Here is a 57,671-nt window from a genome sequence, read left to right on the forward strand (position 1 = left end):
TTATGAATCAGACGGTTTTGTTTTTGCCTGTGTAACTACTTTACACTGCTTTACAATTTTTAATTAACTATCTTGCTTTTGTAAAGCTGATAAAAGTTATTAGTTTTACTTATTTAAAGGTAGGTAGATGTAGTTCAACCCAGGCATATCGGGCTTTGCGATGGCGTACCGACCCGGCAGAGGCGATCGCACCCTTGGGTTCTGTTATCTATTAATTGTTACAAAAAAGCCCGGTCACGATAGTAACCGGGTTTTTAGCTATCTCAATCTATCAAAGGAGGTAGAGTAATCAAGATTACAAGCTATTAGGCAGCAGGTTGTTCCAAATTAACCTTGACAACTTTGTTCTTTTCTTGCTCAGTTTTAGGCAATGTCAGATTTAAGATGCCATCCTTATAATCTGCCGTAACGTTAGTATTTTTAATCCGAGCAGATAGAGGAATTACGCGTTTGAATTTCCCGTAGTGAAACTCACTTTTGGTAATACCTTTTTCCTCAGTTTTAGTTTCAGACTTTCGCTCACCGCTAACGTAAACAGCGTTTTCTGTGACTTGTACATCCAAGTCTTTAGCTTCTATTCCTGGAAGTTCTAGCTTCAAATGAATAGCATCTTCAGTTTCTTGTATCTCAGCAGCAGGAACTTTGCTCAAGCCTCTATCTAACAATGCAGATGGTACTCTGCTGTCTTCAAATAAATTATTGAGTTGACGTTGTAGAGTGTCAATTTCTCTCCAAGAATTCCAACGAACTAATGTCATAACTCTTCCCTCGCATCAAATAGCTTTTGTTTAATCACTTTTGCACTTCAATTAGTGCTTACATATTCATATTATGTATAGTTAAGCCTGCTGTATATTCGGTTATTAGCACCAATTGATTGATGATTACCGTCTCCAATTAGACAGGAAATAAAATTACGGTTTGCCCTAATTTGTATATTCGGTAAACCCGAATCAAAAATACATTCAAACATAGTTAATCAATAAATTTGCTGTTGAAGGAGATAGTGCAGAAATGCGATGCCTGGGTTTGGCTACGCCTACGACTGAGTAATAGCGCTGCATAATTTTTTAGATTACCTCAGTTAAATACATACAGCAGATTTCAAGTTTGTGAGTTACAAAAATACCCCACCTGCGCTGTCGCGCACCCTCCCCGACGCCTTGGGGAGGTTTAGGGAATAGGTGTACTTTATTTACTTGCAAAGCGCTGTATCTGTTCAAGTCTGTCCTAAACTTACTCCCGATTTATTAACCAACACAACATCAATAATGAAACTCTTTCCCTTGCTCAATTTTGCACATATTGTTGATTTTAATGTCCTATCTAGAATCGCTAGGACTCAAATATCCACTTATAGCAAGAATGGCACATCAATCAACACAGCTATCAAATCTAATATTTTACGCAGCCATTCCCCAAATATCAATTACCCGAAACCTTTTGATACTGCTGTTCTTACTTATCACATTATGGGTCTTAGTAAGTTTGAATTATCTGTAGGATGGGTTCAATTTTTCAGTTCTTGCGCTCAATTAGATCACCCGAATGGGTGAGAAATAAATCAACCGTTCAGGTGACCTGAGTGCAGGAAGTTGAGACTGAGAAAAAATAAGACTCTATTACTCAAGAACACTAATTGCACTTTACTTTAACTAAGGATAACCCAATGAAATTTTCTATTTTTATAGATTCTGTACTTATTGTTGTTTCTATTGCTTTATTACCTGCAATCGGTGGCGCTCAAACAGCTACTAACAATAGTGGTAAACTTATCCCTATCAATTCTAACAATTTATTCACTCATTCTCCGAACGTCAGCTACCTAAAACCATTTAATGCTGCATTTCTAGCTTATCAAGGTAACCTGAAAGCACAGGGTATTCCTAGTAGTAGTGCTTTGGTATCTCAATACCAAATAGGAAACCTCACTGCACTAGATGTGGTTAAGGCTCTTGTCAATGCTAAAAAGTTACCAGCACAAGCTTTGAATGATAGAGCTTACCTAAACGCTGTCGATTCGCAACTGACATCATTTGGTAACACTAATGATTTATCTTACTAAGTACAGTATTGCAGAGGTTCGTAACGGATTTATGAAATGCTATACTATCATATCGTCGCTTTGATAAGAAAATGCGTCACCAGAGAGGAAAAGCTGCTGTCTCCCCCCATTATCCCATCACCAAAAATTACTTTAACCCCTCCAATCTTGGAGGGGTTTTTAGTTGGTGCTACAGTTGCTGCTCTCTGAGAGGAAAGTGCGATCGCCTTGTTTTTTCAATTTAAACCTGGTATTTACTTATTAAATGCTTCTATAGCAATACTTTTGGGTTAGTGTGGCTCTGGTGTCACGAACCATCATATTATTCTGCTATCACCAAGGTGCGACACCGATAGCGAGTCTTGCCTACGGCACGCTGGCGCGAACGAGCGTCAAAGCCCGTCGTACCCCTACAATACAAGCAAGCTACACGCAGCGTCTGGCAAAGAAGACATCCTTCGGGGGTGGGGTAGCCTATCACTTCCTGGAAAAAAGAGTCGTGTAATAAATTATTTACTGTTCTATCAAATTAACGTTGTTAAGTAACTCAGCAGGTGTAGTTCTCACCTCCAGGCTGTGTTAAATATTGTGGCGCAAAACAGGAGTATAGATACGTTGCAAAAGCTTTCTCCAGAATCTCCTCTATTTGTTTTGTTAATTATTATTAGTTTTTTAGTAGTAACTTTATCAACTTGGTTATCATCTAAACCATTTGTTTTAAAACCATTTGGGCTTAATGATATTATCCAGTTACTCACATTACAGTTATTTATTTCTTTGTTGCTAGAGCGTTCTTTGGAAGTTTTTATAACTACTTGGCGAGGTCCATTTGTTGAACAATTAGATATTAGTATTCAGCAAGAGAAGGCTCTTATGTCTGAGAAGATAAGACTTCTGGAAGTCCAACAGAAACAGTTTCCTTCTTTGGAATCAAATCAAGTCAGTGGACTACCGCCTGAAGGAATGAGTTTAGAAGAACAAATTATCCAAAATTTTACACAAAGTCAACAAGACTCATTAAAAATTTTCCAGCCACAAATTGATGATTTAAATGAAAAAGAGCGTCAAAGAACAGCCTATAAATCTGATACACGAATAATTGCTCTATGGACATCCCTTTTATTCGGTCTTTTAATGAGCGCAATAGGTATTCGCTCAATCGAACCACTTGTAGTTATTGATTTAGATAATCCAATACAAGTAGTTCTTTTTCGTTGTTTAGATGCATTGCTTACAGGAGGCTTAATTGCAGGAGGTAGTGAGGGAATCCATAAGCTCATAAAAGTTTTTATCGACTTTATGGAAGCTACATCTAAACAAATCAAAAATCAGGGATAATCTTGATAAAATGAAGGATTTTACCTTGCATAATAGAGGATAATATTGCAAATATTTATGAAAATTACATTAAAAATATCTATTCTAGATATATATTCTCATCTTCCCATAAATAATCTTTAATATCTACAAAATTTTTGTTTAATTTGCTCAATAAATCTCCCTCAGATAAAACCTTAATTCCTTCAGTTTCCAACTTATTTTTTTGTTGGTTAACATAAGTTATCAAATAAGCTTTAGAGTCTAATATTCTATGTACCGGATAATTAGCCGCCGAGGTTTTTTTTAAATATGTAGGAATAGCTCTTAAATAGCTATTATCTACTCCCATGCCTCTGATTATCTGTTTATATGTAACTACTTTCCCACTTGGAATTTTGATGATAAAATTTAGGAACCGTTCGTAGGGATTTTCAGATAATGCGGGAAATTTATTAGCTTGAACCTGAAAATTACTACCAACCTGGATTTTACCTGATTTAATAACTACGCCTAAAATTCCTCTTTTACCTTGAATGCTTTTTAATGATTCTACTAAGTGGGCTATTCGTTTACACGGTTCGCAGTGAAAAGTTAGACGAATTGCCGCGCCACTTTCAAAGGTTAGGAGAGAACCAGGGATAAAATTATCAAATTCTATCCCTGTAACCACAATATTTTCTCGTAATTCTCCTGGTTTAATTGAGAAGTCGAAAATATCTTCATGCCTAACAATTAAAACTTGCCTGGGACTTAGAGGATCGGCATTAACATCTTCTTCTATACCATAACCTACCCTGAAATTTAATGTTTTAAGCTCTACCATTGCCGAACCTGGTTTTACCTTGGTGAAAAGATGCATTATTGAGAGAGCCATATTCATTCGGTGGTGCGATCAATTTCTAATTTAGGAGGTGAAGTCAGATAAATCATTGGATTTACTAAGAATGAATAAACTTCCATCTCCTCCACGTCCAACTCTTAAGGTTTCATCTAAGTAAGTAATGTCCAGTGTGGCAGTTCTGCTAGTAGGATTATTTGCTGGGACAACCTTAAATTGGTTGAGTTGAGGGGTATTAATGCCGATAATTTTATCAATCGATAAGTAGCGTTTGTCAAAATAGACGTTGAGACGTTTGTTCTCTAAAGGCTCTAAATCTTCTTTGGCTGGCTCAAAGCTAGCTGTCACTTTGACATATCCTGATACTAGCCCCAGAGAATGTTTAACTTTAGCTAGATTGAAAAACAATTTATTTGCAACATCAATCACTTGATAAACTTTACCCAGCTTTAATCCCAATGGGAGAGAAACTAAAGAACGGATTTCTCTCGCAGTGGAGTATTGCAGTTGCCAAGCTCCATCCAGCAAATAAGTAACGTTAAGAAGAGGATTGAGATTGGGATTGACACTCTCCAGTTCCGTCGTCAATTGTTCAATTTCTTCGGCTAAAGTTTTATCTAGCTTCAAATCGGTAACGGGAGAACCATCGCTCTTGGTTTGAATCTTCTTAAGCTTGGTTTGTAGTTTTTCCTTAATTAAGAGTTGATTGTTCAATGGTTGAAGATTCTCCTTTAGAGAATATTTTAAAAGTTACTATTGGAGTTTAGACTAGTTTCCGATGCAAAACTCTAAATCAGAAAAAATGTACTCGTTAGGTATTAACTCAACTTCGTTGAAAGTTAGAACTCATTCACAAAAAACCATAGCTTGTTCTCAAGTAACTAAGCTTAATGAGAGTAACTTTAACTCAAAAAGAGTTTCGCACTCCTGGCTAGTCTAAACCCAAGTTAATAGAATGGTCATAGCTAAAAATCTTTAGGTATTTAATAGATGCTTTGGCTTTTAAACGAGTAATAAAATGGATTTCTTGATTAATCAGTAGTAAGGAAAGCTCATCAGCTACAGTATAGTATCGCCTAAATCTACTAATACAGCATAAAATAACCATGTACCCCAAATTTGTTGTAGCTGAATGCCGTTAAGAGAACCAGTCCATAAATAACTTAAGCCTAAGAGACGTTTTACAATATTAAAAGCATCTTCAATTCTCTATCTTCGTCGATATAAATCAGCCACTACATAGGGCGGTAAAATAGTGGGGTCAAGTACGCTAGTTAAATAAGAGTGTCAAGCTTTACCAGAACGAACTTCAATTAAACGTAAGGTAATAAACGGAGTCTGTTTTGTACCAGACTGTGCTCACAATCGCTCAATTACTTGTTTTAACTGGAAGTCCCTTATCTAGATGAGATTAGTCAATGAGTTGTGGGGTAGGAATTTGTGTATCGATATCTGCTTGGGACAAAGTTGGGAGCAACCAGCTGCTCTCACCCGCCTTGAATACTTTCGCAGGTTCAACATTGAATTCAATTACACCAGTGGCTGGATTGTTTCTAGCAATAGACTGTGTACCATCGACAAACTTGACGGCAATTGGTTGGGTCAGTTGTTGTGGTTGAGCGTTTGGGCTTAGAATCACTTGAGAACCTGCGGGTAAGTAAATGCCATCACAATCCCAATCATCATCCGTGATTGTTCCTGCGCCCAGGAAGTAGAGTTGGGTTGGAGATTTTTTTGGTTTATTGGCATAGACAGCCAATGTCTTTCCAGTTTCATTGCGGCACTGTGCCCGCTTTCTAGCTGTTTCTATAACATTTTTCTGAAATTGCAATTGTGCCAGTCGCTGCTGGAACTGCTCAGGTGTATAGCCAGCTTGCTCAGGTGTATCCTTTACAGTTAGAAGTTGATTAAGCGCCTGAGTTACCTCAGCATAGTCAGCCCCCTTAGTAAAATCCTTGCCGGCCCAAGCGGGTTGAGCAATTACTAAGTTCACCATCAACATAAGAGTGACAAGAACAATTTTGAAAAACTGCATACTGTTCTCCTTTTTTTGAAATTAGTGTTCAGTACCACTGAAACTTTACCAGAATAACGCTTAAATTTCGGCTCTACTGAACTACAATAGGTAAATTTAAATTCTTAATTGGGATAAATAGCACTTAGTAAAATATTTGTTACTAATGTTTAGTGAATTAGTCGAGCTAAATGTTAAGCAACAAGGGTATAATTACTGAGACTTAATTAGATTAGAAACTTAGCTTAATTAAAAGTATCCATCTTAACCATCTATTTACTTAATCTTCGTTAAGTTTTTGGTAAGCACAATTTTGGATAAATTGAAACTAATTTTACTTAACTATATCTTGGGAGGGGTGACTAATCATTTTAGATATGTATTTAAAAACTCGTTAACTGACAAATTATGAATGCGTTGCGCTCTAACCCGTCCTGCAATAAATTGATTGCTCATAGCTCAAATCCATTAAAGTGGATCCAAAAGCATATCTAGTCAACTAGCAATACGGTTCGGTTAAGGTGCATAGTCCTTAAAGCCCCCCCTTTTTAAGGGGGGTTGGGGGGATCAAGTCTTATCCGAACCGTATTGAGTCAACCAGGACTAAGAAACTTGATTAAGAATTGTCATCAATTAATTACCTATAAGTAGCTAAACACAACATTGGATAGAAGCATCAAAGAACAAAATCATACATATAGCAACAGCCAAGGTGGTTAGGACATTAACAGATGATAAAACTTAAACACAAAAAGGCTTTTCACCCAGTCCCCAGTCCCTAGTCCCCAGTCCCTTGCTATATTATCGGAATAACAGTGTTATTTAATATCTGTACTGAAATTAATTATTTCAATTGGTATTAGGAATTTTACTAAGATGCTCTTTCAAAATTAGGGTATAAAGAAATGATTTCAGCAGGAGTCGAAGTAAAAATAAATCGCTTGGAATCTATTGTTGAGCAAATAGGGGAAGCAGTACTTTCTACGACTGAGACAATTGAGCGTCTTGCAGAAAGATTGGAGACTCTCAGCATCCAAGTTGAAGCACAGGGACAGCAGGTGCAACAGCAAGGCTACCAAATTATCGCGTTGTGTGATGCTGTACAGACTCTTGCAGAATCTCATCATGATTCACTGCAAAAACTCAACCAACTGACACAAACTGTAGATCGGTTTATGTCCTTGATTCAAGCATTGGATGACTAATAGCAATTTTGGGTTTTGGTGAAGCAGCACGGTCTTCTCAAGACAGCAGACGCAACGCAACCGGACATCCTACGGCAGACGTTAACCTCTTCCTTTGGTATCTGGGGAACCACTCCTTGGTGGTTCCAAGAGTTGAGCAAGTGGCGTGAGACGATGCCGCGCATAGCGCAGCTAAACTGAGTCTTCGTACTCCTACAGGGATCTTGCTACGCTTTGTATTTGGTAGAAAGTGTCTGGGGGCTTCCACCCCAGTTGCAACAACAGTCGCTCCCCATGAGTGACTGCACCAAGCCAAAGGGATTCAATCGTTACTGTTAACTAAATGTCAAACCTTTAACTGAGTTACTGCGATATTGCCAGAAAAACATACATCCACATCGCTACCAGGAGTGCGATCGCGTTTGCCATATTCTCCTACATAATAAAAATCATCGCCTTCAATTCGATAGTTGACAGGCAAAGGTTTGGTACAGGCTTGGCAAAACACCACATCAGGATCTGGTTCTCCTGGTTGCAGATGCGGCAAATTCACATTCCAGAAGCTTCCCGGTTCTAAGGGACGTTTGAGTAAGTCCGCTAAAACTTCAGCTGTCAATTTGGCAGCCATATCCCAATCAAAATTCTGCTTGGCTTTGCGATAATGGGAAATGGCAACTCCAGGAATACCGTGCATTGCAGCTTCCCGCACAGCAGCCACTGTGCCAGAAATATAGGCATCGACTCCCAAGTTGCCCCCAGCATTGATACCTGAAAGCACAAATTTGACATCTGCGTTAATTTGTGTTATTGCAATTCTCACACAATCTACGGGAGTGCCTGCGATCGCATATTCAGTCTCAGAACGTCGCTGGAGGTTGATAGCACGAGTGGTGGTAACTTGATGTCCACAGCCAGACTGATGATCAGCAGGAGCAGCGATAATAACGTTTTTGCCATTTACAGCTTTGATCAGCGCTTTTATACCGGGAGCATCAATGCCGTCGTCGTTAGTTAAAATTATGGTCATATATATATTATATTGATATAGGTTTAGCTAAAATATCAAAAAAATGCAGATATCGCCCATCGATGGCTAGAGCAGAAAAAGCTATTTGCAGATATAAAAAAAATATCCTTGATGCTGCCAAAAATATTAGTTATACGATATCATCTCTAGATGGTTTGCAAATTCCGCCCTAAGTATTTGGCTTAATTTCCAAAATGGGCGGTATTTCTTGTCAGGTTAATGCTTGCAGCCGCGATCAGAACAAATTTCTGCAATCAAAAAATCCTTTAAAATATATATCTGCTGGCAGTAGCAGAAACTTCATACTGGAGAAAACCGGGAATGAAGTGATTTTTACAATAGTTCTGTAGTATTTTTGGTGCAAGTCTGTCTTAGGGTTCATATAATGAAACAGCTTCTTAAACAAGTATTTAGCAGTCGAAAACACCTCATCTGGCTAATTCTACCTTTGGTGACGGTTATCATAGCAGCTTCGCTGTTTGCCACACCTGCTTTAGCCACAGGTGTAAATCAAATATCCAACCTTACAGCAGGGAATGACACCTGGGTTTTGGATCAAGGTGAAGTCATCAGCCGTCTGAATGAAGGTAAGATTAGCAGCGCTTTCAAGGATTTGGCAAAGCAAACAGATAAGGAAGTCAGAATAGTTACTGTTCGCCGCCTCGACTACGGTGAAACACCGGAAAGCTTCACCAAAGAGTTGTTTGAAAAATGGTTTCCCACAAAATCAGCCCAAGCTAATCAAATCTTATTGGTTGTTGATACGGTTACCAATGGTACTGCGATTATTACTGGAGATCAAGTTAAACCTTTACTCACTGACTCTATTGCCGAAAGTGTAGCTACTGAAACAGTAAGTGTGCCGTTACGCAATGGTAACAAATACAATCAGGCATTTCTAGATGCAAGCGATCGCCTTGTTGCCGTCCTTTCTGGGAAAGCCGATCCAGGGCCACCCAAAATAATTGACAATGTACAGGTAGAAGGCACCTTTAAGAAAGCAGAAGAAACTGACCAAGGTAACGCTACTGCCTGGGTAGTAGGATTGTTAATTGCCGCCACCGTTATCCCAATGGCGACTTACTACATCTATCAGATAAATCAGCCATCATCTTGATGGGTAACGGGAGAGTTAGGAGTTAGGAATTTTTAACTCTTAACTTCTAACTTCTAACTCCTCATTCCTAACTTTAATCTTGAACATACTCTTGCTCTGTGACTAAAGCCACCTCAGCCCGAACAAATTCTCGACCCAAATAAGCTGCATGATTTAATTGAGTTAGAGGAGGGGGCTGAGTTTCTTCAAAAATCTTTACGCAAAGTTCTTTCGCCGTCCTCGCGCTAAAAACCGTGGTGTGAGTCCGTTCTACCTTTTCTCGTGCCGGAATTACCTTTCCCGTTTCTGGATCGACAGCTAAACCACGCTCATCAATCACATTTGTGAAATGCTTGGCATAAATTAACCTTGCGTCTCGATCCAAGTAAATAATGAAATATCCACCGGGATCAAGGTCAATATGACGTTGGGAAAGTTTATCATCAATTGCAGCTAAATCTTCAACTATTAAATCCATAAGCACTCAAAAAGCAAATTTCTTTCTTCAAGATTTTTACACCTATATCAAGTGTAATTCCTATCTTACTTATACCAATTCTGTATGAAGATGCACAGAATATTAAACGAACCGCCAAGTACGCCAAGAGCGCCAAGAATAGAGAGTTACTCATTTAGTGCAGCTTCACATTAAATTGGTATTAGCATTCTTTATATCTTTAAATATATTTGTGATTCTTTTTACTTAAAATTAAGTTATGTTTTTTTGCTATAAATTATACTTTTGTTTTAAAATAGTCAGCAACAATACTTGGACAAAAATTTATTGAAGCCGTAGTTAGAAAAAAACTATATACTCACCTCTGAATGAATGTCACAATTGTGAAAAAAGGTAAGCAAGCATCTGTTTGCCGAGTAAAGCTTAATTATTCGGCAAACTCTGCTATGAAAATAGTTCCTTTTCCTCAACCACCTTTCTCACTAAATGGCAACTCTGCATTAATCGCCTCAATCTCCTGTTGTTCGAGTTGATTCACTTCTTTGATATAGGGAAGTAAAATTTGTCCTAAACGATTATTGTAAAAGCGGTGCAGGCTGTGATTAGGCATAGCCGGAAAACCGCGCCGTTTTTTGTGGCGTCCACCCGCACCAGGGTCAAAAAGTTGGATACCGTTAGCGATCGCCCACTCAATCGGCGTATAATAGCAAGCATCAAAATGTAAGCAATCTATTTCTTGAAAACTCCCCCAATAGCGTCCATAGAGTTTGTCATCTTTAAACAAACAAAAGGACATTCCTAAAGGATGAGAGTTATCTTGCTCGCTATATGCAGCAATAAACAAGACTCGATGGCGATAATCGGTGTTTAACTGCTCAAAAAACCTCTGTGTGAGATACTTGCTACCCCACCAGCCAAACTTATCACAGGTGTCAGCATAGAACTGGTACATCAAAGGAAATAAAGACTGAGGAATTTCATCACCAGTGAACGCTTGCAATCGTAAACCTGCTTTCTCCACAGCTTTGCGTTCCCGCTTGATATTGCGGCGCTGATTGGCATTAAACACCTTCAAGTAGTCATCAAAAGTTTTAAAGCCAGCATTTTCCCAGACGTAGCTGTGGTGCAGCCAAGTTGTAAAGCCGTGCCGTTCCAGCATCGGACGCCATTGGGGATCGACGTAGAGAAAATGACACCCAGAAATTCGATTTTTGGAGCAAAAAGTGTCAATTTCATGCACCATCATCGCTGTGATTTCATCCTCATCTTCTCCTGGGGCAATTAAGAACCGATAACCTTCAGCAGGAGTAAATGGTGTCATTCCCAGCAATTTTGGGTAATACTGGACTCCGATGCGATCGGCTAACTCTGCCCATTGGTGATCGAAAATAAATTCACCAGAACTGTGTCCTTTGAGATAAAGTGGCGCAGCGGCAATCAGCGTTTTATCTCGCCACAATGTCAAGTGATTTGGCAACCAACCAGTTTTAGCCGTGGCACTATGGGAGGTTTCGATATTGTTTAGCCACTCCCATTCTAAAAACGGCGTTTTGAGTGGCATTGCCAAAGCATTCCAGGCATCTTGGGGTACTTGGGCAATTTTGTTCGTCCAAACAACAGAATAGCGAGGCTTAAGTTGTTTCACTTTTTAGGGACTGGGGACTGGGGACTGGGAACTGGGGACTGGGGACTGGGGACTAGGGACTGGGGACTGGGGAGTAGGAGGATAAGGAGAATATCCATACCCGATGCCAAATACCCAGTACCCAATCCCCAATCCCCAATCCCTTATTTAGCGTAATCTAATCTGCTGGTCGTTGCAGGCGATAGTGCAAAAACACTTCTTGCTCAACTGTATGAACTTCTAAAAGTTGCAACTTGGGAGCTAAATCCGATAAAAATCCTTTCCCATCTACGGGTGTGGGTGCGGTATTACCACCTAAAATCAGCGGACAGATAGTCAGCCATAATTCATCGATTAAATCTAATCCCAGCAAAGAAGCGACTAATTCACCTCCACCTAAAACCACTAAGCGTGTTATATGTAGAGTGGCTAGATGCTTCAAAGCTGCGGGAATGTCAATTTCTCGCGTTGGTGTTTCAAAAACCAGAATCTGCTCAAATTCTGGAAGGCACTTCTGTACTCCGGTTCCCAGAGTTGAGGAAAGTGTCTGTAAGCGTTCTTTACATGAAAGTGCTCCTGATGTTGTCGTGAGTAACCAACGTCTAACTGGTTGCTTAAAAAACTTAATTTCCGGATTGAGGTTTGCAGAGTGTGTAGTCACTATATAAACTGGCTGCGGAGGCTTCCCTGCTTGTGCCCGAAGTTCCACTAGAGTTGGATTTGATAGAGGAAGTGTTGTTCCGTAGGCATGCAGAGTACCAGCACCAAATAAAACCGCATCAGAGGCAGCGATTTGTTTTTCTAAGTGTGCTTTATCAACCTTTGAGCCAAACCGAGCAGGCGATCGCTTAAAATCCGCTATCTTGCCATCTGCACTCATTGCTAAAACAACTGTAGTATGAGGACGATCTTGCAACATTAGATTGATTTGATAGTTTGAATATTTTCTTTGCTCGTGTGTAGATTCTCAAAAAAATCCATGCTTGCAAGCTACCGTTTTACAACTTCAACACTGTATTTATATGCAACCCAAAGCGCTTTTACATCTTCTAGCATATATGAGTTTTGGTATCCCACGTTTCTTTTTGAATTATAGCAATTTGTTATTTTTAAACATTGAAAATAAAATTCTGATAATTTAATAAAATGTCTCATCTAGCTAGTCTAATTACATATCTTTGCTGTTGTGTTTTGCAGATGCAAAGTGAGACACTCGATGACTAATTCCCGCCAATCTTCCTTTCGTCGAATTTTAGTAACGAGAATACTGCTGCTGTTCGTTCCAGTTTTACTTATAGGCGAGATTGTTGCCTTGAATAAGGCACGTTCTAGCATATTGGGAACTGCACGTCAAAATTTAACAGAAAGCGCCATTAGTAAAGGGGAGAGAATTGGAGATGCGATCGCTATCTTAAAAGCTAATTTGCTGAGTGTAAGTAAAACAACGGTGATTCCGTCGGGTTCACCTATACAAGAGCAAGAAATTCTCACGCAGTTAAGGCAACAACTTCCAGCCAGTATTGAGTGCATCCAATTAACGAATCTCCTAAACCAGAAAATAATTGCTAGTAGCTGTGGGGATCAAGCAATTGGAGAATTGAGATTACCTTTGCCTAGTAACGGAATTGATGTTAAAGCAATCTTCCCACCAAACACAGGAATAACTGGAAAAAGAAACATCCAAAATCAACTGCGATTAGTGTTATCTGCACCAGTCGCCGATAGCCGAAGAAATTTAGTTTACAGCTTGAGTATTCAATCTGCGTTGTACCAACAAATCAGAAATCCGCCGGGATCGCTCACAGGCGCTATGGTAGTGATTGCTGAAGACGGGACAATTTTGGCGCACCCACTTACAGACTGGGTGGGAACTAATATCAATCAGCACCCAAATGCTTCCCAACTCAAGAGCATAATTAAAAATGCAATTGCAGGACAAAACGATTCGATAAATTTGTCTTTTATAAAAGGGAAAGAATTAGTAGCTGGCTATACGGCTATTGCAAATCCCCTCACCCAACAGCAGCAGCAAAAATGGATAGTCTTAGCTGTTACTAGTGTCGATAATGCGCTTTTTGGTTTAGAGGAAATCAAACTAATTGTCATTGTTTTGACAGTTGGTTTGATTGGTACAAGTTTGTTAGCATCCCTATATCTAGCTCCTTACTTGGCACGTCCTGTAGAAGAATTGCGAGACTACGCTCTCAATATTCACTCTCACCACGCCGCACAACCAGTTCCGCACAATTTTCAAATTCGGGAATTCAATCAACTGGCCCAAGCATTAGACCAAATGGTAGAACGGCTAAAAGCTGGTGCAGAAGAACTAGAAATAGCTTGGAAAGAAGCAAAAAGTGCTAACCAAATTAAAAGCCAGTTTTTGGCTACAACTTCTCATGAATTGAGAAACCCATTACATACTATTATTAACTGCATTCGCGTGGTTGAAGATGGATTATGTGATAGCCGGGAAGAAGAAATGGACTTCCTCAAACGTGCCGATGAAACAACGATTCATTTGCTAAGTATTATTAATGATTTACTCGACATTTCTAAAATCGAAGCAGGTAAGCTTTCTGTAGTCATCACACCTCTTGACCTCCGACAAATATTACTAGAGGTGATTAATTTACAATCAGTTAATGTTCAACAAAAGGGCTTGCAATTAAAATGCGAGTTAGATCCTAAACCGATACCAATTAAGGCAGACGCAGCAAAACTGAAGCAGGTGCTAATTAATCTTATCGGCAACGCCACTAAGTTCACCGACACAGGAAGCATCACCATTGCTACAGAAATTCAATATAGTACTGGTAAATCTCAGGTGGTGGTGATAGTCAAAGATACAGGTATAGGTATTGATCCAACTCAACAGCACAAACTATTTCGCCCCTTTGTAATGGTGAATGGCACAACCGCACGTCAGTTTGAAGGTACTGGGCTAGGACTAGCAATTTCACGAAACTTAATCGAACTCATGGGAGGCAGCATTACTCTTGAGAGTGTGGGACTTCATCAAGGTACGACACTGAAAATTACCTTACCTTTGATTGATATCTCGCTATTACCTGTTCCGAAGGAAGAAGGAAATGTGGGGGATTTGGGATTTTCTTCTAGGAATGAGGAGGCAAAAGCAAGCCACTACCCTAGCCTACAGGAGTCTGGGGAAAGTTCCTCTTTGGGGATCAACAAGTCTGTGAAAGCAGGGGTAGACAAAGAGAAGTCCCTGAAGTTCCAGGTGTTACTTGGGAACGAGACTTATGAGATTAGTCTTTCGCCACAGCAAACTATCTTGGTAAGTCTTCCAAAACGAGGAGTTTGTGTGAATGGGACTTTGGAGAGGTAATCTTCGCTACACTCTAATCCAAAATTTAAAATTGACTTCCACAACCGATACTCTGTAGGACTATCGCTTCACCCCGAATTAGTTCTCAAGCTGTTGGTAAAAGATGCAACAGTGCTGGATATAGTGATTATACTTCTTGCAAAAGTCCCTAACACCCCACCTCGCTTGTTAGGGGAGACAAAGTTCGGCATCATTAGGATTGAGTAGTAATGCTTTCTGGTGCGCCGCTAATGCTTCCTCTAGTTTCCCCTGTCGCCGTAAAGCATTCCCCAAATTGTTATAAGCTTTGCCATTATTGGGTTCAAGTTGTAAAACTATACGCCAAATTGTCTCCGCTTGGGAGTTATTACCAACTGTTTCGACAGTATCACCTTGTTTAAATAGCTGTTCAATATTGTTTTGAGCAACTACAAACTGGGGTGTGATAGCCAGAGATAGAGTTAAAAATAAAATAGTAAATATACGGTTGTGCATAATCATGCTCATACATTATCCGTTTTTATCAGGACTTACACGAAAATCGTTAAAAAACATATGAGTCGTTGATTGATACTCGCCGATGAGTCTTTTATACTCGCTGACGAGTCTTTTATACTCGCCGACGAGTCTTTTATACTCGCTGACGAGTCTTTTATACTCGCTGACGAGTCTTTTATACTCGCTGACGAGTCTTTTATACTCGCCGATGAGTCTTTTATACTCGTGAATGAGTCTTTTATACTCGCTGACGAGTCTTTTATACTCGTGAATGAGTCTTTTATACTCGCCGACGAGTCTTTTATACTCGTGAATGAGTCTTTGAACTCCGTTGATGAACCTCAGAGCTTCGTGGACTATATAGCGGTTCTCGCTTGGGTACAGTATAGTTTTGACCTCTCTCCAAACCTCTCTTCTAAAAGGTTATGGTGTATACACAAGTCGGATTTACCCCCCTTAATCCCCCCTTATAAAGGGGGGAAACAAGAAATCTGCTTCCCTCCCCTTTATAAGGAAAGAAACAAGAAATCTGCTTCCCTCCCCTTTATAAGGGGAGGGTTAGGGTGGGGTAAAAGATATGTGGGACAACGCGTTGAGCTTAAATTGACACCAATGAGCAATGCTATGCCCCTACCGCGTGGTCTATTTACCTGAAAATAGCTGTAACCGAAAGTTATAGTTGAAAGCGCTTATTAAGAAAAACAGGTTTGCCGTCTTGCTCAAGAGATACTGTTAGTGCAGCAAGAACTTCTACTAACTGTGTGCCTACCCAGCCAGAGGAAACCTCTGAGGGAATATTGTTGAGAATAGAGACAACAAAGCCGGAGCAAACTCGCCCCAATGGTTCACCTGGCTCTAATTCCAGCACTACCTGCCTTTGATTTACCGGAATAAATTGATTGCCCTGCTGTTCAAACTCCCCATGTAGCAGCGTTAGAGGTGATAATTGCGACATTTCATCAAAAATCAAACTACCAAGGCTACCTACAATCCCCAGCCGTCGCTGCTTATCGGGATTCAGCCAGCACAGATGAATATAAACTTGAAAGCCATCTGGGTATGTCAGTGTTAGCCATACTAGATCAGCTAAACCTTGGGATGGAGAGTGGGTAATTTCCCTATTGGCTTGCCCCTGTAGCCACACCGTACCCGTTGCTTGTACTTTCACAGGGATCTGACCCAGCCAAGCGTTAAAGATAGCAATATCGTGAATAGCTAAATCCCACAGCGCATCAACATCTTGCCGGACAGGCCCTAAATGGGTACGGGTGGCGTAGCCATAGCGTAAATCACCTAATTCACCCGCTTGTACTACAGTTTTTCCTCGCTCAACTGCTGGGTGAAATAAATAAGTATGATCAACCATGAGTATTAAATGATGCTGTTCTGCCAACTGGCAAAGTTCCCGACATTCTGCTGGGTCGAGAGTTAAGGGTTTTTCTGCCAAAACATGGTATCCCTGTTGGAGAGCGTCTTTAATTAAAGCATAGTGGGTGGTAGCAGGAGTTGCGATCGCCACCCCTGTTAAACCGGGCACTTTCTTGATATCCTGCCACTCGGTTGTTAATATTACATTTTCATCTAAATTAAACTGCTGCTTTACCGCCGCTAATCGTTCTGGATGGGGGTCTACTACAGCAACTACATTTACTTGAGGATCTGCTAAGAAATTCCGCAGCAGATGCACTCCCCAACGCCCAACTCCGATAACAGCAATTTTAATTTGGTTTGTCATTAGTTATTTGTCATTTGTATTGAAAGGATGAGGGACAAATGACAATCAACTGATTATCAGCTAATCAACTGTTTTTTAAACTCAGGGTATTTCCGGATTAGAAATTGCTAAAAAAGCTACCTTAGCTGCGGCTTGTTCAGCAGTTTTGATCGAGCGTCCCTTACCAACTCCTAGCTTATTTCCGTTCAGCCAAACTTCAGCCATGAAACGTTCTTGATTGCGGTACGGTTGACTGACTTCCACAACCCGATACTCTGGTAAAACTTTAAATTGTGCCTGAGTCCATTCTTGGAGAGCAGCTTTGTAATTAAGTCTGGCTGGATCGAGGCGAATTTCTGTGGTTAGTTGTTGGAAGTGGGGATCTAGCCAAGAGCGAATCAGTTCCAGATTTTGAGTACTTAAGTAAAGCGCACCCAGAACTGCTTCAAAAGCATCTGCCAATCGTGACTCTAGACCAACTTTATCAGCAGTAGCACTACCAGCAACTAGTAAGTATAACTCCAAACCATAAACTCTTGCCAATTGGGCGAGGATGCGATCGCTTACCAACACCGAACGAATTGCTGCAAAATCCCCTACTGGACAATCGGGATAATTTTCCCATAACACAACAGCCGACACCAGCCGCACCACTGAATCGCCAACAAACTCCAGCTGTTCATAATTTGCCGAATCAGAGACAGTGGGATGAGTTAGCGCTAAATCCAGCAGTTCCCACTTTATAGGTGCTTCTAGCGACAAACCTAATTTTTGGACTAAACTTTCGAGTTGGCGCTGACGGCGTGGATAAGCAAGAGGCATTACATGATAAAGGGAAGGGGGCAGGGGGAGGCAACTAGTACCGCAAGGCGGAAGTCACTCATTCAAAAGTATTATGGAATGGGCTTTTTAGGGATTTTAAATGGTTGCTCTATTTACGCCGTGGTGTACTAGCTATCTATTTTATATCCCTAAAGTTCTTGGACTATTACTTTAGCAACTTTTCGCTACTTCTCTCTAGCTAACTTCTCTTGGATAGCTTGACGGCAAAACTCAGGAGGATCGTCTTTAGATTTGACTTCCTCCTTCATTTCCTTGGTGACACGAAAATTCAATTGTTCGGTTAACTCTTTGCTTGGTTGGTTTCCAAAGTTTTCAGGTTTACCCTTAGCTTTAGCCATTTATATAGAAACGTAAATATAGCTTTAAGTCGATATTAACAACGGAATAGACTTTTACATCGGTGGTGTTCGTGTCTTGCAAACTAGTTCACCACCGATTCCCACTTTTACAAGAGGTAACTCTAAGTCAAAAGAAGCTATTTGGACTATATCGGGTTAAATGGCATCTGGATACAGCATTAGAAATACTGGGAATGCTCTAAATGACGAATTAAACATCGCACAAAATCCGTACAAAAAATAATAGAGTACAAACCATGAAAGGTTCATACTCCATTGCAGAGGAGAGAGCAGGACATAAGCCGGGTTCTGTTCTCTTGCGAGGGCAGTTATCTATCTGGGACGCTTGTTACCAAACGCCTCTAGCGGCTCTCATTGAGCGGAACTGGTAAAAGACCAACCATAGTTCCTATCGCCTTGCTCCCAACCGGGGTTTACCGAGCCAGCACCTCTCGATACTGCTGGTGCGCTCTTACCGCACCTTTGCACCCTTACCGGGGATTGGGTACTGGGGATTGGGTACTGGGGATTAGGAAGATTTTTTCCCAGTCCCCAGTCCCTAGTCCCTAGTCCCTAGTCCTGGCGGTATCTTTCTGTGGCACTATCCTCACGATCGCTCGCACTGGACGTTATCCAGCAAGTTTGGTCTTTCGGGAGTCCGGACTTTCCTCAAACCAGTGACTATGACTGATCTGCAACCGCCTGCGCCTACTCTCTCCCTAGATCCAGTGTAATCTTGGATGGCATAGTCTGTCTGGTTGCTATTGCTTTTTTTTATTCCAAGGTAGAGCGTAAGTCCAAGGTAGTTTTCTGACTGTGAAAGGACAATTGATAATACTAATAGCAGGAAAATCACGACCTGGGGCTAGACCTAAACGCACTTCAGATATCCGTAGCACCAGTTGGAGGGAAAAGTCCAACTCTTTTCTTCCGTTAATAAAGTCGTTGTACAACTTTTTTTGCCCTTTTTGCAGCCCGTTGATATCAATTAGTGGTTTTTTTGCTAAATAGGTTCCAGCTACTTGATCCCGCTCAAAAACATCTTCTGCTGTCACCGTTTCAGAAAGTGTTTTTCTGGGAGCAATTAGGCTAGGACTCTGGGGAACAGCTAAGTCGCGGGTTAAGTCTGGTGATTTCCGAATCACACGACGCGATTGCTTGCTATGTTCAACTACCAAAGAACTATTATCCCAGTCAACGTATACGGCAACATTATCAGATTTATTTTCAATGCTAATTCCTAAATCTTTCAGTTCATCAATTGGGTATGAGGATTTGAGTTTAAAGGAAATCCCAATTTTATCATCGAGATTGTGTTCTTTCAATTGCTCCTCAACGGTTCCTTTCTTAAACTCATATTTAACTTGGTCATCGATGGATTCAACCATGCGGTTAAAAACATAGGAAACACCAATAATATAAATTGTCAAAACTACTAAATTTTGGTCGTTACTCCTCATAACTCAAAAATCTCAATCGGTACTAATAAATGTATATTTGACTCATCGTGCATCTGCAATTATTAATTACGCTTCATTGTTACAGAATTTTGCAGCCAGCCTCGTTGCCAAAAAAAGAATAGCAAACCAAGTGCGATCGCAGCCATTACTGCTAAGCAAATTGGGTAGCCCCAATACGAATTCAATTCAGGCATATTATATGGCGATTTTTCAGTGCTGAAATTCATCCCATATACTCCGGCAATAAAAGTCAGTGGAATAAAAATTGTTGAAACTATCGTTAATACCTTCATAATTTCATTCATTTTATTACTCACTGCTGAAAGGTACACATCCATTAATCCAGATGCTAGTTCTCGGTAAGTTTCCACCATGTCCATCACTTGCACTGTATGGTCATAACAGTCTCGCAAGTAGATTCGCACTTCTTCACCAATCAAATCACTGCCATCTCGAATCAAAGAATTAATTGCATCTCGCTGGGGCCAGATAGCACGACGCAGTTGCAGTAATTCTCGCCTAATTTGATAAATATGTTGTAGTGTTTGTGGGGTAGGTCTGATTATCACCTCCTCTTCTAACTCTTCGATTCGCTCACCATAAAGCTCTAGCACTGGGAAAAAACCATCAATAATCGCATCTAACACGGCGTAAGCTAAATAATCGGCTCCCTGTTTGCGAATGGTACCTTTGTTTTTTTCAATTCGCGATCGCACTCCTTCAAAACAGTCATGTTCTGGTTCTTCTTGTACTGTCAGCAAATAATTTTTACCTAATATCAAACTCACTTGTTCGCTGTAAAAACCACATGTTTTTTCCTTTGCTACTACCATGCGGGCAATGAATAGCAATTGGTCTTCATAATCCTCTGTTTTGGGACGCTCAGGTACATTAACTATATCTTCTAAAACTAGAGGAGGTAACTTAAAAACCTTAGCCAATCGTTGTAATATATCTTGACTGCCTAAACCTTGTACGTCTACCCAAGAAATAGATTCCATCTCTAGATATGCGACACACTCCTCTGGGGTTGCTATTTGCTCACGGATGAAATTAGTTTGGTTATAGTCAATCAAGAAAATTATTGGTGGCGGAGCATCTGCATCAATAAAAATAGTTCCAGGTAGAGTCCCTGGTTGGTGATAGAACTCATCTTCATATCGTCTATTTACTATTTTGGGAGGGCGGCGCAGTTTTCGTGCCATTAGATATTACCTAATAGTTATTAGTCATTTGTCAGTCGTTAAAACAACGTTTATTTACGTTCAGCGACTTCCCAGCAATACAGATAACATATCGCCTCTAAATCAGCAATGCTATAAAAAACAGTTTGCCTTAATTAAGACAAACTGCTTAAAAAATATTTATCTGGGTGAGCAGAAGTTAGAACATGCCGCCCATGCCGCCCATGCCGCCCATGCCACCCATGCCGCCCATGCCACCCATGCCGCCCATGCCGCCCATATCAGGGGCAGGAGCAGCGGATTTCTTCTCCGGCTTTTCAACAACGATCGCTTCGGTGGTTAAGACCAAACCAGCAATGGAACCAGCGTTTTGCAAAGCTGAACGCACGACTTTGGCAGGGTCGATAATGCCAGCGGCGATTAAGTCTTCAAATTCGCCGGTAGCAGCGTTGTAGCCAATGTTCAAGTCGCCATCGCGGACTCTAGAGACAATCACAGAACCTTCAGCACCAGCGTTCTCTGCTATTTGGCGCAAAGGAGCTTCTAACGCTCGTCCGACAATATCAGCCCCAATTTTTTCTTCTTCGTTTTCTAGACTGTTTTTAATCGTTTCTACCGTCTTGGCTAAGTAAATTAGGGTCGTTCCACCACCAGGAACAATACCTTCTTCCACGGCGGCTTTAGTAGCGTTCAGCGCGTCTTCAATCCGCAGTTTACGGTCTTTGAGTTCGGTTTCGGTTGCCGCACCCACTTTAATCACTGCCACACCGCCAGCGAGTTTGGCGATCCGTTCTTGCAGTTTTTCTTGATCGTAGTCAGAATCGGTTTCTTCCAACTGCCTGCGAATTTGACCAATCCGCTTTTGTACCTCTGGCTTGGTAACACTGCCAGCTACAATCGTGGTGCTTTCTTTGTCAATGGTGATTTTGCGAGCAGTTCCCAGCGCTTCTAAAGAAGCGGTATCCAAACTTAAGCCGATTTCTTCAGAAATCAACTGTCCATCGGTGAGAATAGCAATATCTTCTAACAAAGCTTTGCGGCGATCACCAAACCCAGGTGCTTTGATCGCAGCTACGGTAAGTACACCCCGCGCTTTGTTCACCACCAAAGTTGCCAAAGCGTCCCCTTCTACATCTTCAGCGATGATCAGCAAGGGCTGACCAGAACGGGCGACTTTTTCCAACACCGGTACTAAATCCTGGATGCTGCTGATTTTTTTGTCAGTAACCAAGATCCGGGCGTTTTCAAATTCTACGATTTGCCGCTCATTGTTGGTGACGAAGTAGGGAGAAATATAGCCTCTGTCAATCTGCATCCCCTCAACTACTTCTAGTTCAGTTGTGAGGGATTTAGATTCTTCAACGGTAATTACACCATCTTTGGTGACTTTTTCCATTGCTTCGGCTAGCATTTGGCCAACTTCTTCATCATTACCAGCTGAGACAGTGGCAACTTGAGCGATCGCACTTCCTTCTACTGGCTTGGCTACCTTGGCAATTTCTTTTACCAGTGCTTCAATAGTTTTGTCGATCCCGCGCTTCAAGCTAACTGGGTTACTACCCGCCGCGACGTTCTTCAAACCTTCCCGAATCAAGGCTTGGGCCAAAACTGTGGCAGTAGTGGTGCCATCCCCAGCGACATCTTTAGTTTTTGAGGCTACTTCCTGGATGAGTCTTGCACCAGTATTTTCCAAAGGATCTTCTAATTCAATTTCCTTCGCAACAGTGATACCATCGTTGACAATTTGGGGTGCGCCAAATTTTTTCTCTAAAAGGACATTGCGACCTTTGGGCCCCAAGGTAATTTTTACGGCATCTGCAAGGGCGTTAACACCCCTTTCTAGAGCTCGCCGCGATTCCTCGTCAAATGCAATAATTTTCGCCATGTTTTATTTCTCTAGCGCTTCCATTAGACAATTTAGCACTCACAGAGCAAGAGTGCTAATCTCCCAACTGGCTCAAGTTACAAATGGAAATAAAAAAAATTGATTAATATACAGGTGATGCTCATATTAGATACTGGCAGTAATGCTTGAATTGGGAGATGAATCTAGACAACTCCCTTAAGTCCCTTGGTATTGCCGACCCTAGCGGCACCGGCTGGTTGGCGGTAGTATTTACGTTCCTCTTGGCTTGTCTTGTAACTTGGCGTTTAATTCCGACAATCCGCAAATTCGCCTTGCGCGTAGGTTGGGCTGACCAACCCAACGCACGGCGACTTAACCGAGAACCTTTACCCAATGCAGGGGGGCTGGCTATCTACGCGGGTGTGATTGCCGCACTGGTATTAGCTAGCCTTTTACGACCTATCGAACTCCAAAACGTATTGGCTCAGGTGCTGACTATTCTGCTGGGAGGTTCGATATTAGTCCTTGTGGGCTTTATCGATGATCAGTTCGGCTTACCGCCCTCTGTTCGATTGTGGGCGCAAATTGTCACAGCCCTGTTGCTAGTCGCTAATGGTATCAGTGTCAAAGTTCTATTTGGCACACCCATCGACTCGCTTCTGTCCATGTCGCTAACAGTACTATGGGTAGTAGGAATTACTAACGCCATCAACTTGATGGATGGTATGGATGGCTTGGCAGGAGGAATCAGCTTTATTACCGCCATGAGTTTGTTGGGGGTTGCAGCCCAATTTAACAATCGGGCGGCGGCAATCTTGGTACTCGCAGCCTTGGGGGGTGCAGCACTAGGCTTTTTGCGCCATAACTTCTATCCATCACGAATTATTATGGGTGATGCCGGAGCATACTTTTTCGGCTATGTGCTGGCAGCAACTAGTATTTTAGGCAAACTGCAACAAAACACAGTTTATGCGCTGATTCCTACAGTTTTATTTCTGTTGTTACCAGTAGTAGATACCACTCAAGTATTTGTGCGGCGGCTACTAGCAGGAAATAACCCTCTAAGTACTCCTGGCAAAGACCACCTGCACCACAGCTTACTTGCTTGGGGACTCTCCCAGCGCCATGCTGCATTTACACTTTGGTCAATTACCTTAGTTTTCAACTTGCTGGCGATGAGAATACAAGGTATGAGTTTGGCTGTGATCCTGACTACCGCCAGTAGCATTATCATGCTTTTAGGCTTTACTGTCTGGCAAAGGATACGCCAACACCCCTAGTTACTTGTAGGGTGGGCATTGCAATGCTAGCCCTACTGTGGTTTATTCTCAGCATGGTCAAGATATTTTACCAATGGAAAAGTTACACAAGCTTTGGAGTATTAAGATTAGCATAGAGGATAAATACGGGTATATTTGCTAAAATTCGTTGATATAGCGGTTCCTATTCAGATGCGGTACAGCATGATATAGCGAGGTGTAGGGGCACGGCATTGCCGTGCCCCTACGGGTGTAACTCACATAAATGAGAACCGCTATAATAAGAGGTTTACCAGGCGTGAAGTTAATTTAGAAGTTCAAAACTCGGTTTAGAAGTTGAAAACTTAATTTAGAAGTTAAAAACTCGATTTAGAAGTTGAAAACTTAATTTAGAAGTTGAAAACTCGGTTTAGAAGTTCAGAACTCGGTTTAGAAGTTCAAAACTTAATTTGGAAGCTCAAAACTTAATTTAGAAGCTCAAAACTCGATTTACAAGAGTGAATTACCTGAAATCAAATCGGTGCGTTACGCCGAAAGCGTAACACACTCTACAAAAATTGCTGTAGACGCGATGAATCGCGTCTCTACTTAGGCCATGACCATGCCGCCATCGACGTTAAAGACTTGCCCGGTGATGTAGGCGGCGGCGGGATCGGCAGCGAGAAAGCGCACCATCCCAGCAACTTCTTCAGGCTGACCGAAGCGACCGAGTGGAATGTATTTCAGAATATCTTCGGAGTTGTTGAGATTACTAGTCATGTCGGTGGCGATGAATCCAGGGGCGACGGCGTTAACAGTAATGCCGCGAGTAGCAAGTTCTTTGGCAACGCTTTTAGTAAAGCCAATTACACCTGCTTTGGCGGCGCTATAGTTTGACTGACCTGGGTTGCCAATTTGCCCAGCAACGGAGGTAATGTTGATAATTCGCCCCAATCGCTGTTTGAGCATGATTTTACTGATGACGCGTGTACATAAGAAAACACCAGTAAGATTAAGGTCTATGACAGCTTGCCAATCTTCTGGCTTTAAACGCAAAAGCAGTGTGTCGCGGGTAATACCTGCATTGTTGACTAAGATATCCACACGGCTGAACTTTTCGATGACGGCGTTAACTAGTGCGTCTACTTGATCACTTTTAGAAACGTCAGCTTGGATAGCGATTGCCTGACCTCCTGCTGCTGTAATTTCTGCAACAACTGCCTCAGCTGCGGCACTCGAACTGGCATAATTGATAACTGCGATCGCTCCTTGTGAGGCTAATTCAATTGCGATCGCTCGACCAATTCCTCGTGAAGCACCTGTGACAATTGCGACTTTATCTTGTAATAGTGTCATTTAATGTTCCTCAATCTTAGAAATACCGCGCTAATTATCTTATGGTGATTTGGGGAACATCTAAATAGTGTCTGGATAAAATCTAACTCTTGCGGGGTGACAATCTTGCTGGCATGATGCAATTGAAATAGTTAATAGATAATAAATTATTGATTTAATTGTGGGTGCGACGCCTAATAGCCCGTCGTAGACATCGCCTGATCGGATAAACTAGGAAGTATTGCACCTACACCCGTCGTAAACATCACTCTGGGGAACGTCTGTATAATTATTTGGTTGGTCAGGATAGGTTTAAATACATCTCTAAGGCATATTCACAAACTCAAACAATATGTGAATTTTATTATAATTTTTTAAGATTTTTGGCTGGTAAATCAGTCTATATTGATTAATCTAATCCTTTACTAACAAAAACCCATGAATCTATACCGATTTTATTTTCTAAGAATTACTATTGAAACAAACAATTGAAAATCGGTGTGTGTCATATGGCAACTAAAAAGCAATTTAACAGTTTTGAAGAGATGCTGTCTGCTTCTGAAGTACCTGTATTAGTAGATTTTTACGCTGACTGGTGTGGCCCATGTCAAATGATGGTGCCAATTTTAGAGCAAGTCAATGCTCAACTCAAGGATCGCTTGCAGATTGTCAAAATAGATACAGAAAAGTACACAGATTTAGCCAGTAAGTATGAAATTTCCGCTCTACCAACTCTGGTACTATTTAAGCAGGGTCAGCCTGTGGAGCGGATAGAAGGAGTGATGCAAGCACCGCAATTGGTGCAATATCTCCAAACAAAGATTTAAGCTAACACTTAGAATTTGGATTTTGGTTCTTAGAGGCGCGAAATATCGCGTCTCTTTCAGTAGTAAGACTTACGCAACGCCGATATTGTCATTGCGAGCGAAACAAAGTGTAGGGAAGCAATCCCAGCGTCAGGGGGGATTACTTCGCTATCGCTCGTAATGACGAAATAAAGCGACTATATTTTTGGAAAACACCAAATAATATTATTAATTCGATAATCGTCTATTAAGTTTCTACGTATTTATTAGTTATTATTTTATCCTCAACCCTCCTTTTAAAGATGTGACTAATGGATAGCCAAAGCATCGGCGAGGGGAGCGTTTGCTTTAGAGGATGTTTGAAAAGTCATGATTGATGTATCAAATATTTTTTACCCCACCCTAACCCTCCCCGATATATTGGGGAGGGAACCGGATTTTCTTATTTCCCCCCTTTATAAGGGGGGACTAAGGGGGGTAATAATTCGATAAAAAATTACAACATATCACTTTTCAAACAATCTCTTACTCAAATGCAGGGTGGGGTTCTTTATTGTTGATTTATGCAAGAGGTCTACTGTAAACTTTGTTATCCAATCTCAAAATCGCCCAAGAAATTGGGCGATTTTGACTGCCTACTCCCAATCTCTTAAAATGTAAAAGTAGTCCGAAGTACACCTACAGTCGTAGTGTCATTATTGCTGTTACCTTCTGGGTTAAAGAGAACAAACGCACCAGGGGTAATACTGATATTATCGCTAACTTGAAGGCGATAATAGGCTTCTAAATGGTAAGGAGTCGCCCGGTTGTCGCCTGTGGGGGTAAGTTGAGCAGCACCACCAGTATCACTACGGAAAAGCGGTTGACCAAAAAGAATCCCGGCAGTGTTTCCTGACTTGAATAAATCTCTGAAGTGAATTCCCGCCATCCAACTTGTAAAGGTGGTGGAAGCATCCACATTATTGGAAGCAGCATCAACAAATATTGCTGCACCGTAGCCAGATAAAGCTATCTTGGGAGACAATCGCCATGTTACCGTACCCCCAACAGAGTTGAGTGTGAGCGGTGTTCCAACTGCAACCCCTGATAAAGCACCGATATCACTACTAATTAATCCTGTAGCCAAAATATTGATTTCGTGATAACTGTGGGAATAGTTTAAACCAATATCCAGAGCAGAACTTGGCTTGAAGGTTAACTGTGTGGCAATAATACTACTACCACTAAATAAACCTGCTCCCAAAGGTGTAGTAGAAACTCCTGGTACTGCTTCATTAGCAGATTTTTCGGGTAAATTGGCATTTACACTGCCGTATAAAGCTCTTAAATCAAAATTTGGCGAAATGTTAAAAATAAATCCCGCCGCCGATGCTAAACCAGTACCCGAAGTTCCACCAGAAACCCGTAGCACAGGATTCAAGTTGCCAAAACGAGAAATTGACTCTTGTCCTTCACCATAAAAAGGCGTAATTGCTGGGAAAGCATCTGATGTTTCTGCCGCAGTTCCTGCAAACAAGGTTAATTTATTAGCGACGGGAAAGATATACAGCAATTTGTAAAGCTGAATACTGTTTGCGCCAACACCCGACAAAGTATTGACATTTAGCCCCGGAAATTGTGGCTCAAAACTGGTACGAGCGCTACTTGAACTCAAAAGTGGCGAAGCTAATCCTAAACTTTGTTGCAGGCTACCCTGTCCATCGGCTCCACCCAAAAAGTTATAGGCTTGCAATCCAGTAATTAATGAATCTTTACCAGTAAAGCTAGTGGTGAGATTTAACCGCACTCTATTGACTAGGATGATGTTCGAGTCACTGTTATTAGGAGCGCCACCGCTAGCACCAACACCAGCAATAATTGCCTCTCCACTGAGTTTGGTTGTAGTAGAAAACTGATTTGCTTCTAGTTTTGCTGTGCGAGCTTCTACAGCATCTACTCGACCCCGCAATGTTGCCAATTCCGGCGCAAATTGTTCTTGTAGTTTTTGCAACGTGGCTAAATCTTCTTTCTTGACCAAATCACCGGTTGCAGCCGCAATCAGTTCGTTGATTCGGTCTAAACAAGCGTTTAAGCCAGCAGCAAATTCATAGCGAGTCATCGCCCGATTACCGCGATAGGTTTGATTGGGATAACCTGCGATACAACCATAGCGCTCGACTAAAGATTGGAGTGCCTGAAAAGCCCAATCAGCCGGCTGTACATCAGACAATTGCGATACGGATGTTAATTGTGCAAGTTTGTATGAGGTTGGAGATGAGCTTTCAGGTTGTGGTATGATTGGCTGCCACAAATTAACAGCAGAATCTACTTTTATATCTTGAATTTTTTGCTGTTGATTGACTGAGGATAAATTTTTTTGAGTTTCATTAGCTATCAGCAATTTACTGGAGATATTATTTGTTAAATCGCTTTGATGAGAAGAATTATTCTCATAGCTGCCCTCATTTTGATTAACAGCTACGTTTTTATCTGCAATTTCTAAACTAGGAAGGGCTTGCACAGGTAATAACCCGACAATTAAACATAAAAATCCCATCCCACTAGCAAAAGCTAGTAGATATTTTGCCATGATCACTCCCAACACCTATAAAATAGTGGAAAAATTCATTGCGATTTTAAAATGGATTGATAAGAAAATTTAAAGTAGATTTAGCAAGAGAGTCTTGTTAACTTTAAATTTTGGATATCAGGATTTTTCTGAATTAACTTACCAAAACATCAGTTTATATCGCAAGTATTAAATTCTAGTAAATACTATTTTGGGAAAGAATTAACAATACATCATATTGATAGTTTCTATAATTACGATAGCAATCCTAAATGGTTTTTGAACAATATATTACGTAAAATGCTTGACTCATAAGCCTTCCAAATTTTCTTTTTTCAAAAATAAAGCAGGATTGCTACATTGACAAAATAATAATTAAATAAGTCTAATTTTGTGATAATGAATATAGGTATTGAGCCGAAATCCTCGGCTCAATACCTAACAAAGAATAATTTACTCAAAAAAATTAAAAGACTGCGATCGCTGCTCAATTTGGGTGCAGGTAAGATCAGGAGGAAAACGGTGGAAATAACTTTCAAGAATTTAATCCCACCAATAGCAAACAATGACTGCATCACAATCCTGGTGAACATCTTCACCCGATAGCCCCCCTTCCAATCTAGTTCTCAGTCGGCGCTTAAGCCGCAAACCATAATCTTCATTCGTGCCATCACTTACCTCTACTGAGTCAGCTAGCCACTTTTTGCCCAAATCTAAAAGCTCCGACATAAGTCAAGCATCGCATTTACGGGAAGTAGTATTTTTAACAAAACATTTGTAACTACCCTTGCAGTTTATTTACCCAGCGGCTGTTATTCTTATAGTTACTTCGGTCTGTCATAGCAGATAGATTATCCTCAATAATGTTTTAATTTATTAGCGCTCATATACCATCCTGGTAATGTGGGTGCTTTTACTTTATCCCTCATGGCAAAAATCCGGTTTAATTTTAAGGGGATGTCTGGTGTTTAGTACACTAAGCTGACAGTGAAGCTTTAAGACCAAAACGGCGATGTCTACGACGGGCTACGCCTACGCGTCCTTGGTAGCTCAACAAAGCCTGATAAAATGCTTTTTTATTAAATAGGACTTACGCACACTCTACGAATTCTCGGCGCTCTTGGCGTCTTGGCGGTTCGATAAATTAAGCTTTTTGGCAATTTTTGCGTAAGTCCTATTAAAATTTAGTCCTGTACTAATGAGTAATTCCAAATAAATCTTGCAAATACTCTGATGTCAGGCTATTATTCCAACTCCACAGACGACGCATTGTATAGGTGAAGGTGTAAAGGAGAGTTGTTTTATTGGTCAATGACCAAGCATTCCAGTTGAGGGTAGCCATCATCCGGCGTAGGGTACGCATCAGGTTGTTGCGCTGATAGTTTTGCGTTAGCGAAGCTCACCGAAGGTATCGCGTTTTTATTAGCGTGCGTCCAACTTGCATCAACCCAGTATCAGGGAAAGTCCAGACTCCAAACCCCCAAAATTTAGTCATGTGGTTGATTTCATCCTGTGCTAGTTCCTCTAGAACATCCTGGAGTGCGCCAGTGGTGTGAGCCATCAGCCAAATATAAAGACAGGTAGCACCGTATTCTGTGGCAATCCGGTGTAAGCCGTGGCGATATAGGTCTTCGTCAGCGTCATTTGTGGGAAGATAGCTTCTAACAGTACGAAGTTTTGGGGTAATTTTCTCGCCTGTTAATTGGGTGTAGACTTTGATTAATCCTGGTGTATGCTGACGTTCTTCTTTTTCCCACAAACCAAGTTCGAGCAGTTCGCCATCTTCACCGACTGTTCCACCAACAAACCGAGCCATTTGAGGATGCAATTTTTCCAAATACTGCCGACTTGTTTGGGTATAGCCGCGAATCGGGGCTTCTGTGTCGATCGCACCTATCAATATAGATAAAAATACCTCTGCGTCTAAGCCGATAATTTGATTGCGGTTAATTGTTTGCCAGTCGATGGGTTTCCAGGGACGCGGTTGGGGATTAGCAAACTGTATCGGTAAATCTTACAGATGAGCATGTAGTTTTTTAACTGCAAGATATTTGTCTATGAGGGAACAAATGCGATGTTGTGTTTGAAAGTAGTTAGGAATGGCATAGCTTTGACCTGCTAAGTCTTTTCCAACTGGGCTGATAGTATTAAGCATGTTTTTATACTTTAATTTTATATCTATGTACAATAGCCTAAGTGATCGCACTTTGTTTTGTCAGTCGGCTAAAGTCGGCAGTTTTATGTGATGGAGTTGGAATCTGAGAATATGTTAGGACTTACGCAAAAATTGCCAACTTCGCTTAATTTATCGAACCGCCAAGACGAGGCAGTGCGTTGGGCGGCTCTGCCGACTTGAAGCAACTGCCGTGCCAAGAGCGCCGAGAATTTGTAGAGTGTGCGTAAGTCCTATATGTTTGAAAACTATGCTTTTAAGGCAGACAAAGCATAGCTTTAGCAGGGTGGGGTTCTTGGCTTTGGTTAGCATAACTAATTATGCTAACCTGACACTATTTAGTAAATGATTCTGAGACTTGCAGTACTTTTTTTGGTGATTCTTGTCTCAGTTCCTTAAGTAATTGAATTACCTGATGCTCAAATCTTCTATTTCGCTCTTGAACTGATTCAATAAAAGGTTTATCAAATAAATTAATAACATACTTACCTAGTTGAATACCTAAAGGTTGTAAGTGTCCGCCCTCTAAAGTTTTCAAGAACTTTTTCGGTGGTTTACCAAGAGTCTTCGTAAACCATTGACAGGTTGATTTAGCAATATCATCAGACTGAAAACAGACTAAACCCATGATATTAAATAGTTTACTATCCTCGATTAAGTTATGGGTTTCTTCAGGGGTTGGTTTTACACCCCAGCCAAGTTTGTCGATAATATTCGCTAAAAAATGAGGACGAATTGCGCTGGCTGTATCACTAATATCAGGTGCTAAGAGGATAGAAACTTGCCCCTTAATAAAGACACTGTTAATTGTAATTTTTCGACCTACATAAGTGCAAATTAGGTTTTGAACTTCTACAATTTTTTGTTTAAGCTGCTCAAAGAGAATATCAATGTCTGCAATGACACTTTCTATCTGTGACTCATCCGAAGTATGAGATAGCAGATTCCGAATAAACTTTTGCCTATTTTTAGGATCATCTGGCAAAGCAGTAAATCCTTCTAACAGGGAAATATATTTACAGCCAAGGCTATGTCCAATCCAAGAAAAGTTTTTATCATTTAGATAAGCTTCATAATCATATCCTGCAACACTTGCCATCCTCACAAGCTCTGGCAGAATTTCATACTGCTCTCTCATTAGAAAACCAGCTTCTACATAATGGTTAAAACTAAAATTAAAGGGCAGAATAATAATCGTATATCCCTGCTCAAATAAAGATTCAAGCAGATAGCGATAAAAAAGCATGGGCCCAAATGTACCAAAAAAAGCCCCTGCAATAAATTGAATTACCCCTTTAGGCTGTGGATGGAGAGCAACCCAACTGTGAGAAACGGGTTTAAATCTCAGTTTTAAATTTGTATTTACCATGACTTAGCAATGAGTGCATCTCATTTTGGTATGTGTATACTTAATCTCCAAACTGAAGTTGCTGCTTTTCGGATTCTTTAAAAGATATTTTTGCAAAACTGAGATGCTTGCCTTAGTAAGATAGTAAACATATATAGCAGTCCTAAATCATTTGTGAAAATTATATGTCTCTTTCTTCTTTCTTCCCTTTGCGTCCTTGGCACGCCAGTTGCTTCAAGTCGGCACAGCCGCCCAACGCACTGGCTCGTTCTTGGCGGTTCGTTTCATTATCTACATTTTTCACAACTCAGATAGGATTGCTATAGCAGTCCTAAATCATTTGTAAAAAGAAATTAACCACAGAGGCGCAGAGAGAGGAATCGGAGATTTTCAGGACTAATTTAAATTGCTATAGGTGGTTCTCAAAGTATTTATGAAAGAGGGTGGGGAGTAGGAAATAGTGTAGTTCAATAGTGAGATTGAATTGGCACTAAACTTCTAATAGGCTCTTTAACAAGCTGCGATCGCTCGTCAAATTGTGGTAGAAAAATATGGTGAAGCCGCAGTTAACTCAACCTCATGTGAAGAGACTGAGTTTGTGATTACCTTGCCAGTCAATGAACAGCCTGTTATTTCCTTGTTTCCAGCTAAATCACTTCTTGGCTACTTTGTCAATGTGTAAATCTTATCATTGTCACTTTAATTAGCTGCGGTTTTGGCAGCATTTTGAAGATACTGGCACAAGTCGAGTGAACTTTTCCAGCTTCAGTTTAGCTAAAGACTTTTTTTGTCACATCAACTTTATCAGTAAATCAAGACCAGTATTGCTCGATTTTGGGATTGTAGGCAGCAATTTATGCCTAATAAAGCTTGTACAATTGTCAAGGCGGTTTCTACTGCCAGAATACTTCTCAGGTGTAAACTTTATCGACAGCAAAATTTTTCTCCTTTGTATTTTTCCATGCTTCACTTGTGGCTAAAATGACCCAAGCTAGACGTTTCTATATTGCAATAGATAACTTTTACCCTTATGACTGGAGAGCAAAATCTTGGGAATAGAATTACGCAGTTTCGTATTTCTCGACAGCCTGCAACCTCAACATGCAGCATATATGGGAACAGTAGCCCAAGGCTTCTTACCATTACCAGGGGATACATCACTGTGGATTGAAATCTCTCCTGGTATCGAAATTAATAAGATTACGGATATAGCCCTGAAATCTGCCTCTGTCCGTCCGGGAATACAGATAGTTGAACGACTATACGGACTATTGGAAGTTCATTCTGGTTCCCAAGGCGAAACGCGAGCTGCTGGTCAAGCCATTTTGGCGGCATTGGGAGTCCGAAGAGAGGAATGTCTCAAACCGCGGGTTATTTCTAGCCAGGTTATCCGCAACATTGATGCTTACCAAACACAACTGATTAATCGCACGCGACGCGGACAGCTACTACTAGCAGGACAAACGCTGTACGTATTAGAAGTTGAGCCTGCTGCTTACGCCGCACTGGCTGCGAATGAAGCTGAGAAAGCAGCGTCGATTAACATTCTTGAGGTTCTAGCTGTAGGTAGTTTTGGACGGCTTTACTTAGGTGGACAAGAACAAGATATTTTAGCAGGTGCGGCGGGAGCGTTAGCGGCGATTGAAAGTGTAGCTGGTCGGGTAAATCCTCTGGGTGGGCGTAAGGAGTAAAAAAGAGAAAATGGCAAATCGAGAGCATCTAGCTTTACTAAAAGCAGGTGCAGTCACATGGATTGAGTGGAGAAAGAAAAATCCTCAAATTGAACCAGACCTCAGCGCCGCAAATTTGCAAGGGGATAACCTCAGAGGCGCAAACCTTCAGAGGGTAAACTTGAGAAAAGCGGATTTGAGTAATGCTTTACTGGTGCGAGCAAACTTCAGTGGTGCTGACCTCAGTAGTGCCAACCTCTACAAAGCCTTCCTGGTTGAAGCTAACCTGAGTGATGCTAATTTCAGTGTTGCTAACTTGAGTGGTGCTATACTTACGCAGGCAGATTTGAGTCATGCTAATTTGATTGGATCTGACTTGAGTGAGGCGAATCTTGGAGGCGCTGCGATCGCTGATGCTAATCTAATTGGAACTGACTTAACAGGCGCTAACTTGAGAGATGCCGATTTAGGTGCAGCGAAGCTAATTCGGACTAATCTCTCTTTTGCCAACCTGATTGAAGCTAACTTGATTGCGGCTGACCTCAGCGAGGCAAGTTTGTATGAGGCGGAAATGTTGGGGACTTATCTTTATAAAACTAACTTATACAAAGCTAATCTGACTAAGGCTCACCTCAGTGGTGCTTATTTGTTGCAGGCTAACTTAAGTGAAGCTGATTTGAGTAAAGCTGATTTGAGTTGGACTAACCTTAGAGGTGCGAATTTGACAGGGGCAAATCTCAGAGGAACTAACCTCAGAGGAGCTGATCTTAGGGGAGCTAACCTCAGCGGCGTAAATCTTCAAGAGGCAATTATGCCTAACTCTTCAAGGGACAATTACTTTAGAAGAGAATAATTGACATTTCGCTGAAGCCCGTTGTTGAGAATCAGTCCATCTGCCAGTCTTTACCGGTTGAGTAACCGCTGGTTTGGGAATAGATTGAGCGATCGCTATTAATACCAATTCTGGATGAATATACGCCAAATTATAGCGCTTCTTGTTTACGTAAGGTACATCTGTAAGGGCACGGCATTGCCCATTGGTGTCAACTTACAGCTATTTTCAGGCAAATTGACCACGCGGTAAGGGCGCAAGGTCTTGCGCCCCTACGACAGATGTGGTTTAAATACCAATACAGTTAGTTAAGTATTTCTTCCTTAGTAATAGATATGGTGTGTGGCATTGGAACAGTAGAATAAATGCTGGTCGTTTTGAGAAGGTCTTACTTAAAGCGACAAGATTGCTCCACAGTTGGAGTCTCTTCAAGTTGCACCATTATTAGAACAGCTGGCTCATCGCCTACTGTTCCAGATAAGTGACCCTTATTACCTTGCGCGTTCGCTTTCGTGCCCTGGTCTTCTCCAAATGAAATCTCGCCAGGGCCCATCTCTACTCGCTGCCCGTCCATAGTCTCTACAAACCAGCGTCCCGACAAAGGGATGACCCACTGGGGCTTCGGGTTCTCATGCCAGTTGCCAACCCATCCCACGGGTAGCACACTAAAGGTAATTGTGGCACCGGACTGCTTCAAATTAGAAAGCCACTGCGGCGATGTATCCGGGGCTATGCCTTTCTCAATGAAGTCCCCAATTTGGCAACGGGACTGGTGACTTACACCGTCGTGGTCAATCCAAACATGCCAGTAGTCTATTGTCGGCTTGGGCGATTCGTTATTTTGCATAAAAATGGCTCTCTTTAATTGTGTGGTTATCTTAGAAAAATCTCCAATAAGTCAATCGAAACAGGTTTTTCTTCATGGGAGGCGATCGCTACTAATTGCTACTAATCGCTACTATTGGATAATGCCTGCTCGTACTGGTGTAACTCTGACTTTACCTGTGCAAGCGTCAATTTTTTGAGAGAGGGTAAAGTGGTGGTAGGCGTTTGGGGGCGTAATTTGAATCTTCACAGATGTCGGGCACGACTGACCAGTACTTCTGGTGTGGTTGTAAGCAATCTGAAATGAAGCTTGCCCACTTGGGGCTAGAGTCACCCTTTGTGGAGACTGCTTAGATAAGAAGTATGTGTTTTGGGAACGGATGACGTTAACCCCCTTTAGAGGCTGATTTTTGGAGTTTAGCAACGCGAATCCAGGATATCCATAAAGATTACAGGGTGATGAGCCGTTATTAGTGAAAGCATAAATAATTGCCACATTTCCCACACCTGCATCTCCAGACACCTTACGTACTGATAATTGTTCAGTTTTGCAACGTGGAGAATTAGAGGCAACGTTGGTTTGTGGGCTAGAACGCTCTGTAGTTGCTGGCTTTGGTTGTTGCTGTCCTGTGGCTAAAGATGAATTTGCACAGCCAATGGTGAGTGCGATGAAAATTAGGAATGTACTGGCACTAGAAGTCGTTAAAAATCTGTGAACTCTGGGAAAAGATTTCATTTTATGCCTCAAAAATTAGAACGCCCGTTTCATCTTATTAACTACCGCATACACTGTACCAATTCCTAATTTTCTTTAATGTAGGACTTACGCACACTCTACGAATTCTCGGCGCTCTTGGCACGGCAGTTGCTTCAAGTCGGCAGAGCCGCCCAACGCACTGCCTCGTCTTGGCGGTTCGATAAATTAAGCTTTTTGGTAATTTTTGCGTAAGTCCTATAATGAAAAGATGAAAGCTAATTACTGCTACTCAACTACAACCGTATAATTGCGCTGTTCCCATTTGCTACTTTCAATCCAGAAAAAGGTAAAGCTGATTGGCTGTTGCTGGTTATCAGAAACAGAGATGTCTACAAAATTCACTCCTAACTTTGTAGAAGTAGAAAGTCTATCTTCTACAGTTTGCCAATTATCCTGTGACCAGTGCAACTGAAAAGATGCTAAAGCGTGAATTTGCAGTGTATAACCCTTTTTAACTTTGTCTATTTGACGGTTAAACTTCCAAATTTCCAATAATTTACACTTTTGTCTTTCGCCTAGATATCGATTCGCCACCTCTGGAATCAAATCAAACACCTGACCGTCCTGATTTGACCGTAGCAGCTTAATATACTCTGCGTGCGCCCACATCAAAGGCATTGCAGAACCTGTAGGTTTTCCTAAACACATATGGATTTCCGGTCTATCTGCTTCATCCCAAACCTGTTCTGGTAGCAAACAAGTGTTTGAAGCAAATCCTTCCATCACCTTAATATATGTTTTGACATCACCGCCCGCAGCTAGTTCATAATGTCCTCTTTCTCCCGTTAACAGAGGCCAAGCACGTCCTTTACCCCAACCCGTGTACGCATTGCCATCTTCTTGCTGCCCGTAGCCGTCGTGGTTGTAACGATGCCAACAAGGCCCAACGGGTGTATCTACTTTCAAGACTGCATCAATTACTTTCACAGAATCAACGATAATCGGGTCATCAGGTTTACGAATTCCATAGCGCACCAATTGTAAAAACCCACCATCGACAATCTCCTTTGCCGGAAATTCTGCTGGTTCACCAGGCGGTTGACTGCTAATGAAAACAGTTCCTTGGTTAGGATTTTCGTTGGGTTGAGGATTATCAATATTTGAAGGAGTAATCCTGATATAATGCCGTTTGATGCCAGGAACTAAGGTTCCTTCAGTGGTAACTGTCCAAGCTTCAATGTGAGATTCTAAAAAATCGGCGTATTCTTCGATAAATTGTGCTGTTGCTTCATCCCCACGTTCACGGGCAAATTGGGCAGCACAGATTAAGGCAGCAATATTAGATGCTAGTGTTGATGGTGAATAACCGCTGTTTTCTTCCCAGCGTTCTTGTTGCGTAGCAGGGCCGTGACGAATTAAATAACCCGCCGCCCGCTGAACCATCGGATAGATATCGAAGTTTGAGCAAGCATTTTTCTGGTGCAATAGCCATCCCAGGAGAATGGGAAACGCTACTTCATCCAACTGGATGCCCTTCCAGTAAGGTTCGCCATCAACCCAGAAATTTTGGGCAAAACCTCCGTCTTCCTGTTGGCTAGTGGCAAGGTAAATGAGCGATCGCGCTGCTGTTTTAGTTTCACCAGCAGCCACCAAACCTGTTACACTGCTGACCATATCCCGCGTCCAGACGAGATGATATCCTCCTTGGTCTTGGTCGTCTTTGGCTTCACCCCAAGGAATGGCAAGGGATGCGATTAAAGCACCTGGATAAACTTTGTCTTCATGAGCTAAAAGTAGACTGATGCTGTTGTGATACAACTTCCCATCATCATAGGAAACATTTTCTAATGGTTTGATGTCCTGGCGTGAACGCTCCCACTGTTCGATATAATCTTGCTTCTGCTCTTGGAAAGGAATATTTAGCGACTGAAAAAGTGTGGAAACTGCATTGTGCAAAGTTGTGCCAAATGCCAGTCCTAAAGTAAACTCATTACTAACATCTAGATTTAGTTTTCCAGTCAAAGCAATATTACCATCTACAGCACTGCCAAACTCCCAATCCATTTGGAAATTGTCAGCTAAATCTGTCCAGCCATCACTTTCACCGACGTAACCACAAGAAAGATGCGTAAAGGGAACTGTTGCACCCAGCGCCAACCATGTTCCTCCTTTATGCGCCGTTAGAATCCGATGCCCAGCAACTTCGGTAACATAACCATTGTTACCTCTGCCACTAACTTCTAGATGTGGCGCACACAAGGCGTATAGCTGAAGTTGAGAGATAAACTCAGGTTCTCCTGTTAATTTTGTATGTTGTAAAATACAGGATAAATGCGGGTCAGCAATCACTTCTTTGATCACAGCATAACGCCCTTGTGGATCGGAATTAGTGATTCGGTATCCTAAACCATGAGTCCAGATAGATTCTACTTTTGATTCCAGATGGGATTGCTCCTCGTGGAAAAAGCTTTTCCCGTCAGAAATAAGATACTGCAAATCCCGAATTTGGGGTTTATCTACTGTGGGGTGATAGACTTCTGTCACAATACCGTTCCAGACAGTAAACCAAACGTGACTTGCGGTAGAGTAGGCTGTTCCTACTCCATCTTTATTGGCATGAGTCCATCGGGGATCAATGCCTGGTGAGCCAAAAGCCTGACCTTGACCAATTATCTTTACCATAATTTCTTGTTTTGAGTGCTATGGGTAGAGGAGAGTTCCGAAATATAGCGCTTTTCGTTTGTATGCAATACACTTTGACCTCACTTCCATTCCTCTCTCCTAAAAGGAGAGAGGCTTTGAATTTACTCCCCTTCCGTTGTAGGGAAGGGGTTGGGGGTTAGGTCTGTATTCGACTCAATTAAGAAGCGCTATAGCTTTTGTAGTCTCCGAAACAGCTTTTGTAGTCTCCGAAACAGCTTTTGCGATCTCCGAAATGGCTTTTGCGATCTCCCAAATGGCTTTTGCGATCTCCCAAATGGCTTTTGCGATCTCCGAAATGGCTTTTGCGATCTCCGAAACGGCTTTTGCGATCTCCGAAACGGCTTTTGCGATCTCCGAAATGGCTTTTGCGATCTCCGAAATGGCTTTTGCGATCTCCGAAACGAATTTACCCTTATCCAGAACCTCCAAGTATCCCTTTGTTCTTCAAACCCCTTCAACCCGATGACCAATACCCAGCCCAAACCCTGGATTTTTCGTCACTGATGCATAAGTCCTACTTCTAATTCGCCTGTCTTACTGGTAACTTCCCATTGAGTTTGTTTTCCTTCCCGCCAAAAGCGCAATCCAACTGTAGCGTCTCCTACACTTAGATTTATCAGTTCCAAATCTGATAAGCACTCTGGTAGTAAAGGCTGTACCTTTAACTTTCCCTGTGGTGCATCGGCTTCAAGTCCTAAAATGGTGCGAATCAGTAAAAGAATCGAGCCAGCAGCCCAAGCTTGGGGAATATTGGCATCGGGATAAGGTACGGGAAAGTTATTCTCTTGGCGTTCAATTCCGGCAAACAATTCTGGCATCCGCCCAGATTGAAAATAATTAGCCGCAGCAAAAATGCCCTCAGCGATACGGTTTGCTTCTTCGTGGAAGCCGTAACGCTTTAAGCCGGCAGCAATGATCGAGTTGTCGTGCGGCCAAACACTTCCTCTTTGATAACTAATTGGGTTATAAGCTGGATTTTGAGATGAAAGAGTCCGCACACCCCAGCCGCACCACATATCTGGTTGAAAAAGTCGCTCAACTAGCTTTTTCGCTCGTTCTTGAGGGACAATACCAGACCAGAGTAGATGCCCAGGATTTGAGGTAATCGATTGGATTTGCTGCTTATTGCTATCTAAGCCAAGACAGTAAAAGCCAACTGAATCCATCCAAAATTGTTCATTGAATCGTTGATAAAGTGATTCTGCCTTTTGACGGAGGTTTTGCGATCGCTCTTTTTCTCCCCACACCTCATAAATTAAAGCTGCTTTTAACCAAGCCTTGTAAACGTAACCTTGAACTTCACACAAAGCTATTGGGGGATCAACTAATTTACCATTCGGGTAAACCATTGATTCACCTGAATCTTTCCAACCTTGATTGGCTAATCCCTTATTTGAATGAGTTAAGTATTCAACAAATCCATCGCCATCAAAATCACCGTATTTATCAATCCAAGTCAGTGCCTTATCTAATGGCGATCGGCACTCATCCAGCATCCCCAGGTCAGCATTCCAAGAATAGGTTTCAGCTAAAGTAATAATCCAGAGAATGGTAGTGTCTACCGTTCCGTAGTAGGGATTGTATGGGAGTTGATTGATTTTAGTTAATTCATCTTCACGCAGTTCATGCAGCATCTTGCCTGGTTGGGCATCATGCCAGTCATCTAACTCAGTTGCTTGTAGTTGAGCCAACCTGACAAGCGTACCACGGGCAAAACCGTGGTAAACTGCCATCGTTTGCAAGCTGGCAATAATTGAGTCCCGTCCAAAGACAGCCATAAACCAGGGAATACCAGCCGCAGGCATCCAAAACTTATGGCCGTTATCATCGACTTCAATCCGCAACGCTCCCATATCAACGATCGCCTGCTGATAAAATCCTTGAATATCAGCATTAGACGATCGCAACTGTGTCGCCTTAGTCAGAAATTGATCACTGATCTCTCCAGCTTTTGTATTGTGAGACACAGTAGAGTTTTCTTGAGGTTTGAGGATTTCTCCATTGGCTAAGGCTGTAAAGTTGATAGAAGTATGCCATGTTTTACCAGGAGCGATCGCTACATCAAACATCAAACGACCGTTTGCATATCTTGCTGTTGAACTTGCACAAACTGTCTCAGTTACAATGCTTCGGACAAAAGAACCGTTACGGTACTCGGTAAAAAGTATTCCATCTTTCCATGTTGTTGTTATCTCCCCCCGTGTCAAAATATTCTTTGCTTTCACCTCAAAGATATCTGCAAAGTCTGAACGAATCGCCAACATCAGTTGAAACTCAACTGCTTCTAAGTTATGGTTGGTAATCTCGATATCTTCGTGCATCCCTCCGACAATATCGCGGCGGATGGTTACAAGCAAACTACCAGAAGGGAAAATGCCGTTGACAGTGGGAAGTTCCGGGTTGGTGAATTGGTAAAGCGCACTGTGATGCGTGATGTTACTAGAAGCTAGCAGTGAAAGTTGGTAACGATTGAGAGAAATTTCGTAATAAGAAATTAAGCGGGTATCACGAACAAAAAAACCTTGGGCTTGATTGTCATCAATGGAACCATCAGTAGCTGTAACTAAAAATGAGGAACCATCGTTAATTGTGATCAGATTAGGATTGACAATAACTTTTGTAGGCATATTAGTAGAAGGCAGAAGATTAGGTATAGAAGGTAGCTTTATTAGTCCCCAGTCCTAATCCCTTTTTTAACCATTCCCCTCAAACCCTGGATATAAGGTCATGCCACCATCTACAAACATTGTTATACCGTTAACATAATCAGAGTCATCAGAAGCTAGCCAAACTGCTGCTTTAGCAATATCATCAACATCACCCACCCGTTTTGCTGGAATCAGTTGGAGTAACTTCGCTTCTGCTTCTGGTGTGTCCCAAGCTGATTTATTGATTGGGGTTTTAATAGCACCAGGGGCAATACTATTGACACGAATTTTATGGGGAGCAAGTTCTTGAGCAATACTTTGCATCATCATATTGATACCACCCTTACTAGCAGCATAATTAACATGCCCTGCCCAAGGTATTACTTGATGCACTGAACTCATACAAATAATCTTACCTGCGGCAGACGAAATATCAGGCTTCACACCTCGACGTAAGAATTCCTTTGCAGCTTCCCTAGCACACAAGAATTGTCCTGTCAGGTTTATCCCAATGACCGTGTTCCAATGGTCAAGGGTCATATCTATAAATGCTGAATCTTTTTGAACGCCTGAATTACTCACTAAAATATCAACAGTGCCAAATTCTTGGAGCGTTTTGCTGAACATTGCCTTTACTTCGTCTTCTTTGCTGACATCGGCTTGAATGGCAAATGCTTCACCATTAGCGGCTTTGATATCATCGACAATTCTTTGGGCTTCTTCTGCTTCCGAATGGTAGTTAACAGCTACTGCTGCACCTGATGCGGCCAAATGGCGAGCTATAGCTTCACCAATGCCAGAACTAGCACCTGTCACAATTGCTTTTTGACCTTTGAGCAGGTTAGGGGAATAGCTCATAATTTTGATACTTTTAAAAGTTGTATTTCTTGCAAGTAGCTGAAGACTTGCATAATATTGTTGCTTTCTAAGCGTAGTATTAAGTAGTTTCGATTAACAAATCAAAACTTTTCTTAGTGTAAGAAATATACAGAATTTTCTTAATCTATCTAAAGAAAGATAAACACTATGTTGTTTGACTGATTAATACTTTAATTATTTGTCATTTTTGTGACAAAAGTATGTCTTTAGTTGTAAGATTTGTAAAAATTTAATTTTAAAGCTCACAATCAATTTTAATCAAAATTTATGGTATATTCAGAGGAACTTGGGTTATTAACTAAAGTAAAATTTTTATTGAATCAATCTAAATGACCTAAATAAGAGAACCATACAAGACGTTATGCATTTTTAGCGGTCTCTAAAATGTCTGATTGACTATTGCGAAATAGCTAATTTAATCAACCAAATCAAGAATAATAGCAATTTTGTATAAAGGTGTTTATTTAAAAAATTACTTTAGAAATTGAAATGGATCGCAAATTTTTAATGTTTTTTAATAGGTTTAACTGCGGCATTAGCAGTAGTATTCTTGACAATATAAGTGGTGCGTTAGGCAATGGCAATTCCATGCAACGCATCTAAACACTTAGATCCATGAAGGAGAAGCGATGCCTAATCTGTCTCTAAATAACCAAGATTTACCATACCCTGACCCTCTACACCCGATCATCGTCCACTTCGTAATCGCGATGGTGCTTTTTTCTTTTATATGCGATGTGCTGGGCTATTTTACCCGCAACGTGCGTTTGTTTGAGGTGAGTTTCTGGAATATGTTTGTTGCTTCGGCAGCCATTTTTGTAGCGGTGATTTTTGGTCAGTTTGAAGCAGGTTTGGCAAACACCTACCAAGCCGTTCAGCCAACGTTAAATTATCATACTATCTTGGGTTGGTCACTGGCGGCGATTGTTGCTGCGATCGCAGCTTGGCGTTTTGTGATTCGCAACCGCAACCCCCGAAAAGTACCACCTGCTTACCTGGGTGCTGCAACATTTTTAGTCTGCCTAGTGTTTTTGCAAGTGTATTTGGGGAGTAAACTGTTTTGGGTATATGGGTTGCACGTGGAGCCTGTAGTTCAAGCCATGAAACAGGGAGTTTCACCATGAACTGGCAACTGATTGAACAGTTGAGATTGCGGCTGGGTGCTAACGGATTACCCTACGAAATTCCTGTACATCCGCAGTTGGTGCATCTAACGCTGGGTTTGTTGATCATTGCGATCGTTTTTGATATAGCAGGAGCGCTATTTCCCTTAGAAAAGCCAATTTTCAAATTTTTGGGATTGACAGCCATCCGTTCTAGCTTTTTTGATGTCGGCTGGTACAACCTCATAGCAGCATCATCTATCACGTTTTTCACGGTTGCTGCTGGTTTTTTTGAGCTACTGTTGGCAAATCCACCAGTTGATCAAAAGAGTGCTTGGGGATTAAATGCTGGTTGGACAATGCTTTTACATGGTTTGGGTGGCGTTTTGCTGTTGGGGATCATTGTAGGCATGACTGTATGGAGAGGTTTGCAACGCTACCGCTGGCGTAAAGATGCTTCCAGACAGGTGCAGTGGAGTTACTTGTTAGCAGGCATTGCGATAATGGGCATATTATTCGTTCACGGAACTTTAGGGGCGCAATTGGGAGAGGAATTTGGGATTCACATTACCGCTGCTAATACCATTTCCAAAAATCTTTACAACAAATAATTAAACGAGAATTTATCGAATTTTATGTTTAGTGTTTTTGAATATGTATTAATGGCGTTTTATGTAGCAGTGCTGATGATCATCAGTCGGTGGATTGGGCAGCAGGCGTTTTCTTGGATGCCTCCCCAAGCTACAACAGAAGCACAACGGGTAGATGATTTGTTTAGCTTTTTAGTCTCAATTGGAGCATTCATCTTACTGGGGCTAGTTGGGATTATGGTGTATGCGATCGTCTTCCATCGTGCCACTCCAAAAGACTACAGCGAGGGACACCCCTCTAGAGGTGATGCAAGGTTAGAAATATTGTGGACAGCAACCCCGACTTTGTTAGTAGTGTGGATTGCTTTGCAAAGCTTCAATATTTATCAGCAATTAAATATTCTCGGTCTAAACCAAATTGTGCATTTGCACACGCCCCTAGAATCTGCACCCGCCTACGCCGAAACCGTCAGCGATGTCCCCAAACCTGCGTCTGAAACTATTGATGTTTTCGCTAAACAGTGGGATTGGTCTTTTCGTTATCCAAATAATGTTACTAGTAATCAACTGCATCTGCCGATCAATCGCAGCACTCGCTTAAATCTGCAAGCACAGGATGTAATCCACGGTTTCTACGTCCCTGAGTTTCGCTTAAAGCAGGATATTGTTCCAGGGCGCAAGATTAATCTTGTGCTAACACCCATTCGTGAAGGCAAATATCGACTGAAAGATTCTCAATTCAGTGGTACTTACTTTGCCTTAATGGAAACCGATGTATACGTTGAATCTATTGATAAATATAACCAGTGGCTCACGCAAACTGCTAATAGCGAACAAACTCCAGCAAATCAGGCAGTTGCCGAAAATATCCAACCACCGAAAACATTGTTTAATAGCGGCTGGTACACCGTCGCACCCGCTCAACCTGCCGTTGCCAATAAAAGGAAGATAAATAATGACACATGATTTGAGTGGAGAGATTACCGGGGATCAAGAATCGAAAAATTACCAGAACAAGTCTGAGAATACTTGGCGGGAATATTTCAGCTTCAACACCGATCATAAGGTGATTGGAGTTCAGTACATGGTGATGACCTTCATTTTCTTCTTGATTGGCGGGCTGTTGGCGATGCTCATTCGGGCTGAGTTACTCACCCCGGAATCAAATTTAGTTGACCGTCCCCTCTACAATGGTTTGTTCACCATGCACGGGACAATCATGATTTTCCTGTGGATTATTCCCTTCAATGCAGGTCTTTCTAACTACTTAGTGCCACTAATGATTGGAGCGCGGGACATGTCTTTTCCGTTGCTCAACGCCATCTCCTTTTGGATTCTGCCACCAGCTGGTCTTCTACTACTGTCTAGCTTCTTCCTACCTAACGGGACTGCACAAGCTGGGTGGTGGTCTTATCCACCAATTAGTCTGCAAGTTCCAGGGGATCAGTTCATTAACGGTGAATTCATTTGGATAGTTAGCCTAGTCCTAATAGGTATCTCTTCAATTATGGGGGCTGTCAACTTTGTAACTACTATCTTTTGGATGCGGGCACCAGGGATGACATTTTTCCGAATGCCCGTCTTTGTATGGTCAGTTTTTAGCGCCCAGTTGTTGCAACTGATTAATTTGCCTGCCTTGACGGCTGCATTAATATTGCTGTTGTTTGACCTTTCGTTTGGTACACAATTTTTTAAACCGGACGCAAATGGCGATCCGATTATTTACCAACACCTATTCTGGTTCTACTCTCACCCAGCAGTTTATATCATGGCACTACCAGCCTTCGGCATTTTTGCTGAGGTTTTGCCTGCATTTTCTCGCAATCCCCTATTTGGTTATCGGTCAGTTGCGATGGCAACTTTAGGTATTGCTGCGGTCAGCATCTTCGTTTGGGTACATCACATGTTCACCAGTGCCACCCCTGGTTGGATGCGGATGACCTTCATGGCTACCTCAATGTTGGTTGCCATACCCACTGGTATTAAAGCCTTCGCTTGGACTGCCACCATCTGGAGGAGTAAGCTGCACCTAGAGACACCAATGCTGTTTGCAATGGGAGGTGCAGCGATGTTTATTTTTGGCGGTGTTACTGGTGTAATGCTTGCTGCCACGCCATTTGATATCCACGTTAATAATACTTACTTTGTTGTGGGACACTTCCACTACATCGTTTTTAACACGATCACAATGGCAATCTTCGCGGCAATTTACTACTGGTTTCCCAAGATAACTGGAAGAATGTATGCCGAGGGTTGGGGTAAGCTGCATTTCTGGCTGACCTTTATTCCTGCCAATATCACCTTCTTCTCCATGCACCCATTAGGTTTACAAGGGATGCTACGCCGAGTTTCTTCCTACGACCCACAGTATCAAGGATGGAATGTCATCGCTAGCCTGGGGTCATTCTTGCTAGGAGTATCGACGCTGCCTTTTATTGCTAACATGGTAGGCTCTTGGCTTTACGGGCCAAAGGCAGTTAACAATCCTTGGCACGCTACCGGACTGGAATGGACAACCTCTTCACCACCTCCACCAGAGAACTTTGAGGAGATTCCAGTTGTGACAAAACCTCCTTATGACTACGGCGATCCAAAGTACTCGGTAGTCCTAGATACTGATAATGGTGAATAAGGATAAAACACCTTTTATTGAGGACAAATGGGATGTGGAGGATAACCCCCCATGCCCTGTTTGACCAATGCCCCATACCCAATGCCCCAATTGAGTTATGCAACGTCGCCCTATTCATAAAGATGAAAGTCCTATCCGTTTTGATCTGTGGCGGCTACGCTTGCCAAATTGGTTACAGCGCTTCCTACCAAGTGGTGGCGGTACTCATGAAGATCATCATGGTAAGGGAATGTTCGGGTTTACTGTATTCCTGCTGTCGGAAAGCATCATCTTTTTAAGTTTTATCTTTACTTATGTTGTTTTGCGACTGACTACTAATAAGTGGCTACCGCCTGGTATTTCTGGCCCAGAATTGTCTACAGCTGTAATTATTAATACGGTAGTATTACTTTCCAGTAGCTTTGTCATTCAACCAGCAGAAAATGCCCTGAAGCGTAATCAACTCAAGAAATTTCGCTGGCTGTGGCTGATGACGATCGCAATGGGAACTTACTTCTTAATTGGTTTATTAATTGAGTGGAAAAATCTCGATTTCAAGATTACTACAGGGTTAGTTGGTTCTACATTCTACTTGTTAACAGGCTTCCACGGTCTACACGTTCTGGCTGGTGTTGTGCTTCAGATAATTATGCTGATTCGCTCCTTCATTCCAGGCAACTATAATAAGACTCACTTTGGTACAAGTGCAACCACTCTGTTTTGGCACTTTGTTGATGTAGTTTGGGTCTTACTTTTCTCGCTTATCTACCTTTGGCGAACATAAAAACATTCACAAATTCCAAGTGTTTTAAGGAATAATTTCATGAATTTATACTTACAAGAAATACCAGCATCACAACGTGAGCCAAAAGCAATTCAGGAAACTCCAGCACCAGGTCAAGATCCACTAATTGCAAGTGGGTTACAAAAACAGCAATATGTTGGCATTATTGGGCTGGCGATCGCTCTAATTGCTGCTGTAGGATTTTTTAGTCGCCGAGTTGAATACGCTATTGCATTCGCTGTGATCCTGAGCATTGCTTTGATTGCTTTCTTATTATTAATATAGGAAAGTGCTAATTAATTGAACATCCTGATTTCATAAGAGTTTGGAGAGTATTTCATGAACAGCCCAGTTTATCAAACTGTGATTATCGGCGGTGGCTTTACAGGACTATTTACAGCTTTACACCTAGCTCACGAACATTATCCTCGCTCTGTTATCTTGATTGATAAAAACGAGCGCTTTTGCTTTAAGCCGCTATTATATGAATATTTCGATGGCGAAATGGATACCTTTCAGGTAGTCCCGCGCTTTTCGGAACTACTCAAAGGTAGCGGTGTCATCTTTGTTCAAGATGCAGTGCAATCGATAGACTTGCATCAACGGGAAGTCAAATTAGCTTCAGGAAACTCTTACAACTACAGCAACTTAGTCTTAGCTTTGGGTAGTGTTACTACCTATCATCAGGTTGAAGGTGCTAAAGAAAATGCCTTTCCTTTCTGGACACAAGAAGATGCGATCGCTCTTGAACGTCATTTACGCGATCGCTTACAACGAGCAGTGCAAACAGAAGATTTAGAAGAACGCCGGAAACTACTCACAGTAGGAGTGGTTGGTGGTGGTTCTAGTGGTGTAGAAATTGCAGCAACTTTAGCTGATTTTCTACCACATTGGTATGAGGTTTTGGGAGGTAATTCTAGTGAAATCCAGATAGTATTGCTCAATCATGGCAAAGAAATCCTGAATGATGATATTAATAATCCACTGCGCCCAATTGCTGAGAAAGAATTACAAAAACGCCGGATACCAATTGAAATACTCACAGGAGCAGAAGTCACTACTATTCATCCTAATGCTATTGAATATAAGCACAATAACCAAGTTAAGACATTAGCAACACATACTGCAATCTGGACAGCTGGAACTTCTGTTCATCCACTGATTAAAGATTTACCAATTTCCCAAGAGCATCGGTATCATGGTCTCCCATTAGTCACTCCTACCATGCAACTGCTGGATTTTCCAGAAGTTTTTGCAGGCGGTGATTGTGTGGGACTTCAGGATAATTCGCTACCGCCTACCGCCCAAGTAGCTTATCAGCAAGGAGCTAATATTGCCCATAATTTGAAAGCGATCGCTCTAGGAGAAGAACTCAAACCTGTTAAGGTTAATACTCGTGGAACCCTTTTGAAATTAGGGGTAGATAATGCTGCTGCTAACTTATTCAATGTTTTTGAAGTTGCAGGCGAACCTGCACATTTAATCCGTCATGCCACTTATTTAACGCTCTTGCCAACACCAATTCATGATTTTAAAGCCGCAACTGAATGGGTAGATGAAGAGATTTTTCATCAACACCTCAACTCTAAAGATGTAGGTAAAAAAGTTGTGCAAGCAGCAGAAATAGTCGGTGCAGGAGTTGTGGGTATTCTAGCTGCGAGAAAATTACTCAAAATGTTGGGAGATGAGGAAAAAAAAGATTAGGAAAAGGCAGGAAGCACAGGGAGCCGGGGAAAATGAATGCAGAAGAAAAAAGCTCTCAACTAATGATTAATCCCCCATGCCTAATACTTTTTCATAGAAAGTTAATTGTAAGTTTAAGGGCTGTTAAATATGCCTAGCCAAACAAATGTAGGGGTGCAAAAAATTCGAGCTATTGGATTAACGGTAACAAACTGCGTAGGCGTAGCCCGTCGTAGACATCGCTCTTTAAATTTCTATAAAGAAGCGCTTGGTTTTGAACTAGTTTCTGACATCACAGTTGAAGGACAAGATTACAGCGACCTGGAAGGCATAACTAAGGCAAAAATTCGGATTGTCACCCTGCAACTAGGTGATGAACTCATCGAGTTAATGGAGTATATCAACATTCAGGGAAAACCCATTCCCAGCGATTCTCAAAGTAATGATTTATGGTTTCAACATCTGGCAATTGTAGTGAGTGATATGGATCGCGCTTATGCAAAAGTGTGTTCATTTGCGATTGAACCCATTTCACTTGCACCGCAGACAATCCTATCCGATAATGAAACATCTGGTGGGGTTCGTGCCTTTAAGTTTAAAGACCCTGATGGTCATGATTTAGAGTTAATTTGGTTTCCTGCCGAGAAAGGACAGGATAAATGGCATCAAAACAGGGATCGCTTATTTTTGGGAATTGATCATAGTGCCATCGCTATTTCTAACACTGAGCAGAGTCTACACTTTTACCGCGACCTTTTAGGAATGCAAGTCGATAGCCGTAGTCTCAACTGGCGTCCTACCCAAACTCGCTTGGATGATTTGCCAGAAGCTAAAGTCCGAATTACAGCACTGCGACCTGCTCAAGGCGGCTTAGGGATTGAATTGCTAGACTACCTTGTGCCCGGAAAAGGTCGTCCTATACCGAGTGACTGGAAAAGTTGTGATATTGCGAGGGTGCAAATTGAGCTTGTTGTCAATGATATTGAGCAGACGGTAGAGATACTGCGGCAAAATGGGGTTCAGTTTGTATCATCACGGATTGTGCAGTTTACAGATAATATAAGTCCTTACCAAAAGCGTTGCGTAGTTAAAGACCCTGATGGACACGCAATATTGCTAATTGCAGAATAATGGCAAAACTCCTCGCCTCAGATAATCACAATTGATTTTCTTATAATTCTCACTGTCCAAAAATCAAAACATCTAAGGAATATATACCAGGGATTAAAACCGCGATCGCTTCTCTTCCTTACGGGATGCTGATCGCAATCAACAGTTAAGCAGTAAATCAAATAGATTTTGGATAGGATAATGCACAAAGGGGTCAGTTTGTATCATCGCAGATTGTACAGTTTACTGATAGTGCAAGCCCTGATTAGCAGGATTATCTAGGTAAAGACCCTGATGACACTTCTGGTTAATTGCAGAAGGTTATTAGAGAAATTATCAGAAATCAAAAGTATCGCCTTGTTCTACATAACCCTTAATAAATTAGTCATGCTTTTGTCACACTTTTATCATATTTTTGCAATAACTCTGTCAACATAACGTGTGATGCTATAGCTCTGGGTTAAAAAATAGATTCGCTCTAGACCAAATCCACACCAGAGTTAATCGAGGAGAATCACTATCAGGTATAAATCCTTATAGCATGACTCTTCAAATCAAAATTGCAAAATTTATCATAATTGGAAGAAAAAAATGAATTGGAAAGTACTTGCTTTGATGCCGGCTCTGACTCTAGCTACTGCTTTGCCTGGTTACTCTTTAACCAATAATAAAAGCCATAATCCGACTACTGCTACCCACCTTGCACAAAATACTCAGCAAGGCAACATGATGAAAAATCCTAATGCTATGCACAAGCCTAATGCTATGCACAAGTCGAATGCTATGCACAGGTCTAATAGTATGGCAAACCATAGTACCGCACTCACAGTTGGTAGCAGAGGAGAAGCAGTCAAAACTGCTCAGAATGCTTTAAAGCAGCAAGGATTCTATACCGCAAATGTGGATGGTGTCTTTGATAACAAGACACGTTTAGCGGTGATCAAATTTCAAAAGTCTAAAGGATTAAGAGCAGACGGAATACTTGGACGCCGGACTTTAGCATATCTAAAATAATACCAATTTGAAAAAAGAATGCGACAGATAGGTAGGGGCACAACAATGTTGTGCGCTTACTAATAATTGATGTGTTGCAAACATTTATAGTGTGCAACTTATTATTAGGCGACAAGGAAAGTAGCGATGTCTACGACGGGCTACGCCTACGCATTCTGTTTGCAGCCTCTTGCTCCCCATCTAAGCATCGAGCTTTGCGGTTTTGCTGCACTTGCCGACTGAGGGCGGTTTCTTTCTTTGTTTCCACAAAGCGCTGCCGGATTCGCTCTCTGGTGGCAACACTGATATCTAAAGCGATGCTGATTTCTTCATCTGTCCAGCCTCCATCCACCTGGTTCGTATCGGCTTTCAGAAAGATAACTCGTCGAGTAGCGGCAGAATAGAAACTTCGCAGCAGGGTTTGAAATCCATGTCTTGTCGATAAGGATTAGATCCGTTTCCCATATCGAATTGATAAATTCGACCGATTTTCACTTTGCCCATGGTGGTGAAACTTTGACATGGCTCACGACTTTCCTTCCTAACGCGCGGCGAATAATAAACTATCCAATCTCCGGCTTTGATTTTCGCCAAAGGCGTTTTTTTGCCATGATTGAGTTGGGCAAAACCACCCGCTACGCCCGCTGCGACATGAGCTTTAGAAACAACTCCGATCCAAAGGCGATTCTTCATCACAAGTTATTTTCGATATTCAAAGAATAGCTGTTGAACTATTATTAGACGGAAACTTTCCGCCTAAGATCCCCCAGTGGGTGAATATGCAGAATGATTCGGCATAACACCCTAAATTTGGTACTTAGGTAGAACCTTTCTGCATAATATACTGTTGAAGACTGATAAACACACTCCCGTTTTCCCCGATGCCCTAACCGACCGATGTAAGAGAGTCTCAAATCAATCTTGTCGAGCAGCTTCTGTGCGATGCCTACGGCAACCCTTGAGATCACGGTTAGCCAGAAATGACCCCCCCAACGTCAGATAATAATACATCCTCCGTTTGGGATACCACCCGTGATCATCCTTATGTAGGATAGAAAACCAGCGTCCGCAATTCAATACTTTCTCTAGCTGGGGCATTTGGTGGGCTTGTTGGGTCATCAAACCCAGTATGAGCAGCAAACCTCGCCCGTCCGGACTCTGCTGAGTCAAAGCACTTAAACAATAGTACCTCTGAGGGTTGCATTTGGGGGAAGTAGAACCATTGATGTGTAGGGTTATAGGTTATTAAGTAGCTTTCACCAACGTAATCGCGGTACACGAGGTCACTAGCTACTAGGTCTGTTGGTGCAATACTTTGAGCGTCGCACACTGCTAATGGTGACTCATAAACTGGGGCGATCGCTCGCCAAAAGTTAATCAAAGCAAACCTTTGCTGTAGCAATTGATCTATGTTATCTACCCCCCGTGCTGTCAACTCTTTGCGTGCGCGAGTATACCCAGATTTGGCTGTAAAGTCGTTATGTACACGCTTGATCGGCTCACTGATCCCGATTTCACCGGATGAAGAGCGTTGAGCGTTACGGAGAGTGTAATCGAATATCACCACCTTTTGGGCACCTGTTACCTCTTTCAAGAGTTGCTCGGCTTCAGGATAATAGACACGGCGGATCTCATCTTTGTCATAAAAATTGCGGACATTGCTTTGTTGTACAACAAGTCTAAAGCCTTTTCGATCTAAGGATATGTCTTGTGAAACCGCCCGGATGTTATAGACTGGCATCAAGTGTGTCTCAAACTTCCGGTTGGATGGTGGAATCCCTGGTGGTCGTTCATAGGCATAGATGACAGGTTTTTCTGCCATTGGCGTAAAGTAAGTCAGTTCTGCCTCAACGTGCGGCAAGTCAAGTAAAAAACTACTGTCTAGGCTCATAAAACATCCTTTTTCAATATAAGTAGGTGGGCGGGAAAATTTATAACTATGTAACGAAAGTTTGACCAGAACGATTAATTTCAGATTTTACAGGTTGTGTACTGTAGTTCCCTTTTTCGCCCTAGCTTTAACGCCATCAATCACGGCGTAAGCGAGGTCTAACTCATCATCAAATATTTGCCCACATAGTTCACTTCAGTGCTACTTCAATTGTCGGTTAACAGATTGTTTGTCGCTTTAACGTGCCGCAAGAGTGTTTTTTATTAGTTTCATAACAACATAATTCATAATAGTTCGCCCTTGATAAAATTAGACAATATATTATCAATAACCCAATAAATTAGAAATACGATCGCGAACAACCACCCCATTAACCCTTGTAGAGACGCGATGAATCGCGTCTTGTACTTGTGGGTTTTGTGCGTTTTGTAAATTTATCCAAATCCAGTTAAGAATATTCGGAGGTTGGTTGAGCCTTTGCGAAACCCTAGTCAATAAAATTATTCTTGCAAACGAGCAATTACACAGTGCATAACTTTAATTTCATTAACAATTCGATCCAATTCTGTAGATAGAGGAGTTTGTTCTCGAACAGCTTGTAATGTGGGAGTTAAAGTGTGGGAATTTGTGGTAATCTCTAATAACCGAGCAGTATGTAGCTGTTCAATTTGGTTGTGAATTGCTTCGAGATAGCTATCTAGCGCTGGTAACGGTTGGGGTGGCTGTCCTTGCCGAAGGGCATCTGCTAAGTTTTCCAAAACTTGGACAATGGTATCAGTAAGCCGCTTCAATTCAACAAATTGGTACTCGCCGCTAAATTCCCGCAAATGTTCTGCCAGAGTTGTCACCGAACTGAAAAAGCCCCGAATGTATGCCATCAGCGTCATTACAGGTTCAATTTCTCCCTGAATGTGACGAGGTTCGCTGAACAATCGTTGAGCGGCGGCGTTAGCGTTAGCGTTCTCTAGTGCGGCTTGATGGCGTAGCATATTGATAGAATCAGCAGATGTATTCTGTTCTGGATGCATATAGTTAGCTATTACTTGCTGATAGTAGGCAAGATTGGCTCTAATTGTCTTTTCCAGTTGTGCGGGAAGTTGCTGTCGTTCCCAACGGGGGAAAAGCAAATAGCTGCCAAGGAGTGCTAAACCACCCCCAGCCAAGCTATCGAAAATCCGCAATACTCCAACCTTCCAGCCACCTGCACTAATAATGTTGAGTAGCAAGATGATGGCGGGAGTCAGCAGTATGGTGAATATGCTGTAACTTAACGATCGCACCGACATTGCAACAAACACTAGCAACAAGAAACAAACTGCGATCACCAATTGACTCTTAACTAATAAAATCAAAGTAATACCAATAATTCCCCCCAAAATAGTACCGATGACTCTTTGTACTGTTGTCTCGGACGTTCCACCAAAGTTAGGCTTGAGTGCAACTAGAACTGTGAGCGTTATCCAGTAGCCTCTAGGTAGTTGCAATAACGATGCAATCAATTCAGCAAAAGTTGTAATCAGTGCTAGGCGCAACGCATGACGAAAAAGGATTGAATCAAAAGTGAAGTTATTCCGCAGTGTATCAAGAATTGCAGTTCGCTCTGGTTGGGCTGGGGGGGAAATATCTCGCTGGGCAATGCTAGGCTGTTTTCCCTGGATTAAATCTGTAACAATATCCGCATCAATATGAATTTGCTGTGCCAGCTTTCTAAGACTGGCTGTAATCTTCTCAAGGTTAACTAGATCGGAATAGCTATCTGGCTGAACATTTATCGTTTTATTCAGGACTTGAGAGCGCAAAACTTGCCGATGGTGTTCCAATGCTTCAACACTCCGATCCAGATCCCCTAAGTGAGGTGAGTTTTTTCCTTTGGTGATTGCTTGTGACAACATTTGCAGAGCAATTGCCAATTGTTCGATCACTTGCTGAATTTCTTTCTGTAATCGAGAAAATAGTTGATGTTCGGATGCGATCGCTAACAGTTCGCTCAGTGCTACAACAGAATTGACAATTTGATTTACATCCTCGATTAACACCAGTAAGTAATTTCCCCGCAGGTTAGTTCCTTTTTGCCTAGTCCATATAGTTGTCCAGACGCTACGGGCAGCTGTCAAATCCTGGATAATGCTATCCTGAGCTTGCAAAAATTGCTCTGCCCACTGCTGACGAGCCTTTGGATTTAATGTTCTCTGGCCTTCCAAATCTACGAATTTGCTCAACGAGAGATAACAGTTAGCGACTACTTGCATTGCAGGTACATCAGGACGCACCACCCACAGTCCTAATAAGAGCGCGGTTGTCCATGTTCCACCAGCCAGACATAGCGCAGATTGCTGGATAAGAGTAGACAAATTGGAATATGAAGCGAATCTAGCAAGCGAAATCACAAACATGATCGAAGTAACTAAGCTGACAGATGCAGCCACGTTGCCATAGAGACTTGCTAAACCTGCTATAAATATCACCAAGAATGTTGTCGGCACAGCTAACCAGAGATGACTGCTAACCAGACTGGCGATAATGAACATCAAAGTTACCCCAATCGTAGCTGCGATCATCGCAGTCGCTCTCTGGCGATAGGCTCCGTCAACATTTACCATGCCAACGAACCAAGCCGCCATAGTGGCGATCGCACTTGCAGCCGCGTGACCAGTAATGATTCCAACTCCAATTGGAACACCCAGTATAAAAAGGCTACGCAATCCTGAGAAAATGGCGGGCTTACCTGGTTTGAGTTGAAACTGCTGAAACAACCAATTGAGAGGACGTTTATCTGTAGATTGCATTATTAGGATTGCTATATAACAAAGCAGATCGCCTATTACAGCATTTTAGCCATATATTCATATCTAATATCAATTCACGAAAAGCCTGATACATATAGATTTATCGTCGGGGCATGGCAATGCCTATCAGTGTCAAGTTAAACTAATACTCCAAAATCTCGTTTCCAGCCTCTGGCTGGAAATGCCCTTTCATTGCGGTGCCGCTAATTTTGAGGCGGAGCCTCTGATTAGGCATTCCCAGTCAGAGACTGGGAACGAGACACGCCACTTATATGTGGTTGGAGGATAACTGTAATATGCCTTCGGATAATTTTCACCTGCCAAAAATCAGAGCATCCAGTGAATATGCTCCAGGGCCTAAAACCGCGATCGCAATCAGCATGACGCAATACATAAACGCTTTTTCCCAACTTGGCGGTTCGCCTTTTCCTAAAGGGCCTTTATATTGGTCTTCTGGAATTAAGTATGGATCTTGGGCTACAAAAGGTTTACTTCCAGAGACTTCTAAATATATCGCAAAAATCATTGAGCCGAGAATGGGCAATGTCGCTAAGAGGGTCAGGAATCCCACAATCAGAAAAATTCCGCCACCTAACATGGATGCAGCTGATAAAAAGCAAAGAAAGACAGGCATTTTTACAGACTCAGCCCACTGTTGAAGATGCGTTATCTTTGGATAGCCGTGGAGGATGAATAACCAGCCAAGGCTAACTCTTAGTAGTAAAAGTGCCAATCCGGGGAATCCGTCAGGATATAGATGATAAAGTGAACTTAATAGGTACGGTCCTAGCTGTGGGAAATTAAATGCAGCTAGAAAAAAGGCGATCGCTACACCACTGGCAAATTTATAAATCATTGCTGTACACCACGGGTATTAAGGTCGATAGCATATAAGGAATGACCGGCTGTGATAAACAAGCGATCGCCTTCCTTCCCACCGAAAGTTAGGTTAGTGGATGTCTCCGGTAAGAAAATTTTTCCTAACTGAGTCCCATCAGGGGCGTATATCTGCACGCTATCCTGGGAACTAGTAAAAACATTGCCATGTTCGTCAACCCGAAATCCATCAGGTTGTCCTGGATCGATGATACAGAATACACGGCCATTCTTCACATGGCGATGTCTACGACGGGCTACGCCTACGTCCACAACTTCATACACGCGAATATGATGAGGCCCCCCAGGTATATTAAACGCGGCTGTATCTGAAACATACAGCAGGCTCTCGTCTGGACTAAAAGCCAGCCCATTAGGACGCACCATGTCTGTTACTATAGGAGAAATTTCACCAGTAGCAGGGTCAAAGCAGTACAGATAACTTCCGGGTTGTTCTTGTTCGCCGCCATAACCTTGGTTTGGCTCGGTGATCCCATAAGGCGGATCGGTAAACCAAATTGTGCCGTCGCTTTTCACTACTAAATCATTTGGACTGTTGAGGCGTTTGTTTTGGTAGCGATCGACTAAAATCTTCCATTCACCATCGTCTTCGCGTCGGATAATCGCACGCAAACCGGAGGAACAAGCAACTAGACGACCCTCCAAATCGCGGTAATTACCGCTTTGGTAATCAGATGGATCTCGGAGGACACTCACGTTCTCAGTAGCA

At 41.9% G+C, this 57,671-nt stretch carries 52 protein-coding genes, 1 other RNA gene and 2 pseudogenes (1 of these 55 running past the window's edge); 20 read left to right on the top strand and 35 right to left on the bottom strand.

Going from position 1 to position 57,671, the window contains the following annotated elements:
- Positions 1-305: 305 nt before the first annotated feature.
- The gene (locus V7K35_RS09870; protein ID WP_335078461.1) at positions 306-758 is read right to left on the bottom strand and encodes an Hsp20/alpha crystallin family protein; all 453 of its coding nucleotides are present in this window, start codon (positions 756-758) and stop codon (positions 306-308) included.
- 911 nt (positions 759-1,669) lie between these two features.
- On the opposite strand from V7K35_RS09870, the gene V7K35_RS09875 reads away from it, so the two are divergent.
- Both V7K35_RS09875 and V7K35_RS09880 read left to right on the top strand, forming a co-directional pair.
- Positions 1,670-2,065 (top strand): hypothetical protein, encoded by a 396-nt coding sequence (locus V7K35_RS09875; RefSeq protein ID WP_335078463.1) that lies wholly within the window; start codon positions 1,670-1,672, stop codon positions 2,063-2,065.
- 594 nt (positions 2,066-2,659) lie between these two features.
- Entirely contained in the window at positions 2,660-3,382 is a 723-nt protein-coding gene (locus tag V7K35_RS09880) for a hypothetical protein (protein WP_335078465.1), read from the top strand.
- Between the two features lie 79 nt (positions 3,383-3,461).
- On the opposite strand, the gene V7K35_RS09885 is transcribed toward V7K35_RS09880, so the two are convergent.
- From V7K35_RS09885 to V7K35_RS09900, 4 genes and pseudogenes are all read right to left on the bottom strand, one after another.
- On the bottom strand, positions 3,462-4,187 hold the full coding sequence (locus tag V7K35_RS09885) for an MGMT family protein (protein WP_335078467.1): 726 nt from the start codon (positions 4,185-4,187) through the stop codon (positions 3,462-3,464).
- 81 nt (positions 4,188-4,268) lie between these two features.
- Positions 4,269-4,916, bottom strand: a complete 648-nt coding sequence (locus V7K35_RS09890) for a PAP/fibrillin family protein (protein ID WP_335078469.1) — start codon at positions 4,914-4,916, stop codon at positions 4,269-4,271.
- A 351-nt stretch (positions 4,917-5,267) separates the two neighbouring features.
- Positions 5,268-5,555 (bottom strand): annotated as a pseudogene (locus V7K35_RS09895) (transposase); the annotation flags it as partial.
- 58 nt (positions 5,556-5,613) lie between these two features.
- Positions 5,614-6,237 (bottom strand): hypothetical protein, encoded by a 624-nt coding sequence (locus V7K35_RS09900; protein ID WP_335078471.1) that lies wholly within the window; start codon positions 6,235-6,237, stop codon positions 5,614-5,616.
- 884 nt (positions 6,238-7,121) lie between these two features.
- On the opposite strand from V7K35_RS09900, the gene V7K35_RS09905 reads away from it, so the two are divergent.
- Both V7K35_RS09905 and V7K35_RS09910 read left to right on the top strand, forming a co-directional pair.
- Positions 7,122-7,421 (top strand): hypothetical protein, encoded by a 300-nt coding sequence (locus V7K35_RS09905; protein WP_334797311.1) that lies wholly within the window; start codon positions 7,122-7,124, stop codon positions 7,419-7,421.
- Positions 7,422-7,439: 18 nt separating this feature from the next.
- Complete coding sequence (locus V7K35_RS09910; protein WP_335078473.1) at positions 7,440-7,601, top strand: hypothetical protein; 162 nt, start codon at positions 7,440-7,442, stop codon at positions 7,599-7,601.
- Between the two features lie 145 nt (positions 7,602-7,746).
- Here V7K35_RS09910 and surE read toward each other — a convergent pair whose 3' ends face one another.
- Positions 7,747-8,427: a 5'/3'-nucleotidase SurE gene (surE, locus tag V7K35_RS09915; RefSeq protein ID WP_335078475.1), complete on the bottom strand. Its 681-nt coding sequence runs from the start codon at positions 8,425-8,427 to the stop codon at positions 7,747-7,749.
- Positions 8,428-8,812: 385 nt separating this feature from the next.
- Here surE and psb32 point away from each other — a divergent pair, with 385 nt between their 5' ends.
- The gene (gene psb32, locus V7K35_RS09920; protein WP_335078477.1) at positions 8,813-9,544 is read left to right on the top strand and encodes a photosystem II repair protein Psb32; all 732 of its coding nucleotides are present in this window, start codon (positions 8,813-8,815) and stop codon (positions 9,542-9,544) included.
- A 73-nt stretch (positions 9,545-9,617) separates the two neighbouring features.
- Here the strand turns inward: psb32 and V7K35_RS09925 are convergent, their stop codons facing one another.
- From V7K35_RS09925 to V7K35_RS09935, 3 genes are all read right to left on the bottom strand, one after another.
- A complete protein-coding gene (locus V7K35_RS09925; protein WP_335078479.1) occupies positions 9,618-10,001 on the bottom strand; it encodes a DUF4346 domain-containing protein in 384 nt (127 codons plus the stop codon).
- 445 nt (positions 10,002-10,446) lie between these two features.
- Complete coding sequence (locus tag V7K35_RS09930; RefSeq protein ID WP_335078481.1) at positions 10,447-11,625, bottom strand: GNAT family N-acetyltransferase; 1,179 nt, start codon at positions 11,623-11,625, stop codon at positions 10,447-10,449.
- A gap of 157 nt (positions 11,626-11,782) precedes the next feature.
- Positions 11,783-12,523, bottom strand: a complete 741-nt coding sequence (locus tag V7K35_RS09935; RefSeq protein WP_335078483.1) for a RibD family protein — start codon at positions 12,521-12,523, stop codon at positions 11,783-11,785.
- A gap of 297 nt (positions 12,524-12,820) precedes the next feature.
- On the opposite strand from V7K35_RS09935, the gene V7K35_RS09940 reads away from it, so the two are divergent.
- On the top strand, positions 12,821-14,950 hold the full coding sequence (locus V7K35_RS09940; RefSeq protein WP_335078486.1) for an ATP-binding protein: 2,130 nt from the start codon (positions 12,821-12,823) through the stop codon (positions 14,948-14,950).
- Between the two features lie 168 nt (positions 14,951-15,118).
- On the opposite strand, the gene V7K35_RS09945 is transcribed toward V7K35_RS09940, so the two are convergent.
- Positions 15,119-15,424 (bottom strand): tetratricopeptide repeat protein, encoded by a 306-nt coding sequence (locus V7K35_RS09945; RefSeq protein WP_335078488.1) that lies wholly within the window; start codon positions 15,422-15,424, stop codon positions 15,119-15,121.
- A gap of 72 nt (positions 15,425-15,496) precedes the next feature.
- On the opposite strand from V7K35_RS09945, the gene V7K35_RS09950 reads away from it, so the two are divergent.
- A complete protein-coding gene (locus V7K35_RS09950) occupies positions 15,497-16,081 on the top strand; it encodes a hypothetical protein (RefSeq protein ID WP_335078490.1) in 585 nt (194 codons plus the stop codon).
- A gap of 19 nt (positions 16,082-16,100) precedes the next feature.
- Here the strand turns inward: V7K35_RS09950 and V7K35_RS09955 are convergent, their stop codons facing one another.
- From V7K35_RS09955 to groL, 7 genes are all read right to left on the bottom strand, one after another.
- Positions 16,101-17,162 carry a Gfo/Idh/MocA family protein gene (locus tag V7K35_RS09955; RefSeq protein ID WP_335078493.1) on the bottom strand — a complete coding sequence of 354 codons (1,062 nt, stop codon included), beginning with the start codon at positions 17,160-17,162 and terminating at the stop codon, positions 16,101-16,103.
- An 81-nt stretch (positions 17,163-17,243) separates the two neighbouring features.
- Positions 17,244-17,963, bottom strand: a complete 720-nt coding sequence (rnc, locus tag V7K35_RS09960; protein WP_335078495.1) for a ribonuclease III — start codon at positions 17,961-17,963, stop codon at positions 17,244-17,246.
- Between the two features lie 185 nt (positions 17,964-18,148).
- The gene (locus tag V7K35_RS09965; RefSeq protein ID WP_335078497.1) at positions 18,149-18,322 is read right to left on the bottom strand and encodes a hypothetical protein; all 174 of its coding nucleotides are present in this window, start codon (positions 18,320-18,322) and stop codon (positions 18,149-18,151) included.
- A 283-nt stretch (positions 18,323-18,605) separates the two neighbouring features.
- Positions 18,606-19,037, bottom strand: an RNA gene (gene rnpB / locus V7K35_RS09970) — RNase P RNA component class A.
- Between the two features lie 46 nt (positions 19,038-19,083).
- Positions 19,084-19,782 carry a hypothetical protein gene (locus tag V7K35_RS09975; RefSeq protein ID WP_335078499.1) on the bottom strand — a complete coding sequence of 233 codons (699 nt, stop codon included), beginning with the start codon at positions 19,780-19,782 and terminating at the stop codon, positions 19,084-19,086.
- 62 nt (positions 19,783-19,844) lie between these two features.
- The gene (gene corA, locus V7K35_RS09980; protein WP_335078500.1) at positions 19,845-20,987 is read right to left on the bottom strand and encodes a magnesium/cobalt transporter CorA; all 1,143 of its coding nucleotides are present in this window, start codon (positions 20,985-20,987) and stop codon (positions 19,845-19,847) included.
- Between the two features lie 178 nt (positions 20,988-21,165).
- Positions 21,166-22,851 carry a chaperonin GroEL gene (gene groL, locus V7K35_RS09985; protein ID WP_335078502.1) on the bottom strand — a complete coding sequence of 562 codons (1,686 nt, stop codon included), beginning with the start codon at positions 22,849-22,851 and terminating at the stop codon, positions 21,166-21,168.
- A 158-nt stretch (positions 22,852-23,009) separates the two neighbouring features.
- Here groL and V7K35_RS09990 point away from each other — a divergent pair, with 158 nt between their 5' ends.
- A complete protein-coding gene (locus tag V7K35_RS09990) occupies positions 23,010-24,092 on the top strand; it encodes an MraY family glycosyltransferase (protein ID WP_335078504.1) in 1,083 nt (360 codons plus the stop codon).
- 567 nt (positions 24,093-24,659) lie between these two features.
- Here V7K35_RS09990 and fabG read toward each other — a convergent pair.
- Positions 24,660-25,406: a 3-oxoacyl-[acyl-carrier-protein] reductase gene (gene fabG / locus V7K35_RS09995; RefSeq protein ID WP_335078506.1), complete on the bottom strand. Its 747-nt coding sequence runs from the start codon at positions 25,404-25,406 to the stop codon at positions 24,660-24,662.
- 488 nt (positions 25,407-25,894) lie between these two features.
- On the opposite strand from fabG, the gene trxA reads away from it, so the two are divergent.
- A complete protein-coding gene (trxA, locus tag V7K35_RS10000) occupies positions 25,895-26,212 on the top strand; it encodes a thioredoxin (RefSeq protein ID WP_335078508.1) in 318 nt (105 codons plus the stop codon).
- A gap of 628 nt (positions 26,213-26,840) precedes the next feature.
- Here trxA and V7K35_RS10005 read toward each other — a convergent pair.
- From V7K35_RS10005 to V7K35_RS10025, 5 genes and pseudogenes are all read right to left on the bottom strand, one after another.
- Complete coding sequence (locus V7K35_RS10005) at positions 26,841-28,760, bottom strand: iron uptake porin (protein ID WP_335078510.1); 1,920 nt, start codon at positions 28,758-28,760, stop codon at positions 26,841-26,843.
- A gap of 522 nt (positions 28,761-29,282) precedes the next feature.
- Positions 29,283-29,468, bottom strand: a complete 186-nt coding sequence (locus V7K35_RS10010; protein WP_334794562.1) for a hypothetical protein — start codon at positions 29,466-29,468, stop codon at positions 29,283-29,285.
- A gap of 466 nt (positions 29,469-29,934) precedes the next feature.
- A pseudogene (locus V7K35_RS10015) lies at positions 29,935-30,894 on the bottom strand (ferritin-like domain-containing protein).
- A 352-nt stretch (positions 30,895-31,246) separates the two neighbouring features.
- Positions 31,247-32,281 (bottom strand): DUF1350 family protein, encoded by a 1,035-nt coding sequence (locus V7K35_RS10020; RefSeq protein ID WP_335078512.1) that lies wholly within the window; start codon positions 32,279-32,281, stop codon positions 31,247-31,249.
- Between the two features lie 160 nt (positions 32,282-32,441).
- Positions 32,442-32,564, bottom strand: a complete 123-nt coding sequence (locus V7K35_RS10025; RefSeq protein WP_335078514.1) for a hypothetical protein — start codon at positions 32,562-32,564, stop codon at positions 32,442-32,444.
- Between the two features lie 745 nt (positions 32,565-33,309).
- Between V7K35_RS10025 and V7K35_RS10030 the strand changes: the two genes are divergently transcribed.
- Entirely contained in the window at positions 33,310-33,951 is a 642-nt protein-coding gene (locus V7K35_RS10030) for a hypothetical protein (protein WP_334794564.1), read from the top strand.
- Between the two features lie 10 nt (positions 33,952-33,961).
- On the top strand, positions 33,962-34,783 hold the full coding sequence (locus tag V7K35_RS10035) for a pentapeptide repeat-containing protein (protein ID WP_335078517.1): 822 nt from the start codon (positions 33,962-33,964) through the stop codon (positions 34,781-34,783).
- Positions 34,784-35,150: 367 nt separating this feature from the next.
- Here the strand turns inward: V7K35_RS10035 and V7K35_RS10040 are convergent, their stop codons facing one another.
- The 6 genes from V7K35_RS10040 to V7K35_RS10065 form a co-directional block, all read right to left on the bottom strand.
- A complete protein-coding gene (locus V7K35_RS10040) occupies positions 35,151-35,459 on the bottom strand; it encodes a hypothetical protein (RefSeq protein ID WP_335078519.1) in 309 nt (102 codons plus the stop codon).
- Between the two features lie 261 nt (positions 35,460-35,720).
- Positions 35,721-36,323: a DUF4232 domain-containing protein gene (locus tag V7K35_RS10045; RefSeq protein WP_335078521.1), complete on the bottom strand. Its 603-nt coding sequence runs from the start codon at positions 36,321-36,323 to the stop codon at positions 35,721-35,723.
- Positions 36,324-36,569: 246 nt separating this feature from the next.
- A complete protein-coding gene (locus V7K35_RS10050) occupies positions 36,570-38,966 on the bottom strand; it encodes a glycoside hydrolase family 15 protein (RefSeq protein ID WP_335078523.1) in 2,397 nt (798 codons plus the stop codon).
- 174 nt (positions 38,967-39,140) lie between these two features.
- On the bottom strand, positions 39,141-39,416 hold the full coding sequence (locus tag V7K35_RS10055) for a hypothetical protein (RefSeq protein ID WP_335078525.1): 276 nt from the start codon (positions 39,414-39,416) through the stop codon (positions 39,141-39,143).
- Between the two features lie 68 nt (positions 39,417-39,484).
- On the bottom strand, positions 39,485-41,614 hold the full coding sequence (locus V7K35_RS10060; RefSeq protein ID WP_335078528.1) for an amylo-alpha-1,6-glucosidase: 2,130 nt from the start codon (positions 41,612-41,614) through the stop codon (positions 39,485-39,487).
- Positions 41,615-41,680: 66 nt separating this feature from the next.
- Complete coding sequence (locus tag V7K35_RS10065) at positions 41,681-42,493, bottom strand: SDR family oxidoreductase (RefSeq protein WP_335078530.1); 813 nt, start codon at positions 42,491-42,493, stop codon at positions 41,681-41,683.
- A 650-nt stretch (positions 42,494-43,143) separates the two neighbouring features.
- On the opposite strand from V7K35_RS10065, the gene V7K35_RS10070 reads away from it, so the two are divergent.
- The 9 genes from V7K35_RS10070 to V7K35_RS10110 all read left to right on the top strand — a co-directional run bounded on the left by V7K35_RS10070 (position 43,144) and on the right by V7K35_RS10110 (position 51,409).
- On the top strand, positions 43,144-43,638 hold the full coding sequence (locus tag V7K35_RS10070; protein WP_334796438.1) for a DUF2231 domain-containing protein: 495 nt from the start codon (positions 43,144-43,146) through the stop codon (positions 43,636-43,638).
- Positions 43,635-44,228, top strand: a complete 594-nt coding sequence (locus V7K35_RS10075) for a DUF2231 domain-containing protein (RefSeq protein ID WP_335078532.1) — start codon at positions 43,635-43,637, stop codon at positions 44,226-44,228. Before V7K35_RS10070 ends, V7K35_RS10075 begins: the two co-directional genes overlap by 4 nt.
- A 24-nt stretch (positions 44,229-44,252) precedes the next feature.
- Complete coding sequence (locus tag V7K35_RS10080; protein ID WP_335078534.1) at positions 44,253-45,173, top strand: cytochrome c oxidase subunit II; 921 nt, start codon at positions 44,253-44,255, stop codon at positions 45,171-45,173.
- Positions 45,163-46,839 (top strand): cytochrome c oxidase subunit I, encoded by a 1,677-nt coding sequence (locus tag V7K35_RS10085; RefSeq protein ID WP_335078537.1) that lies wholly within the window; start codon positions 45,163-45,165, stop codon positions 46,837-46,839. Before V7K35_RS10080 ends, V7K35_RS10085 begins: the two co-directional genes overlap by 11 nt.
- A 97-nt stretch (positions 46,840-46,936) precedes the next feature.
- A complete protein-coding gene (locus V7K35_RS10090; protein ID WP_335078539.1) occupies positions 46,937-47,602 on the top strand; it encodes a cytochrome c oxidase subunit 3 in 666 nt (221 codons plus the stop codon).
- Between the two features lie 39 nt (positions 47,603-47,641).
- The gene (locus V7K35_RS10095; RefSeq protein ID WP_334971139.1) at positions 47,642-47,887 is read left to right on the top strand and encodes a hypothetical protein; all 246 of its coding nucleotides are present in this window, start codon (positions 47,642-47,644) and stop codon (positions 47,885-47,887) included.
- 54 nt (positions 47,888-47,941) lie between these two features.
- Complete coding sequence (locus V7K35_RS10100; protein WP_335078542.1) at positions 47,942-49,306, top strand: NAD(P)/FAD-dependent oxidoreductase; 1,365 nt, start codon at positions 47,942-47,944, stop codon at positions 49,304-49,306.
- A gap of 129 nt (positions 49,307-49,435) precedes the next feature.
- Positions 49,436-50,416, top strand: a complete 981-nt coding sequence (locus V7K35_RS10105) for a VOC family protein (RefSeq protein ID WP_335078544.1) — start codon at positions 49,436-49,438, stop codon at positions 50,414-50,416.
- Between the two features lie 570 nt (positions 50,417-50,986).
- Entirely contained in the window at positions 50,987-51,409 is a 423-nt protein-coding gene (locus V7K35_RS10110) for a peptidoglycan-binding domain-containing protein (RefSeq protein ID WP_335078546.1), read from the top strand.
- Positions 51,410-51,539: 130 nt separating this feature from the next.
- Here V7K35_RS10110 and V7K35_RS10115 read toward each other — a convergent pair whose 3' ends face one another.
- The 6 genes from V7K35_RS10115 to V7K35_RS10140 form a co-directional block, all read right to left on the bottom strand.
- Positions 51,540-51,740 carry a hypothetical protein gene (locus V7K35_RS10115; protein ID WP_335078548.1) on the bottom strand — a complete coding sequence of 67 codons (201 nt, stop codon included), beginning with the start codon at positions 51,738-51,740 and terminating at the stop codon, positions 51,540-51,542.
- A gap of 17 nt (positions 51,741-51,757) precedes the next feature.
- Entirely contained in the window at positions 51,758-52,081 is a 324-nt protein-coding gene (locus tag V7K35_RS10120) for an EVE domain-containing protein (RefSeq protein WP_335078550.1), read from the bottom strand.
- A 349-nt stretch (positions 52,082-52,430) separates the two neighbouring features.
- Positions 52,431-53,279 carry a CmcJ/NvfI family oxidoreductase gene (locus V7K35_RS10125; protein ID WP_335078553.1) on the bottom strand — a complete coding sequence of 283 codons (849 nt, stop codon included), beginning with the start codon at positions 53,277-53,279 and terminating at the stop codon, positions 52,431-52,433.
- 500 nt (positions 53,280-53,779) lie between these two features.
- Entirely contained in the window at positions 53,780-56,065 is a 2,286-nt protein-coding gene (locus tag V7K35_RS10130; protein WP_335078555.1) for an FUSC family protein, read from the bottom strand.
- A 313-nt stretch (positions 56,066-56,378) separates the two neighbouring features.
- Complete coding sequence (locus V7K35_RS10135; RefSeq protein ID WP_334723398.1) at positions 56,379-56,921, bottom strand: DoxX family protein; 543 nt, start codon at positions 56,919-56,921, stop codon at positions 56,379-56,381.
- Positions 56,918-57,671 carry the 3' portion of an SMP-30/gluconolactonase/LRE family protein gene (locus V7K35_RS10140; RefSeq protein ID WP_335078559.1) on the bottom strand. The gene runs 173 nt beyond the window's last position, so only the last 754 of its 927 coding nucleotides appear in the window; the start codon falls outside the window, past its right edge — the gene reads right to left on this strand; it ends in the stop codon at positions 56,918-56,920. Before V7K35_RS10140 ends, V7K35_RS10135 begins: the two co-directional genes overlap by 4 nt.

Origin of the sequence: Nostoc sp., assembly GCF_036917275.1 — a bacterium.
Taxonomy (GTDB): domain Bacteria; phylum Cyanobacteriota; class Cyanobacteriia; order Cyanobacteriales; family Nostocaceae; genus Nostoc.

Bases quoted from the DNA above. Each gene is read 5' to 3' on its own strand.
- V7K35_RS09870 (WP_335078461.1), bottom strand. From the start codon at position 758: ATGACATTAGTTCGTTGGAATTCTTGGAGAGAAATTGACACTCTACAA.
- V7K35_RS09875 (WP_335078463.1), top strand. From the start codon at position 1,670: ATGAAATTTTCTATTTTTATAGATTCTGTACTTATTGTTGTTTCTATT.
- V7K35_RS09885 (WP_335078467.1), bottom strand. From the start codon at position 4,187: ATGGTAGAGCTTAAAACATTAAATTTCAGGGTAGGTTATGGTATAGAA.
- V7K35_RS09900 (WP_335078471.1), bottom strand. From the start codon at position 6,237: ATGCAGTTTTTCAAAATTGTTCTTGTCACTCTTATGTTGATGGTGAAC.
- V7K35_RS09905 (WP_334797311.1), top strand. From the start codon at position 7,122: ATGATTTCAGCAGGAGTCGAAGTAAAAATAAATCGCTTGGAATCTATT.
- surE (WP_335078475.1), bottom strand. From the start codon at position 8,427: ATGACCATAATTTTAACTAACGACGACGGCATTGATGCTCCCGGTATA.
- psb32 (WP_335078477.1), top strand. From the start codon at position 8,813: ATGAAACAGCTTCTTAAACAAGTATTTAGCAGTCGAAAACACCTCATC.
- V7K35_RS09925 (WP_335078479.1), bottom strand. From the start codon at position 10,001: ATGGATTTAATAGTTGAAGATTTAGCTGCAATTGATGATAAACTTTCC.
- V7K35_RS09935 (WP_335078483.1), bottom strand. From the start codon at position 12,523: ATGTTGCAAGATCGTCCTCATACTACAGTTGTTTTAGCAATGAGTGCA.
- V7K35_RS09940 (WP_335078486.1), top strand. From the start codon at position 12,821: ATGACTAATTCCCGCCAATCTTCCTTTCGTCGAATTTTAGTAACGAGA.
- V7K35_RS09945 (WP_335078488.1), bottom strand. From the start codon at position 15,424: ATGCACAACCGTATATTTACTATTTTATTTTTAACTCTATCTCTGGCT.
- V7K35_RS09955 (WP_335078493.1), bottom strand. From the start codon at position 17,162: ATGACAAACCAAATTAAAATTGCTGTTATCGGAGTTGGGCGTTGGGGA.
- rnc (WP_335078495.1), bottom strand. From the start codon at position 17,963: ATGCCTCTTGCTTATCCACGCCGTCAGCGCCAACTCGAAAGTTTAGTC.
- V7K35_RS09965 (WP_335078497.1), bottom strand. From the start codon at position 18,322: ATGGCTAAAGCTAAGGGTAAACCTGAAAACTTTGGAAACCAACCAAGC.
- V7K35_RS09975 (WP_335078499.1), bottom strand. From the start codon at position 19,782: ATGAGGAGTAACGACCAAAATTTAGTAGTTTTGACAATTTATATTATT.
- corA (WP_335078500.1), bottom strand. From the start codon at position 20,987: ATGGCACGAAAACTGCGCCGCCCTCCCAAAATAGTAAATAGACGATAT.
- groL (WP_335078502.1), bottom strand. From the start codon at position 22,851: ATGGCGAAAATTATTGCATTTGACGAGGAATCGCGGCGAGCTCTAGAA.
- V7K35_RS09990 (WP_335078504.1), top strand. From the start codon at position 23,010: ATGAATCTAGACAACTCCCTTAAGTCCCTTGGTATTGCCGACCCTAGC.
- fabG (WP_335078506.1), bottom strand. From the start codon at position 25,406: ATGACACTATTACAAGATAAAGTCGCAATTGTCACAGGTGCTTCACGA.
- trxA (WP_335078508.1), top strand. From the start codon at position 25,895: ATGGCAACTAAAAAGCAATTTAACAGTTTTGAAGAGATGCTGTCTGCT.
- V7K35_RS10005 (WP_335078510.1), bottom strand. From the start codon at position 28,760: ATGGCAAAATATCTACTAGCTTTTGCTAGTGGGATGGGATTTTTATGT.
- V7K35_RS10010 (WP_334794562.1), bottom strand. From the start codon at position 29,468: ATGTCGGAGCTTTTAGATTTGGGCAAAAAGTGGCTAGCTGACTCAGTA.
- V7K35_RS10020 (WP_335078512.1), bottom strand. From the start codon at position 32,281: ATGGTAAATACAAATTTAAAACTGAGATTTAAACCCGTTTCTCACAGT.
- V7K35_RS10035 (WP_335078517.1), top strand. From the start codon at position 33,962: ATGGCAAATCGAGAGCATCTAGCTTTACTAAAAGCAGGTGCAGTCACA.
- V7K35_RS10045 (WP_335078521.1), bottom strand. From the start codon at position 36,323: ATGAAATCTTTTCCCAGAGTTCACAGATTTTTAACGACTTCTAGTGCC.
- V7K35_RS10050 (WP_335078523.1), bottom strand. From the start codon at position 38,966: ATGGTAAAGATAATTGGTCAAGGTCAGGCTTTTGGCTCACCAGGCATT.
- V7K35_RS10060 (WP_335078528.1), bottom strand. From the start codon at position 41,614: ATGCCTACAAAAGTTATTGTCAATCCTAATCTGATCACAATTAACGAT.
- V7K35_RS10065 (WP_335078530.1), bottom strand. From the start codon at position 42,493: ATGAGCTATTCCCCTAACCTGCTCAAAGGTCAAAAAGCAATTGTGACA.
- V7K35_RS10070 (WP_334796438.1), top strand. From the start codon at position 43,144: ATGCCTAATCTGTCTCTAAATAACCAAGATTTACCATACCCTGACCCT.
- V7K35_RS10075 (WP_335078532.1), top strand. From the start codon at position 43,635: ATGAACTGGCAACTGATTGAACAGTTGAGATTGCGGCTGGGTGCTAAC.
- V7K35_RS10080 (WP_335078534.1), top strand. From the start codon at position 44,253: ATGTTTAGTGTTTTTGAATATGTATTAATGGCGTTTTATGTAGCAGTG.
- V7K35_RS10085 (WP_335078537.1), top strand. From the start codon at position 45,163: ATGACACATGATTTGAGTGGAGAGATTACCGGGGATCAAGAATCGAAA.
- V7K35_RS10090 (WP_335078539.1), top strand. From the start codon at position 46,937: ATGCAACGTCGCCCTATTCATAAAGATGAAAGTCCTATCCGTTTTGAT.
- V7K35_RS10095 (WP_334971139.1), top strand. From the start codon at position 47,642: ATGAATTTATACTTACAAGAAATACCAGCATCACAACGTGAGCCAAAA.
- V7K35_RS10100 (WP_335078542.1), top strand. From the start codon at position 47,942: ATGAACAGCCCAGTTTATCAAACTGTGATTATCGGCGGTGGCTTTACA.
- V7K35_RS10105 (WP_335078544.1), top strand. From the start codon at position 49,436: ATGCCTAGCCAAACAAATGTAGGGGTGCAAAAAATTCGAGCTATTGGA.
- V7K35_RS10110 (WP_335078546.1), top strand. From the start codon at position 50,987: ATGAATTGGAAAGTACTTGCTTTGATGCCGGCTCTGACTCTAGCTACT.
- V7K35_RS10120 (WP_335078550.1), bottom strand. From the start codon at position 52,081: ATGAAGAATCGCCTTTGGATCGGAGTTGTTTCTAAAGCTCATGTCGCA.
- V7K35_RS10125 (WP_335078553.1), bottom strand. From the start codon at position 53,279: ATGAGCCTAGACAGTAGTTTTTTACTTGACTTGCCGCACGTTGAGGCA.
- V7K35_RS10130 (WP_335078555.1), bottom strand. From the start codon at position 56,065: ATGCAATCTACAGATAAACGTCCTCTCAATTGGTTGTTTCAGCAGTTT.
- V7K35_RS10135 (WP_334723398.1), bottom strand. From the start codon at position 56,921: ATGATTTATAAATTTGCCAGTGGTGTAGCGATCGCCTTTTTTCTAGCT.